This window comes from Hadarchaeum sp. (SeqCode) (assembly GCF_049969415.1).
Classification (GTDB): Archaea; Hadarchaeota; Hadarchaeia; order Hadarchaeales; family Hadarchaeaceae; genus Hadarchaeum.
Window position 1 is genome coordinate 1 of record NZ_JBMFOX010000008.1, and the last position, 45,020, is coordinate 45,020.

The window sequence follows — 45,020 nt, forward strand, 5'->3', positions numbered from 1 at the left end:
CCGATATTTGGAAGGAAAATCTTTGTTCATGATTTTCTACAATCCCTCGACAAGGACAAGAAACTCGTTTGAATGCGGCATGACACAGCTGGGCGGTCATGCCAACTTTTTGGACCTCACGGCGAGCTGGATAGCTTCAGAGGAGATAAAGGACACGGCGGCAGTTCTGTCCCGTTACGGCCACGGTATTGCCGTTAGGTGCTGTCCGGCGGGAAAGGAATACGGAACGGGGCACGACGTTATCCGCACCTATGGCAAGCATTCGACGGTCCCGGTCATCAACATGGAGGACGACAAGTTTCACCCCTGCCAGGGCATGGCCGACATAATGACCATCAAGGAGAAGATGAGGAAGTTTGAGGGTAAGAAGTTCACCATGTGTTGGGCACCGGGACACGTCAGGGCACCGCTGGCTGTGGCCCAGACCAATGTATTGTTGATGACTCGTTTCGGCATGGATGTTACCTTGGCCTATCCTCCTGGGTATGACTTGGATCCGGAGATCATCAAAAAGGCGAAGGAGTATTCCGAAGAGGCCGGCACTGAGTTCACGATAACCAATAACGTTGAGGAGGCCTACGAAGGGGCCGATGTGGTTTATCCAAAGTCCTGGATAAACTGGAAGCTTTATCAGGAAGGCGGGTTCACGGAAAAACTGTTACCGGATTATAGAAACAAGTTCTTGAACTGGACGTGCAGGCCGGAGTTGATTGACCTCTGCAACAAAAAAGCCATTTACATGCACTGCCTGCCCGCCGTGAGAGGGGAAGAGGTAGTGGACGAAGTTATCGACGGCCCTCACTCAGTGGTAATCGACCAAGCCGAAAACAGGCTACATGCACAGAAGGCCATAATGACGCTGACGATGGGTGGCGCCAGATAACTCTGGAAAAAAGGTATGTCAAATGTTAGTGGATGCGGTGATAAAGAATTGCAGGATAGTTGGAATTGAGGGTATTTGGTCTGCCGGAATTGGCATCGAGGGAGGAAAAATAGTAGTTATCGCGAAGGACCCGAACCTGCCCGCCGCGGAAAAATGTATAGACGCCCAAGGAAAATTTGTAATCCCTGGCGTCATAGATCCCCACGTTCACTATTCCATATACCGCCCGTACGAAGAGGACTGCAAAAGTGAGACAAGGGCCGCAGTTGCTGGAGGGATTACTACTGAAGCGCTGATGACGTGGGGCGGGATGGATAAACTAGTGGCACCTTATAAAGAAAAATTTGAAGAGGCCAAAAGGACCGTCGAGAAGCATGCCTTAGCCAACGTGGTTTTCATCGCTTGCCTGTTCACAGATCAACATATCCGCGAAATTCCAGAATGCGCTCGTGATTTGGGCATTACGCAGTTCAAGCATTGCATGTTTTTGAAGGGTAGCGATGCCGAGGCGCTTGGTCTGCCTTCTTTCGATGATGCAAAGCTATACACCGCCCTTGAGATCGCGTCGAAATTGGGACCCCCTACCATATCGATGATTCACGCCGAAAACGTGGAGATATACTACGGGCTGAAAGAAAGGCTGATGAAAGCAGGAAGGAAGGACCTGAAGGCTTGGACCGAGGCCAAGTCGAGCATCTGTGAGTCGGAGGCAGTAAGTCGGGTGATTGCCATCTCAGAACACCTCGGGGCCCCGATTTATCTAGTCCATATAAGTTCCAGGAAATCCCTCGATGCGATTATCCAAGCGCAAGCCAGGGGCAGCAAGATCATCGTGGAAACGTGTCCCCATTATCTGTCCCTGTCTTACAAAGATTTCCCCGATGATTACGTGCTAGCGAAGTGCAATCCACCGTTGAGAGATGAAAGGGATGTGGAAAGACTTTGGTGGGCAATTCAACGGGGATATGTTCATTGCATAGGAACGGATCACTGCGCCTCCACGGGTAAGGGCGCTCTCGACATCTGGTCGGCGCCCGCTGGTCTACCGGGTTTGGAGACGCTTCTTCCGGTGATGTTGAGTGAGGGGGTGAACAAGGGGAGGATTTCGATGGAAAAATTGGTTGAGGTCTGTTGTCATAATCCAGCGAAAGTTTTGGGATTGTTCCCGCAGAAAGGTATGATTGCAGTCGGTTCCGATGCCGATTTGGTGGTTGTGGATTTAAACAAGAGCAAAGTGGTGAAGGCGGATAACTTGCACACAGCATCGGACTTTACACCTTACGAGGGAAGGGAACTTAAGGGTTGGCCGGTTGTCACTATAGTTGGAGGCAATGTCGTTGTGGAAGATGGTGAGATAGTCGGGAGGCCCGGTGTTGGGAAATATGTCCCACGAAAACTCTCCTAACCCGTAATCAATCTCGGTTGCAGTTAGCTAAATTTGCTATGCGGGCAGCATCATCTTTTTAAGCGATTAAACTTTAGGGACAATGGTGAAAAGATGAGCAAAAATTATCTGAACAAAAAAATTTTGAGAGTAGATCTTTCGAATAAAAAGATAAAAGAACAAACCGTTCCGCAAGATTGGTTTGGGAAATATATCGGTGGAATGGGATTTGGTATAAAAATACTGTTTGATGAGGTGAATCCTAAGGTTGATGCATTTTCTCCCGAAAACAAGCTAATTTTTTCAATCGGTCCGCTAACTGGGACGATGGCCCCGATGTTCGCCCAGACGTGTGCCGTGACGAAATCTCCGCTAACCAATGGCGCGTTGAACACCTATGCGGGCGGATTTTTCGGGGCGGAACTCGCCCGGACGAACTACAGCACCATTGTGATTGAGGGCAGGGCTGAGAAACCGTGTTATCTGAGCGTTGAAGAAGATGGCGCTGAAATCGTTGATGCGGGAAGCCTCTGGGGAATGAAAACCATTCCAGCACAAGAGGCAATAAAAAAGGACTTAGGGAAGAATGTTCAGGTGGCATGTATTGGTCCAGCCGGCGAGAATCTCGTCAGATTTTCCTCGATCATAGCCGGCAGAAGGGCCTTTGGAAGAGGCGGTTCGGGTTCGGTGATGGGGTCCAAAAATCTGAAAGCGGTCGCTGTTAGCGGCGGTGAAAGATTACCCGAAAATGAAAAATTGGCTGAAGCCATCAAGGAAGCAAGGGAGATATTAAAGAACGCACTTTCCCAGGAATGGCATTTGACTGCGTTATTCTCCAGATACGGAACAAACGCCGCCATGCCGTCATTAAACGAAAGGGGCATGCTTTCGACAAGAAACCACCAAGAGGGAGTCTTCGAGGGCGTGAACAAAATAAGTGCGGAATATTTCGGGAAAAACCTCTTCGTGAAAAATGTTGCTTGCTTTGCTTGTCCAGTTGCCTGTGGCAGATTTTCAGTTGTTAAAAGCGGACCTTATGCCGGGACGCAGACCGAGGGGCCTGAATATGAAACGATCTACGCCTTTGGGTCAAACTGCGGCATCGACAGCGCCGAGGCGATAGCTAAGGCCGATCAACTGTGTGACGAGTACGGTATGGACACGCTATCCACTGGAGTCACGGTGTCTTTCGCGATGGAATGTTACGAGCGTGGCATAATAAATAAAAAAGACACGGGTGGATTGGAACTAAAGTTCGGAAACCATGAAGCCATGGTAAAGCTGGTGGAAATGATTGCCGAGCGTGAGGGTATTGGGGATCTTTTGGCCGAGGGTTCCAGAAGGGCATCGGAAAAACTGGATGTGGGATCGGAAGTTTTCGCCATGCAGGTTAAGGGCATGGAATTCGCGGCCTGGATGCCTGAGGCGATGAAGGGGATAGCCTGCACCTTCGCGACTTCTAACCGTGGAGCGTGTCACAAAAGGGCAATCATTGGCGACGAATTTTCCGGCAGGGCTGATCCTCTTGCCTACGAGGGAAAGGGTAAGTTGACAAAGGAGATTCAGGACAAGGTGAACGCGATTTTCACCTTGGTCGGCTGTAGATTTTCTGAGTGGACCTATCCACTTGACTTGTATCTAAAACTGTTAAATGCCGCAACGGGGATGAACTTCTCGGAAAAGGATTTCATCATGGTGGGCGAAAGAATTTGGAACATGGAGAGAATTTTCAGCGGATTTACCAGAAAGGATGACAGGCTGCCCGAGAGATGTTACACCCATCCAATTCCGTCGGGTCCGCTTGCAGGAACTCTTGTTGACAGGGAAAAGTTCGAGAAAATGCTTGACGAGTATTACGAGGCACGAGGGTGGGATAAGGAAGGAAGACCCACCGAGGCGAAGCTTAGAAAGCTGTCGATTTTAACCTGACGAATGAAATTTTTCCAACGTGAAATTCGTCTCCGCAGGCGATCATTGAGATCTCTGCGATACCTAGGGTGCTTTAAATTCAGCTCCAATAGCGTTGACAGAAGCTTTTTTCACAGGCGGCATGTGTACATCAGGCCACAAATTTCTCCACCAGTGCAAAGTTTGGCTTGCTTTACACATCTAAAAATTAATTTTTCAGCTTTTTTAAGAAAGTTTTTTCAGGAATAATAAACGAAAACCACGTTTTGAAAAATAAAGGAGTTAAAAAAAATTTATATAGCAGGCGTTTTAAAGTTCTACACATGACCGACCTAAGTGTTAGCTTTATGGGAAAGGAGTTGAAGAGCCCGATTCTTCTAGCGCCGGCGATGTACAACACTTTTGTGGGCTGGTTCCCGAAGTTTGCCCACAAGATTGCCAAAGCTGGCTGGGGAGGAATTGTGGCCAAAAATATAGTTACGGACGACGTGAGGGTTGGATTCTGCAGCGAACCGGCATTGTGGACCACCCGTATCGATACACCCGTGGGTAAGAGAATGAAAGAGGGCATGGCACTAGTGAATGCCGGGCCAGATGTCGAGTATTACTCGGAGAAAAAATTGGACGATCCGGCTGAGGAAATGTGGAGGATTAGCAAAGAAAGGATGAAAAAGGGAATTGAAAAGGCCCACGAGGAGGGATTGGTTGTCATCGGGAACTTCTCACCCACAGGGCCCGAAAATGCCGTAAGGATTGCTAAATTATATGAGGAGTGCGGATACGATGGACTTGAGTTCAACAGCGCCTGCCCGATGATACACGAGCTAGGGATGGGGGCCTTTGCCGTAGGCGTGTACACGGAAAAGTTACAGGAAATAGTAAAGGCAGTTAAGGAGGCCACCAGCCTCCCGCTGATGGTTAAGTTGAGTCCTCACACGCTCAGCTTCCCGGACACGGCTAGAGCGGTTGTTAAAGCTGGTGCTGATGCTGTTTCAGCCATAAACACCGTTCTGTCAATAATCGGCTTAGATGTCGAAACCGGATACCCGCTGTCGCGTTCTGCTGATGGAGGATTTTCCTCGCCGTGCGGATATTCAGGTCCACCGATTAAACCCATCGGACTAAGGGCCGTCTGGGAAATCGCCCGATCGGTGAAGACACAAGTCAGCGGCATAGGTGGGGCCCACGACTGGAAAAGCGTAGTTGAATACATGATGGTGGGAGCGACAACGGTTCAGCTCTCCACGGCGCCAATGTTCAAGGGACTTGGCGTTGGGCGGGAAATCTTGGATGGAATGATTGAGTTCATGAAGAGAAAGGGATATACTAGCGTACACGATTTCATCGGAATGTCAGTTTCCCGCATCGTGCCAGTCGGAGTAGCCACGTTTACTTCAGCCAAACCTGCGGTAGGCGTCGTCGATACTGAGAAGTGTACGGGATGCAGACGCTGTGAAATAGTGTGCGATGATAACTGCTCAAGTGCGGCGAAGGTCATCGATGGAAAAGCCGTAATTGATGACAACTTGTGCTTGGGTTGCGGGTTGTGTTCGGTGGTTTGTCCGGTGGAATGCATCAGCTACAAGCCGATAACGATGGAGAAGAAGCTCGAGATAATGAGGAACTTCCACCGCCAAGGTGAATGAACCCATAGAGCAATCGGTTTAGCAATTCCGCTAAAAATTGGTGAGGCTGAGTTTTAATGCTCAGCCTCAGCAAAATCCGTCTGATAACTGTTACGACTGGCGGCAGGAGCAAGTTGGTCTGAATCTAACAAACTGTAGATGGCTAGGTTTAGTGGGTGCTGTCAGAATTTTTCTTAAATTCAATTTTTAAAGCAAATTCAAAAATTAACTGTCCAGTTCCCCACCGCATTTAGTGTTTTCGGCAAGGATTCGGTGTTACGGATTAAAGGGCGAGTTCTGACATGGAAACAACTTTATTTTTGTAGGAAATCTATTAATTTAAAAAGTGAATAGTGATGCTATGTCTCTGAAAAGTTTCTTTGAGCCGTCGAGCGTCGCCGTGATCGGTGCCTCGCGCGAGCCCGGTAAGCTAGGGCATGAGGTATTCAAAAACATAATCGACGCCGGTTACAAGGGAAAAATCTATCCCATCAACCCTAAAGCACCCGATGTTCTGGGTGTAAAATGTTATCCGTCCATCAAAGATGTGCCGGAAGAGGTTGAACTTGCCGTGATTATTGTCCCAGCGCGTTTTGTCCCTTCGGTGATATCCGACTGTGGTGGCAAAGGCGTCAAGGCAGCAGTGGTCATCTCTGGTGGATTTGGGGAGACGGGACCAGCGGGTGCCGAACTAGAGCGCCAGCTGGTGGAAGCCGCAAGAAAAGCCGGAATTAGAGTTGTCGGGCCAAACTGCCAAGGGGTTAACAGCACCTCAGCGGGATTATGTGCCAGCTGGCCTCTGGTTAAGACAAAAGGGCCAATCTCGGTGATCTCCCAGAGCGGCACTGTCTTAGCCGCAATAGCCTGCTGGGCTGAGGAGGAGAAGGTGGGGGTTGACAAGATAGTGGCGTTGGGGAATAAATGCGATGTCGATGAAACGGAGCTGCTCGACTATTTCTCAAACGAACCGACGACGAAAGTCATCGCCCTTTATATCGAGGGTGTCAGAGATGGAAGAAAATTTTTCAGAGTTGCGCGTGCTGCGGCCGAGAAAAAACCGATAGTGGTTTTGAAGAGCGGGAAGACGGCCAAGGGTGCCAAAGCCGTGGCGTCGCACACGCGTTCTCTGGCGGGAAAGGACGCGATTTTTGATTCTGTTTTTAAACAGGTGGGCATCCAGAGAGCCTCGAGCGTGGAGGAGCTATATGATTTCTGCAAAGCATTTGCAGGTCTGCCCACCCCATCAGGAAATAATGTGGCCATAATCACAAGCTCTGGTGGCTCCGGAATTCTGGCTCTTGACGCTAGTGAGGAACTCGGGATGAACGTGCCCGATCTTCCCGCCGAGGTCCGTGAGAGATTGAAAGAAAAGTTACCTCCCGAATGCATACTCCGGAACCCGCTTGACCTTACTGGCAGTGCGACAGCCCAAATGTATGATGAGACTCTCAATATTTTGAACGAATCGGGAGAAATTGATGCCTTTGTCGTGATTGTCGGTGACCCCATGCCAGGAATATCAGAGGTTATTTCCAAGCATGTTTCCCGAGGCAGAACCATCGTCCCGGTCATGCTGGGTGGGGGTAAGGCAGAGGCTGAGGAGAAGACCAAACTGGCGAATGCGGGAATTCCGTTGTACTCCGATCCGATCCGCGGGGTTAGGGCTTTGGCTGCCTGCGTCCGCCGCGCTCAGTGGTTGGCTTCATCCAATAAATTTGGCAATGTTTAAAAGTTGAAATTGCTATTTCACTACAAGCAACACGGGGGAAAGGATTATGGTTGGTTTGAAAGGCGGACAGCTCGAGATACTATCTCAAGACGAGGTATGCAAAATTCATCAGAAGACAATGGAAGTTCTGGAAAAGGTTGGCGTCAAAGTGATGGAACCAAATGCTTTAAGAATTTTAAAGGAAGGCGGCGCGGAGGTGGACTTTAGGACAAATCGGGTTTTCCTTCCAGAGCATTTGGTTAAAGACGCGTTGAAGAAAGCTCCGGGAGAATTTACCCTTCATGCCCGAAATCCAAAATATGATGTTAAAATTGAAAAGAAGCGCGTTTATTTCGGCCCAATGATTGGCCGAATTTACATCCTTGATCTTGATACCGGGAAAAGGCGCATGACCAATTTAAAGGACGTAGAAGATTTGTGCAAAGTTGCGGACGCGATGGAGACCTACAGATTGATCCACGGCGGCGCCGTCATGCCCAACATCGACGGCGTGCCGGGAAAGGTCACCCATGTCCTCGGCTATATTGCCAGCGTTAAGAACACCTCAAAAGTGGTCAAAGCGACGGCGCGCGGCACAAAAAGGGCAAGGGACTGTTTGAAGATGGCCGCCATACTAGCAGGTGGGGAGGAAGAGCTGCGCAAGAAACCGATGATATACACCACCGTGAACCCGATCAGTCCCCTCCAGCATGCAACCGACATGACCGAGGGACTTCTGGAGTACGCCAAGATGGGACAGCCCGTTGATTTCGGCGTTGAGATTCAGGCCGGCGCTACTGGCCCCGTTACTTTGGCCGGAGTCCTCGTGCAACAGGGCGCGGAAATATTGAGTGGAGTTACCATCGCTCAACTAGTTAACCCAGGCACCCCAGTCTTCTACGGCACCTGTTCTACCATCATGGACATGAAACGCGGGCACATTGCTTTGGGCGCGATTGAGGCTGGCATCTTGAACGTGGCATCAGCGCAGATGGCGAGGTATTACAACCTGCCCTGTCGTGGTACCGCCGGCGATACCGAGTCCAAGCTAATCGACGTTCAGAACGGTTATGAGCGGGCCATGAACTTGCTGCTGGCATCTTTGGCCGGCGTAAATTACATTTTTTATCCCGGGACTTTGGAGTCGGCCAGAACCATTAGCTTGGAGCAGTTGATCATCGATGACGAGATCTGCGGGATGATTTATCGCGTTTTGAAAGGGATCAAGGTCGATGAAGATACTTTGGCCTACGATGTTATCGCTCAAACAGGCCCTGGCGGACACTATTTGGACAAAATGCACACGTTAAAGTATCTGATGGAAGAGCAATATTTCCCAAAGATAAGCGACCGGGAGACGCGAGAAAATTGGGAAAAGGCAGGTGCGAAGGACCTGTGGCAGGTGGCGCGGGAGAAAGCCAAGGAGATACTCGCGAAGCATGAGCCGGATCCGCTGGATAAAGAGGTTGAGAAGCAACTGATTGAATATGCTAAAGAGGTGGAGAAACGGGAGTTAAAGTAATGAGAACATTAGCACTGTGAAAGCTTGAACTGAGCCATACAAACATCTAAATATAACCTAGATGATTGGATTAAAGGTGATATTCGTGTCCAAAAAAGTTGAATTTCTATATCTGAGTCAAGAGGACGTTAGGGCCGCTGGTGGCCTCGACATGAAGATGACAATGGAAGCCATTGAAAGGGCCTTTAAACTCCTCAACGCTGGTCAGGTGATAATCCCTGACAAAATTGTTATGGAGCTTCCCCCGGGAGAAAGGGAACGAGGACGGATAAACGGCCTCGCGGCATACATCGGCGGGGATTGGGAAGTGGCCGGAATAAAGTGGATTCCCAGTTTCCCGAAAAATCCATTCCAACGCGGATTGCCTAGGGCCAGCGCACTTATTATCCTCAACGATACCCAAACGGGGTTGCCCTTAGTAGTAATGGATGGCACCATACCGAGCGCAATGAGGACTGGAGCCGTCGGCGGCGTAGGGGCAAAATATCTGGCTAGAAAAAACTCCGAAGTGCTGTGTTTGATAGGTCTGGGAGTTCAGGCAAGAACCCAAGCTATGGCGATAAAAGAGGCTTTGCCATCACTAAAGAAAATCCGTGGTTATGATAAGGCAGTGGAACGGGGGGTTGAGGGAGCTAAGGAGATTGAGAAATTAACGGGAGTTCCTACTAAATATTTCAGCACGCCGGAGGAAGCCGTCATGGGTGCCGACGTTATCGTCACCGCGACGGTAGCCAATGAACCTATCGTCAAGGAAAAATGGGTTAAGGATGGAAGTCTTTTCATCCACATTGGTTCCTATGTTGAGGAAGAGTATGAAGTGGTTCTGAACTCGGACAAAATAGTGGTGGATGACTGGCACGTGGTAAAACACCGCAAAACACCAGTTCTGGCAAGAATGTATGATGAAAAACTGATCACCGACAGCGACATCTACGCTAACCTTGATGAGATCGTGGCCGGGAAAAAACCCGGCAGGGAAAGCGACGATGAAAGGATCTTCTTTGCCCCGATAGGAATGGCACACGAAGACGTTGCCGTGGCCTCCATGATATACGAAAGGGCCAAGCGCGAGGGAATCGGAAAAACTTTGACGCTCTGGAATGAACCAATCTGGATTTAGGCCGATTTCGTCGTCGGCTGTGAGTCTTAATTATGTTTGTCTTACTTTTTAGACCTTTTGTTAAGTAAACTTTCTAAGTTAACATTTGAAAGCAAATCACGATCCCGCGACCGACCAACTATCCCATTTTGCCACGCAATGACAATTGAAGCTGTGTTCAGCGTCGATTTTCTTCACCGACAGAGATCCTTTTTCATCGACGATGAAGCCTCCGGCTGGCGATGCGGCCAAGAGTTTGGGCGGTATCTGCGGCCGTCAGATCAACGCGGGATACAGCTTCGCTGGCTGGGTGTCTATGCCGCGGTGGAACCTGTGGCAGTTGTACCATCTTCGGTACTCACTAATTCTGGCCAGCCACTCCGGGAACTTCCTCAGCAGGTTGACGAACTCCTCGGCGACGTTCCTGATGGTCCGCTCGACCTTCCCCTTGTCCTGCGGGTAGTACGGGTGCGCGAACAGCGGTTCTATCCCTTTTTCCCTACACCATCGCTTCCATCGTTCCTTGAACTGGGCACCGCGGTCGGTGAGGATCTTCCCCGGTTTCCTTCGAAGCTCTTCCAGGAGCCCCGTGAGTTCATCGGTCGTCGGCTCGTGGTCGAATTGCTCGCAGACCAGCAGATAGCGGCTGAAATCGTCCACGCAGACGGGGAACCAGTACTTCCGTCCTTGGAGCCAAAAGGGCCCCTTCACGTCCAGCTGCCACAGCTCGTCCGGCTTTTTGGCCCTGAAGAACTTCCAGGCCTTCTCCTCCCGGCCGTACCCGTTGAGCCCAAAGCGATTCAGCACCCCGTTTATCGCCGTCCTAGACAGGCGGATCCCCTGAACGTGGGGCTTGAGCTTCCTCCTCATGAACCCGGGGAGGTTTATCAGTGCCTGCCGTATCCGAGCGGTTCCCCAGCCGAACGTGGTGCGGAGCGCCACGATCGATGCCTCGACCTTTTTGGTTATTTTGCCCTTCCTCGGCTTCCTAGGCAGATCCCTGAAGCTCTCCCTGCCGCGGTGTTTGGCGCGCTTGCACCACTTCCATGCTGTTTGCCTGCCCACCCCGAAAGCCTCGGCCGCATCTTTTTTAGCCATGCCCTGCCTAATTACTTTCACCATCTGGCGGCGCTGGTCAGTATTGAGTCGGGGCATCGTGAGGTGTCTCGGTCCAGCCTCCGCCGGGTGGTCTTAGCTTTTGATGATAGGAATATTGGATTAAAATAGTAAAAGTGTTAACTTGGAAACTTTACTTAACAAGTAAGCCCATGATCATTTTGCGTTTTAGCAGAGCCTGAGATAAAAGCAAAACTTGGTTTTAACTTTTTCTCGTCTGTCATAAGCCAAGTTCAGGGGACAATTGGCAATTAAACCAGGCGCGAAAATTATTTTGATCTCGATTTATAAACAATACAAAAAATTCAGGCATTAACTTTAAATAGTAGTTCAAATAATTTTGAAATACTATGTACGACATTATCAAACCCGGCTTCGATGCCTTGGCCGAATATCTCTCAGCGCATGTGCTCACTTGTCTGGTGCCCGCTTTCTTCATCTCGGGGGCGATAGCAGCTCTCGTCAGCAAGGATACCGTCATAAAATACTTTGGAGCAAGGACGAAGAAGTGGTTGTCATACGGCGTCGCATCGATATCAGGGGCAATCCTGGCGGTTTGCAGCTGCACGATCTTGCCCATGTTTCAAGGCATATACAAGAGGGGGGCTGGAATAGGGCCCGCATTCGCCTTCCTGTTCTCCGGTCCCGCGATCAACGTCCTGGCAATAGTATTCACAGCCAGCGTGCTTGGGTTCGACATAGGGATCGCCAGGGCTGTAAGCTCAGTCTCCATGGCGGTGATAGTCGGACTGATCATGGCCACCATTTTCGAACGAGGTGCAAAGGGGGAGACGGCATCGGTTGCTCCAGCAGTTGCTCAAGTAGAAACTGCCGCCAGAACACGCCCCAAGTACATCTCCCCCATATTTTTTGTCCTGTTGATCGCGATACTGTTAATCGGCGCTTCCGGGCTAATCTCCTTGCTGTTCAGGTTGGCGGTCGTGTACCTCCTTACCATCGCGGTCGCCGTGATATTGATATTCTACTACACAAGGGACGAGGTCAAAAGCTGGGGGCACGAGACATGGTGGGTCACGAAAAAGATATTCCCGATCCTTCTGGTTGGAGTGTTTATAGTCGGGGTGATCGGCGGGGTCGCCGCGAATTTCTCGCCATCCCATGACCCATCGACTGCCGTGGGTGAACTGACAAAACCCTACCTTGGAAACAACACGCTTTTTGCGTGCCTGCTGGCTTCAGTCATCGGGGCGCTTCTTTACATGCCGACGCTGCTCGAGGTCCCGATAATCGGGACGTTTTTCGGGTACAGCTCAGGGCTCATGGCCCCCGGGCCTGCCCTCGCCCTCTTGCTGGCCGGACCAGCCTTGAGCCTGCCCAGCATGGTCGTGCTCGTGAGGATGGTCGGCTGGAAGAAGGCCGGCGTTTACATAGCGTTGGTGGTCATCATCGCCACGATGATCGGCATGATCTACGGGGCATTAGCATGATGGTCTTTACCTCCGACCACAGGAAGAGCTCATGAGGACCGGAGGCGACGAAGTTGACCGAGCTTGAGCAATACCGGGGCATCGGGCGCAGGATTCGAGAAATTCTAGCGCTCAAGTCCCCGTTAGTGGCTGTGAGCTTACTGAGCAAGCCAGAGGATATCCCCACAGGCGTCGAAGAACTCGACAGCCCAATGTTCTACTGCTGCATGGTAAAGTACGCCATGGCCGGCAATACGTTCTACGCAACAGATAAGCTCCATGAGTGCAAGAGAGGCGCTTCGGCCTTGGGCCTTACGGAACCTCCCAAAGAGGAAATTACTGGAGAATTCTACTTCAACAAGGCCTCATGCAGTTCGAGGATGGCCGCAAGGAGATATTTCGAGTCGGCTCCGTGCCTCAGAGCTGGGAGCGTGTACGCCACTCTACTCTCCCCACTTGAAACTGCCCCCTTAAAACCCGACGTGGTAATCGCGGAAACCATACCCAGAAGGGCATTGGAGGTGATACAGGCCTCCATATTTGAAAGGGGCGGGAAAGTTGAGAGCTGGTTCTCGGCACCGCGCCAGATATGCTCCTACTCAACCGTCAGGCCTTATCTTGGGAGCCTCAACATAACTTTCGCCTGCGAATTCTCAAGAAACAAGGCGAGGGAGATGGGGTTGGACTATTTGGATGAAGGTGTAATAATAGGCATTCCTGCCGAGCTTCTGCCAAGAATAGCGGAGAACCTTCCGCTCATCGGGTACATAAAGAAAAGACTTGGCGAGGCGGCACGGCATGACCTCGAAGTTTAGAAAATTGGGAACAGAGATAAAAGAGCTACTCGGCCTGAGATGGTCGCCCGTGGGAGTTCGATTAATGTCGACTGAGGGCGAAGTCTCGAATGCCGAAGCATTGGTCAAGCACCGATATTGTCAGGCGGTGATGAAGGCGAGAGAGGGACACAACATCCTGCTCAAAAAGGATGAACTCTCGTGCCCGGCAGCATCGTCGTCGTTCGGTTTTCGGGAATTAACGGATAACCTCAAGTCGGGCAAAGCCCTCGTTGGCTTTGGCATCGTTTCCGGTGAGCGCGTGGGGCAGAAGATGTTTGCCGACATGCCGAGGCTGCAACCCGGGTTTATCAAACAGATACATCTTTTCCCCTTGGACGGTTTCAACTACGAGCCGGATGTGGTGGTCGTGGAAGACGAGGTGGAAAAGCTTATGTGGATTGTTCTGGCATACCTGAACTTGAAAGGGGGCGAACGTGTGCAGGCCTCAACGGCCGTGCTTCAAGCCGCGTGCGTCGATGCCACGGTCATTCCCTATCTTGAGGACCGGCTGAATTACTCCTTCGGTTGCTACGGATGCAGGGACGCAACGAACATCGGGACAAACGAGGCGATCCTTGGTTTCCCGGGTTGCCTTTTGCCATCAATCGTTGAAAATTTAAGAAATCTATCGAAGAAAGCAATCCCCATGTCCCGCTCAAAGCAGGCTTGGTCTGCCCTTCAAAGGAGCCGCAGCTAGGCGGTGATGGTGAAGGCCGCGTTGGTATATCTGCCGGCTCCGGGAGCGGGAGTGAGGGAGTCTCCCAAGATCTCTACACAGCTGCTGGGCCTTGCGTGCTTTATCTTGATGCTGGAGGAGCGGATGACGCTGGAAAATGTAGATTTACACATTCCATTAACAAATTCCATGATTATGGTTTTTTCAACAGTGACTGTGACGACATATCCTTTGCCCAAAAAACATTCAATTCTAAGTTTCGCTATAACTTACTCTTCTGGCATGAAAAATTCACCCATCGCGATGGGAATCACAATCACATCTTTTGGTAAAGTGACTGCTCTTCCAATAGCAGTTAGTTATATATTTCAGATAGCCACCGCTATAGCATTTTATATGCTGTTTAGAAAAAAAAGGTGAGAAAACATGAAGGTGTTGTTGGTTTCGCCGCCAACGGAAAGCGCTCTAAGAAGAATCATGGGCACAACCGGACCCCCTCTTGGCCTAGCATATGTTGCTTCAATGGTGAAGGATGAACATGATGTGAAAATTATCGACTCAATTGCGGAAGGATATGGGAAGGAAGATGTGGCCACTATAATAAGAAATTTTGACCCCGACGTAGTTGGCTTAACGGCAACAACTTCGATGATGCCAGATGCCTACGAAATAGCAAAGATCGCCAAGGAGGTAAATGAAAACGTGAAGATTATTTTAGGCGGCCCCCACGCAACTTTTATGCCAGAGAGGACCATGCAAGAATGCCCTTACATAGATTTTATTGTAAGGGGAGAAGGGGAACACGCATTTAAAGAGTTGGTTGATGCCCTTGAAAGGGATGGGGATCTCAAGGGCATAAACGGCTTAACTTTCAAAAGAAATGGAAAAATAATAAATAATCCTCCAAGAAAGCTGATAAAAAATATTGATGAAATTCCAATTCCATCTTATGACCTACTCCCCATGAAAAAATATAAGCTAAACAAAATTGAATTTGGGACAATAATTACAAGTAGGGGTTGCCCGTTCAACTGCACGTTCTGCTCTTCGTCCTTGCAATTCGGGAAGAAATGGCGGGCGCACAGTGTGGAGAGGACAATAGATGAACTATCCTTGCTTAGGGATGAATACGGTAAAAAGGAAATAGAATTTTTGGATGATACATTTACTTTATTAAAACCAAGAGCTATTGCGATAGCCAATAAAATAAGGGAAGAGAGGTTGGATATTTCGTGGGCTGCGTCTTCAAGGGTGGATACATTTTCTACGGAAATTGCAAACGCGATAAAAAATGGAGGAGCCCACACAGTATATTTCGGTATAGAATCAGGTTCTCAAAAAACACTTGATTTCATCGGGAAGGGATTACGCTGGAGGAATCAGAGCTGGCCGTGAAAAATGCCAAGAAAGCGGGATTGCATGCCTTAGGTTCTTTCGTGATAGGCTTTCCAGAGGAAAGTAATGAAGATGTTAACAAAACAATAAAATTTTCGAGAAAAGTTGGAGTTGACTTTGCCCAATTTGCCATTGCTACTCCTTACCCGGGAACAAAATTGTGGCTGTACGCATTGAAAGAAAAATTGCTTCTCACGATGAACTGGAGAAAATTCACAACATTGGAACCTGTGATGAAATTAAAGTATTTCACGACATCTCAGATAGCAAAAGTTTTGAAATTGGCCTACGTGAAATTTTATCTTCGTCCAAAAACGCTGGCAAGGGATCTAATAGAGGATAAAGGGCTCATATTTAGAAAGGCGGTGCGCTACCTGGCCACCGAGTTATTTCAAGGGAAATGGCATGGCGTAAAATGATAACTACAACGACGATGGATATTAAGGGCCGTGATCGGCGATCCGGTTACAAGATACCAAACACCAAGCTATTGCCGATTTTTAAAGATTAATCAACACACCATCCCCCGCCAACGTCGCGCGCGAAATAAAAAGCTTCGGAAGGTTAAGCGTGCTTGGAATACAGGAGGCCCACTGATCCTCCGAAAGGTTTAAGTAGGAATTTCAAATAAAGTTGAAATGGTGATTAATTGAAGATAAGGATTTTCGGCACGGTACCGCCATGCATGAAGTGCAAGGCGGCTGAGAAGACGGTAAGGGAGGCCGTGAAGGAACTCGGTTACAAGGACATCGAAGTTACAAAAGAGGATGCGCTCTCCGAAGAGGCCGGAAAACTCGGCATAATGATGACGCCGACGGTAATGATAGATAAAAAAGTCATAACAGTCGGAAGAGTCCCGACCAAAGAGGAAGTTAAAAGAGCAATAGAAGAGATCAGGGAGGGTGGTTGAAATGGCAAAGTTGGAAGTTTTCACGGCTGAGCCTCCATGTCCGGGCTGCTTAAAGCTCCTCGAACTTGCCGACAGGATAAAGGAAGAATACGGCGACAGGGTGGAAGTCGTGAAACACATAGGGCCCTGCGACGAGTTCACGAAGTACGGCATAACGGTGGTCCCCGCGGCCGTTGTCGACGGAAAGATAAAACTGATGGGGGTCTGTCCGAGCGAGAAGACCCTGAAAACTGCCCTATGGGAGGCCGGGGCATGAAGATACTTGTGGAAGTCTTCGCTTCTCTTCCTCCATGTTCGGGAGGGAGAATGGTAAAGAAGATGATGCGCGATATAGCTGAGAAATACGGGGATAGAGTTGAGATAAAAATCTACGAGGGTACAAACGAAAAAGTCAAGGAGTATGGGATAGAGACAACTCCTGCCATTGTTATCGATAGGGACATCAGGATAATAGGTGTGGCACCGAGCATGGAGACGCTGGAAAATGCCCTGAAAGAAGCAGGGCTGTGAACTATTTATTATGCCAGGACGGAAGTTTACTCTGCTGAAACCATGGGGAAAAAGCAGTTTCTCAGGCTTAGGTCCAAGGTTCCTCCGGACTACATCATCTCCGATGATGTTTTGAGGCGAGTGGAGGAAGAGATGCAAACGAACACAAAGGACACGCTCAGATTTTTGCAGGCCATGTCTCACCCGACAAGGCTGCGTATACTCAGGGCTTTGAGGGTCAAGGAGCTGTGCGTGTGCGTGTTTGTCGCCCTGATGAAGATCAAGTATTCGAAGCTCTCTTACCATTTGAGGTTATTGAAGGAGGCCGGGCTGGTGGATTTCAAGAAGGACAAAAATTTTTTGATATACAGGCTCACGGACCTCGGCAGAAAAGTCCTGGATGACGTCGAGGGCTGAATTTGTGGGCTATTAGCGGGGAACCCCATATCCCCGGTTCACGGGCTTAGGGTTCACGTCTCCCCAATCCTTATATACTGCTTAGGATATTATGAATATAAGTTCATATGAGGTAAAACCATGACGGAAGAGAGAAAGCTTGGCCTCTGGGAAAAGTATCTTACCCTCTGGGTAGCCCTCTGCATCCTCCTTGGGATCCTACTAGGCAGAACCGTGCCACAGATCTCGGAAATACTAGCTGAATTTCAGTTCGCCCAAGTCTCCATCCCAATAGCAATCTGCCTCTTTTTCATGATTTATCCCATCATGGTTCAAATCGATTTTCGGGAGGTCAAAAGGGCCATCCAGTCTCCAAAGCCCGTAGGCCTAACTCTCTTCATGAACTGGGCGGTGAAACCGTTCACGATGGCCTTCTTTGCCTGGTTTTTCCTGAGCGTCGTCTTCGGCCAATTCCTGACGCCCGAGCAAATCCAGCAATATCGGGCTGGGATGATCCTGCTCGGGGTGGCTCCCTGCACGGCGATGGTGCTGATGTGGAGCTATTTGGCTAAGGGAAATGTCGCCCACACTCTGGTAATGACCGCAATTAACTCTCTGACCATGGTCATCCTTTACGCGCCAATGGCAACCTTCCTGCTCGGCATCTCCGGGATTGAGGTTCCCTGGGTCACCATCGCCCTGACGGTGACCGTATATATTGTCACCCCTCTGATCGCGGGCTATTACACCCGAAAATGGGCGATTGAAAGAAAGGGCCTGGAATGGTTCCAAAGAAAGCTTGTCACACCGCTGGTCAAAATCGCCATAGCGGCCTTGCTGATAACCCTCGTCGTCCTGTTCTCTTATCAGGGGCACCTTCTCCTTGCCATACCAGCAATAATCGGCATGATAACTGTGGGCATCTTCGCCAACATCCTCGTCATCTTTGCAATACCCTACGTCATTGCCAAAAAGATCCACCTCTCTTACGAGGACGCCGCGCCGGTGGCGATCATCGCGGGTAGCAACCACTTTGAGGTCGCGGTCGCCGTCGCCATCACGCTGTTCGGGGTGCAATCGGGTGCCGCCCTAGCCACCGTGGTCGGCGTCCTGACCGAGGTCCCGTTGATGCTCTTCCTAGTCTGGCTCTGTAAAAAAACGAGGGGATATTTCGATTAAAGCGCGACTTTATTTTTATAGGTGGAAAATATCGGATGCTGAAGGGTGCTCGCAATGAGCGTAGAGGAACAGCTCAGGGTGCTGAAATGCGTGAGCGACCGGACAAGGCTGCAAATCTTGCGCCTGCTGAAAGAAGGGGAAAAATGCGTGCGCGACATGGTGGAGATAATCAACCAAGAGCAATCCCTAGTCTCGCACCATCTGCGTGAAATGAGAAAGTGCGGGCTGGTGAAAACGCGGCGCGAAGGAAAAAGGATAATCTACCGTCTCGCCGATGACTCGATCGTCAGGCTTCTGGATGATGTGGACCTGATTTCCAAAAAATTCTGCAGGTAACCTGAGTAATCTCCGTTCCCCATTAACCGCTCAAATCAGAAATCTCCTTCGCTATCAACTTCAGCGATTTCAACGGTTCCGGCCCGATTGGGGAGCCGATTACGATAGTGGTTACTCCAATTCTCGCCAGCTCCTCCACCCGGTCGGCCAGCACCTCGACGCCACCGCAAACCGAGAACTCGTCCAGCATCTCATCTGTGACTGCCTCCCTCGCCCTAGCCAAATCCCCCCGGCGCAGGTATCTTCTTACCACCTCCACATCCTCGGCCGAAATTGCCCGGTGGGCCAGCGACTTCTCCGGAGCTGATGAAGCAACGAAGGCAACGACCCCCCGCGCGGCATCGCGGGCCCTTTTCCCATCGCTGTCTATTGAAACCGCCAAATAGGCCACAAAGTCAAACGCTGCGTGAGCACGTCCGCCCTGAATCATGCCCTCTTTGATGCTCTTGACCGAGTCCTCGATGTCAACCGGATGAGAGGCGTTAATGAGGGCACCGTCGGCCACCTCACCTGCCAGCCTGAGCATCCTCTGCCTCCTGCCTCCAATGTAGATCGGGATGTGGTTTCCCGGTTTAAACCTGAGCCTGGCCCCCCGGCAGGTGAAGCACTCCCCCTCAAAATCCACTTTTTCCCCAGCGAGCAAGCCTCGGATAATGTGAATCGCCTCACGAACGCTGGTGACCGGCTTGGTCTGTTCCACCCCCACCGTCTCTAAAAAAAATGGATCGCCGGATGACATTCCTAGCAGCGCCCGCCCCTTGGAGATTTCATTGAGGGTGGCCACCGCGGCCGCCGTCACCGCCGGATGGGTGAGATAAGGATTGGTCACCCCGGGTCCCAGCTGAACCCGGTGAGTATTCAAGGCAAGCTGGGCCAGCACCGAATGAACGTAGCGGTTGTGATAGTGATCGCAGACCCAGATCTGCTGAAAACCCAGCTGCTCCACCTCCTTGGCCAGCGCAACCATCGTGTCCAGCCGCAGGTAGGGAACAAATTCTACGCCAAACCTCAAGGGAACACCATCTGATTTAAGCCGTCCGGATTAATAATCCCCTTCGGTGCCCTATGCAGCTCATCCCGATAAAAGGCATCCCGATGGTCAGACGTGGTGACGACATTGGTGAGCTGATCATAGAGGCAGCGGAAAAACAACATCTGAAAATAGAGGACGGTGATGTCCTGGCCGTGGCCCAGACGGTGATCTCCAAGGCCGAGGGAGAAGTCGTCGACCTTCGCGCGGTCAGGCCCAGCCAGCGCGCCATCGAAATCGGCAGAAAGATTGACAAGGACCCGCGCGTGGTTGAGGTCATCCTTCAGGAATCTGCCGAGATCGTCAGATTGGCGCATGTAATCATTTCCCGGACCAAACATGGCTTTGTCTGCGCCAACGCCGGCGTGGACCAATCCAACGTTGACCACGAGCACGTGACGCTTCTCCCCCGCGACCCCGACGCCAGCGCCGCCAAGATTCGAGATACCATCAGGAAAAAATTGGGGGCAGATGTTGCAGTGGTTGTGACCGACACGCAGGGGCGGCCCTTCCGTTGTGGCTGCATCGGAACTGCCATCGGAGTTTCGGGCATGAAACCTCTGCTGGACATGCGCGGCAGGCGGGACCTCTACGGGAAGGAGCTGAAGGTAACCGTGACCTGTCCTGCCGACTCGCTGGCTGCCGCGGCCGTAATGCTGATGGGTGAATCTAATGAGGGCATCCCGGCCGTGCTGATCAAAGGGGCCAGCTACGAGCGGGGAAACGGCGCAATCCGCGAACTTATCAGGGCCCCGGAACTCGACCTCTTCAGGTGATGACTTGCTGACGGTACTGTCCGGAGGCACCGGAACACCCAAACTGCTTCAGGGGCTCGTCCATCTGGTGAAGCAGGAGGAGCTGTCCATCATCGTCAACACCGGGGAGGACCTGGAGATTTCCGGCCTCTACGTCTCACCGGACATCGACACCGTCATGTACACCTTGGCCGGCATAGTCAACGAGGAAACCTGGTACGGCATAAGGGGAGACACGTTTGAGGAACACGAAAGGCTCAGGCGCGAGGGCCGGCCCGAGCTGCTCCGCATCGGCGACCGGGATCGCGAGGTTAAAAAAAGACGCACCCTGCTCCTACAAAGAGGTCACCCCCTTTCCGCCGTTACCCGAGAACTCTGCAAAAATTTTCATGTCCTTGCCAACGTGCTGCCCATGTCCGATGACAGGGTTACCACGCACATTGACACCGAAGCGGGCGTGTTGACCTTTCACGAATTCTGGGTCGCTAGGCGAGCCCGGGACAGGGTGAGATCCGTAACCTTTGACGGCGCTGAGTCTGCCCGGGCCGCTCCCGGGGTCCTAGAGGCGATAGAAAACAGCGAGGCCGTCATCATCGGTCCCAGCAACCCTGTGACCAGCATTGGTCCTATCGTGGCAATTAAGGAGATAAGATCTGCCTTGGAAAAGGCACGAAAAAAAATCATCGCCGTCTCACCAATCGTGGGCAGTTCACCCGTAAGCGGCCCGGCGGGGGTCCTGATGAGTGGGATGGGTTACGAGGTTAGCCCGTTGGGTGTGGCGCGGTATTATCGCGATTTCACGGGCAAGCTGGTGATTGACAAAAGGGATGAAGGGCTGGCGCCGAAAATTGAGGAGCTTGGGCTAAAGACTTTTTCCACCGATCTAATGATGCCCGATCTGCCCTCGCGGATTAAGCTCGCGAGATCTGTCCTAGCCTTTGCCGGATTGAAAATCGAAGACGGCTCCTGCTGAACTCGTGCTAAATTAACTCGTAAGTGGTGGTTCGCTGCCGCGGGATCCGCCCTATCTCCAGAATTAGGTTTTCCAGCTGTTCCGCGGTCATGCTGCTCAAGTTTCCTCCTGCGGCCCGGGTTATGTGTTCTTCCATCAGCGTGCCACCCAGGTCGTTTGCACCCGCCGTGAGCATGAGCTGGGCGCCACGAGGACCAAGCTTCACCCATGAGGCCTGAATGTTGTCCACGTGGCCAGCGAGCATTAACCGAGCCACTGCATGCAGGCGCAGGCTGTGGGTCAGGTCGGGGAATGGTTGCAAATTAAATTCCCGCCCCAGCGGGGTGTTCTGGGACACGAAGCCCAACAAAACGAACTCGGTAAAGCCTTTAGTCTCCTTCTGGATTTCCCGGATGATGGAGATGTGCCGAGCCTGTTCCCAAGGCGTTTCCACATGGCCGTACATCATCGTCGCGCTCGTGGGCAGGCCCAAACGATGGCAAGTCTTTATTGTCCTCACCCACTGCTCGGTGGAGATCTTCTGAGGGCAAATGATGGAACGGACCCGGTCCACTAAAATCTCGGCTGTCGTTCCAGGAACTGAATCCAATCCTGCTTCCTTAAACTTCCTGATCACCTCCTCCAAGCTCCTGCCCTCCTTCTCCGCGATATAGTTAATCTCCGCGGGCGAAAAAGCGTGGATGTGGACCCTAGGAGCCACCTTCCTCACAGTGCGAAGAATTTCAAGATAGTCCTCCAGGCCAAAAAAAGGGTGCAACCCGCCTTGGATGCAAACCTCAGTGGCGCCCGCTTCCAGTGCCTCAATGACCTTCATTTCAATCTGCTCCTGAGATAAAACGTAAGCCTGGGGATCTTCAAGGGAACGATGAAAGGCGCAAAACCTGCAGCTACCGATGCAGATGTTGGTGAAGTTTATGTTTCTGTTTTTCACATAGGTGACGATATCACCGACCCGGCGCCTTCTCACCTCGTCGGCCGCCTGGATCAACTCCTGCAGCCTCCTGCCCTCGGCCTGAAGTAGCAGCGCTCCCTCCTCCACACTCAGCTCATCTCCGGCCAGAGCGCGCTGCAGGATTTCCCTGAATCTAGAGCGGTTCGGCGCGATAGCCTTCCTCATCGGCAAGGTCGAGGACAAGTCTCTTCACCTCACTTGACATAAACCTGCTGGCTCTTATGAATGCTGGGTAAATGGGCAGCCTCTCCCGGGGCCTGCAACCGGCGAATTCTATGGCGGAGCGAAGCTGAGCCGGGCTGGGCCAAGGCCGGTTCACGTTGATGAAGTCCGGGGTCACGGAGGAGATGCCGCCGAAGTCAGAGGCACCCGCCGAAATCGCCTTTGAGACGGCAATCTTGAACTTCGGGTTCTCCGGACCAACCACGGAGCCATTAAGGCTCAGCAGATTCGGGGGGACCTGAACGCTGACGCCGGGAAGAATCGAGCGGGCCAGGGCCACCGTGGTCAACAGGGTTTCCTCGTCCGGAACCGGCCACGACTGCATCACCGTTCCAGGCTTGGGGTCGAAGGGCTGGATGATCACCTCCTGAATATGGCCGTATTTTTCCTGCAGATTCCTGATCTCCAACAAAGATTGGGCGCGATCTTTCTGACTCTCGCCAATTCCTATCAGGATTCCGGTGGTGAAAGGTATGCCTAACTTACCCGCCGCTTCGATGGTTGCCAGCCTCAGCTTGGGGTCCTTGCCCGGGCTCATGGAATGGGCCGGGAGCTGCGCGGTGGTCTCCAGCATTAGCCCCATGCTGGCGTTATAGCGGCATAGGCGCTGCAGCTCTGACTGTTCCAGAACTCCGGCGTTGGTGTGGGGAAGCAGCCCAATCTCGAGTATCTGTCTACAAAGGTCCACAAGGTAATCCACGGTGGTGCGATAGCCGAACTCGTCCAGCCTTTCCCTCGCCGACGGATGAACCTCTGGAAACTCGCCTAGGGTCAGCAGGGCCTCGGAGCATCCCGCCTCCCTGCCCCGCCTGGCCAGAGACAAAACCTCCTCCGGGGACATGAACCAAGCACCGTCACCGGGGTCCCTTCTGAAACCGCAGTAGTGGCAACGATTGCGACAGAGGTTGGTCACGGGGATGAAGACGTTACGGGAGTAACTGATCTCCTTTTTAAGAACCAAGGCCCACCACCTCAAGACAACCATAAAACAGGGGTGGCATAAATATGCTTGTTATCATGAAAATCTGGACCATCATCCCGATAAAGCATCTTGGTGAGGCAAAGTCCAGCTTGGCCCGAGTGCTGGATCCGCAGACCCGCCGCCGTTTGGTTCTGGCCATGCTCGCCGATATGCTAAAGGCCATTAGCGAGGCGCCGTCCATATTTAAAACCGCTGTTGTTTCCCCCGACAACGAGGTACTTGATTTCGCCCGCGCCAACAACGCGCTGGGTGTGGAGGAACCGGGCCTCAGCCTTAACGGAGCACTTAAGCTGGCGATATCTCGAGCTGTTGCCTTGGGCGCTAGGGCGGTGCTACTGCTTCCCGGAGATCTGCCGCTGATCCGGGGAGTTGACATCGAAAACATCACTGCTATGGCAACTTCCGAACGCGATGTGGTCATCTCCCCCTCAAAGGCAAACGGAACCAACGCCCTATTTCTCAGACCTCCGGAAGCCATGGATCTAAATTTCGGCGGAGAAAGCTTCCCCCGGCACCTAAGGGAAGCGGTGCGGGTGGGGATTAAACCGCGCATCTATCGATCGACAACGGTTTCCTTTGACGTTGACGAGCCCGAGGATCTGCTAGAACTGAAAAGGCTGGGCCCGGGCACCAACACTTACGAGGTGCTAAAACAAAAGCTGCCCGTACTTGAAAAGAAAATAAACTCCTAAAACAAAAAGCAGCAGCGTGCAGAAAGATAGGATTGCCCTATAACCCCGGACGCCGATAACTTTCTTGCCTTTCACTACTGATAGTGAAACCAGCGAGAACCAGATCAAGTCCGAGAGGAAGTGACCGACCAACCAGAGGACGACCCCGGCGAGCGAGGCCACCAAATAGGCCTCCATGATTGTGGCCACCCCGATCGTGGCCCACCAGAAGATAACGGTCGGATTCAGAATGGTGCTGTAGAGGATACCGCCGAGGACCGGATGGTGTTTCGTGGCCACCATTTTACTGGGGGAGGGATTTTTTCTTAACTTGGAGATTCCGTCGAAGCCCAGCAGAACCAGCATCACCCCGCCAAAGAGCCCAAACCCGGCCTGAAAGGTGCTCGCCTGGAGAATCACGCCCAGCCCCAGCGAAATCAGCGAAAGGATGACTAGCTCAACCAGCACGTGGCCAACCACGGCCAGCGGCCCCGTGCGGGCACCATAGTCGGGCGATTTCGCCATGGTGTAGGCGAGAAGCGGCCCAGGGATCAGGGACCCGGAAAGCCCGATGATGAACCCAATCGGCAGCTGAATCAATGTTTGTATCATTTTGTACCTTGATGAACTTAATAGCACAAAGCTTATAAAGGGCACGGTTATAGTAGGGGTGGTCGAAAAAATGAAGCAGATGAAATACCTTCTTGACGAGGAAGAAATCCCCAAGGCTTGGTACAACATCCAAGCCGATCTGCCGTCTCCTTTGGACCCGCCGCTGAACCCGGCGACCAAGGAGCCCATCGGGCCCCAGGATCTGGCCCGAATCTTCCCCATGGAACTGATCAGGCAGGAGGTGAGCCAGGAGCGCTGGATACCGATCCCTGAGGAAATCAGGGATGTCTACCGCATCTGGCGACCGACGCCCCTCTACCGGGCGCTGAGGCTGGAGAAGGCGTTGAAAACCCCGGCCAGAATTTATTACAAGTGGGAGGGGGTAAGCCCGCCCGGAAGCCACAAGCCGAATACAGCCGTCGCCCAGGCCTACTACAACATGAAGGAGGGGGTGCAGAGGCTGGCCACCGAGACCGGTGCCGGACAGTGGGGCAGCGCGCTGGCCTTCGGCACGATGCTCTTCGGGCTCAAATGCACGGTGTACATGGTCCGGGTGAGCTATGATCAGAAGCCCTACCGTCGCATCCTGATGGAGACCTGGGGAGCTGAGTGTGTCCCCAGCCCGAGCAACCGGACGGAGTACGGCCGCAGGGTCTTGAAGGAGGACCCGAATAACCCGGGGAGCTTGGGAATCGCGATTTCCGAGGCTATCGAAGACGCCGCGACCCACGAGGATACCAAATATGCTCTAGGCAGCGTGCTCAACCACGTGATGCTGCACCAGACGGTGATCGGCCTCGAGGCCAAAAAACAGCTGGAGCTGGCGGGTGACTATCCCGATGTCATCTTCGGCTGCGTTGGCGGGGGAAGCAATTTCTCCGGACTGGTCTTCCCGTTTATCGCCGACAAGCTCACCGGGAAGAGGCCTGAACTGCGGGCGGTTTCCTGTGAACCCAAGGCCTGCCCCACCCTAACCAAAGGGCCCTACACCTATGACTTCGGCGACACGGCGGCGATGACCCCGCTGCTGAAGATGTACACGCTGGGCCACTGCTTCGTGCCTCCACCCATCCATGCCGGTGGCTTAAGATACCACGGAGATGCACCGCTGCTCTGCAAGCTCACCCACGAGGGATATATGGAAGCCGCGGCCTACCATCAGACCGAGGTCTTCCAAGCCGCTAAACTCTTCGCCGAAACCGAGGGATTCGTGGTCGCCCCGGAGACCTCGCATGCTATAAGGGGAGTAGTCGATGAAGCATTGAGGTGCAGGGAGACGGGGGAGGAAAAGGTGATACTTTTCAACTGCAGCGGGCACGGACACTTCGACCTAGCAGCCTACGACGCCTTCCTCCGCGGCAAGCTGGTCGACTACGAATATCCGGAGAAGCTGGTCAAGGAAGCCATAGCCAAGATACCGAAGGTGTGATGGAGGCGAGCTCATGCCGGTGGCCTTTGTTTTAATCGATGCCGACATCGGCAAGGTCCGTGAGATCTTGGACCAGCTCAGGCGAACCGAGGGAGTTGTCGAGGCCTACACGGTGGCCGGCCCCCACGACATCGTAGTAAAGCTGCAGGCGGACAAGTTCGAAAAGGTCGCCGAAGCCGTTACCAGAAAGATCCAGCTGGTGGAGGGAGTCAAAAACACCTTGACCCTGTTCGCCTTTGAGTAGGGGTAAAGATGCCGGTTGCCTTCATCCTCGTGGAGACAAAGCTGGGGCGGATTGACGAGGTTCTGGATAAGCTGCTTAACGTGGACGAGGTCACCGAGGCCTACACGGTGGCCGGGCCTTACGCGATTGTGGCCAAGGTGGAAACAGACTCCTTTGAAAAGCTGGTCAAGGTGATACCGGAGAAGGTCCACACCATCGAGGGGATCGTTAAAACCCTGACGCTGGTCGCCTTTGGAACGGGTAAAGAGTTCAGGACCGAGGCCTGCGACGCCGCCATCGAGCTGGGCAAACGCGGCGATCTGGAGGGGCTCTACGCACTCTGCCGGGGCTGCCGACAGCTGAAATACTGCGCGCACGGTGCCCGGGTGATCACTTACGGGATTTAAAGACGAAAATTGCCCTCTCTGGAAAACACCCCCAGCTACCACCCCAACAACAATTTTCAAAGGTTATGGGGAATCAATTTCTGGCAGACAACGACTCAAATCAGCAAATGCCTCAGACCGCCCATCATCTAATCATCGACTTTCTCAGACGATGTCGTGACATCATTGGCACCTATAACTAATCTCTACTGAGATAAAAAATTTGGGTCGCTCTCGTTGCCTGTGGCCAAACAGCAAGACTTTTCAAGGCCAGATTAAATGTTTTTGCTGATGCTATGATCGCCATTTTGGGAGGAACCGGAGATCTCGGTCAGGGGCTGGCCATGCGCTGGGCAATGGCCGGTGAAAAGGTGATAATTGGATCTAGGTCCAAAGAAAAGGCCGAGAAGATCGCCCAAGAACTGAGCGCAAAAATAGGAAAATCAATCCTAGGCGACACCAACTTGGAAGCGACGAGACGCGCCGATTTCGTCGTTTTGAGCGTCCCCTTCGAGGGCTGTGAAAAAATACTGGAAGAGGTGGTGCCAGCCCTCACGATGGAGAAGATAATGCTGAGCGCCATGGTGCCTCTCAAACCAACCGATGGATTGCTCACCTGCTACTCGCCCCCGGCCGGTTCCGCCGCCGAGACCGTCGCCAAGATGGTCGGGGACCGGGTGCGCGTCTGCTCCGCGCTACAGTCGGTCGGGGCCCAAGAACTACAGAGAATCGATCGTCCGGTAGAAGGGGACACCGTAGTCTGCGGTGATGATGCCCAAGCCCGGCGGCAGACCATGAATTACGTGGAAAAAATCGCCAACCTGCGGGCCATCGATGGCGGCCGCCTCTGCAACAGCAGGCTCGTAGAACCAGTGACAGCGTTGCTCATCAAGCTGACCGCGAGGTACAAAGTTCCGGCAGTGGGTATAAAATTCATTGGTTTGGATAAGAGCACATAGCGCCGAAAAAGTTACTGAATTATCCGAATATTTCTCCATGAAGTTCAAACCACGGTAAAAATCAGTCCCCGAGCAACGCATTCAGGATTATCTCAGGTTTGAACTCCACTAAATCATCGTAGCCCTGTCCCGTTCCCAGGAACAAGATGGGCTTGCCGGTTACCTGGGTTATCGACAGTGCTGCACCGCCCCGGGCGTCGGCATCCATTTTGCAGAGGATGGTCCCGGTGATACCCACGGCCTGATCAAAGGTCCTCGCCTGCTCCACCGCGTCATTCCCCGTAAGGGCATCGCCGACGAAGATGACAGCGTCTGGTTTGGCCACCCTCACCACCTTCTTCATCTCATCCATCAGGTTGATATCCGTCTGCATCCTGCCGGCAGTATCCACCAGCACCACGTCCAGACCCCGGGCCTTAGCGTGGGCAATCGCGTCATAGGCCACTGCGGCGGCGTCGGCCCCGCGTCTCTGCTTCACGATGTCCACTCCCAGACGCTGGGCATGTATCTCCAGCTGCTCGATTCCCGCCGCGCGGAAGGTGTCGCCAGCGGCCAGGACCACCTTGAAGCCTCGCTTGGTCAGATATCGTGCCAGCTTGGCGATGGTCGTCGTCTTGCCGTGGCCGTTGATGCCCACAAAAACCAACACCGCCGGTTCTCCCTTTGCCCGTTTATTCTCAATTATCTTGATCAAATCAACCTCATGCTCGCTTTTCAGCACCTCTCTGATGGCCTCACCCAGGACTTCATCGGCCAGTTTTTTCAGGTCGGTTCTGAGGCCCACCTTTCTGCCCAAAAGGCCTGTCTTTACCCTTTCCACTATCTGATCGGCGACCGGCACGGCAACGTCACTTTCCAGCATGGCCACCTGAAGATCCCAGAGGATGTCCTCGATGTCCTTTTCCGTGAGCTCCCTGCCGGTGACGCGCTTGATAGCCCTGACGAGGCCACGCTTGGGTTTCTCAGGAAGAATGACCCCGACCTTGGCCTCGCCGGCCGCGCCCCTTTCCGGCTTGATCCTTGGCCCCTTTCCTTTGACCGCTGCCTCCGGTTTTTCCTCCAGGACCGCCGGCTTTACCTGCTCGACCGCCTTGCCCTCAGGTTGAACCTCCAACTTGGTCTCTTCGACAGGCGAAGTCTCCGGACCAATCTCCAAGGTAGGCTCGGATTTTTCCCCAACAATTGGCTCAGGAGCCACCTTTTTAGTTATGCGCTCCTTGACCTGCTTCAGCTTCTGCTTGAGCTTCTCAAACATCGCCGCGGCCTCTATTTACCGGTCGCTTCCCTCGCTCTGAGCAACAACTTTTCCGCCTCGGGCTTGATGGCCTCAATCCGTTCCTCAACCTTTTTCAGCTCGGTCCTCGTCTGCTCGATGGCCTTCTCCACTTCCGCAATTCTGGCTTCCAAGAACTTTATCGCCTCCTCGACGGTTCTTTCAACCATCACATCGGCACCGAGCCCCACCAAGACCCTTTCGGCGGATATCAGCTTGGCCGGGATAAACGTGTCCGAACCAAGGGGAACCAGAATGTCGGCCGAGGGCTGAAGCTCCTTGAGGGATTTCAGCGCTCCGACGGTCATGTTAAGCTCGGAAAGAGAGCCTGCCAGCGCTGAGGCCTGTTGCCGCAACAGCTCCACCACGGCCTGACCGTCGTTCATCTCGGCGAGCAGGCGCTGCAGCTTCTCCCTTTCTTCAACCTTCAGGGGTTCCATCACCATCACTCCGACATCGCCAGAACTCTGGGATCCGTTACCTCCTCAGGGGTAATTTCTACGACTTCCTCTATATGGATTCTGTTTCGGGAGATTCCGTGCCGGCTCCCCAGCAGCGAGTAAACCCTCTCCAAGGCTTGTTCCTTTGAAAGAGCCGCAACCTCACGCCTGAACCTCTGCTTGAAAAGGCCCTGTTTGAACCAACCGCTTATCCGATAGATCTGCATTCGATCACCTCAGATAAACCCCAGCGCACTTTCGACGCGTCCCAGCTCGGAACCGGTCGTAGTCATGCCTACGATAGCGCCCTTTGAGTTCGCCGCCATGCAGAGCCCGACGAACTTCACCCCGGCACAGGCCGTGCCCACGTCAACCGGAACGTTCAGTGTCTTCTCGATGAGCCTGGCCTCCTCGCCGGTGACATCGGGATGAACCAGGACCCCACGATTCGTGGCCACACCAACCGCCCCCACATTTTTTATCCCGGCGATTGTTCCGCGGACCACGGGCACGCGCAGCTTCTGGCCCACCTGCTTCAAGACATCATCCGGCAAGTCAGGGTTGGCTATGGCCCCATAATCGTTCACTAGAAAAACATTACCAAAGGCGTTGAACTTCCCCGGGATCTGAGCCACCGCGACATCAGGCTTCAGGCTCCCTTCACCACAACCAATCTCAAAGAGATCCGAACAGATCAAACCGTTCGAGTTGCCGGCCAGCAGGATGCCAATTAGCGGACTGCGATCGACGTCGGTCCTCACCACCGGCACCCCCAGAGCGGCTTCAACCTCCTTTTCCTTGAATCGGAAGATTGAGGGTAGCAAGGCGATTTTGTCGGTGCACAAGGAATATGCCCCCAAGAACGGATTTCTGTTGAAAGCCATCCGAATAATCGCCATCACCTACACCTTGTTTACTCGGCAGGAGAAGCGTGAACCAGCCCATCGTCGTCCTTAACGGCCTTCACCCTAATCTTGGTCGGGGGCTTCTCCTGGCCTTTCTCCCAGAGCTTTTCATTCAGCTTAGGATCCAACTTTATCCGATCCGACTTCATGTGTCTAGCCAAGTACTCTCGGACCAGCTTTGCCCCACGGCGGGCGCGTCGGTAGCGCGGAACTCTCTTGAGATCTCTCAAAGGAATGACGAATATCTTTTCCTCAGGCATGCGACCACCTATGGCTTAATTCTCGACCTTCGCCAGCTCCTTCTCTTAACGCTGGTGCGAATCTTTCCCTTGGTCTTGCTCATCACCCAGACGGGGGCCCTTCTGGTCCTCCTAGCCGCCCGAGCCAGCCTCTTTTTCACCGGGAATTTCTTGTTTCTCGCCATTTCAGATCCTCCTGATCTTGATCTCGCGCTTTCGCGACTGCAATCGATCCAGTATCTCCTTCAGCTGGGAGTCAGTTATCTTGGCGCTAATCCTGCCCGCCTGCGCCAGCTGCATCAACTGGATTTCCAGCTGCTCCGCGAACTCCGGCTTTACCGCGCGGATGTTGGCCAACCGGCTTCTCGCCTCCGGTGTCAATATCTGGGAGAGTATCGCCCTCTTCTGGATCTCGAACTGCTGCCTCAGCTCGGCCTGGCGCTGCTGCTCCTCATACTGGGCCTGCAACTCCTGCGCCCTCTTCCTGCGCAAAGCCTCGAGCTCGCTTTCCTCCTCCATAAAATCAAGCCTTCATTTCATTTTTCAGCTGTTGGGCAAGGGACTCGACCATGCTCACGCCTTTGGGGGTGAGCTTCCTGCCCTGGCGCTCGACCTTGGTCACCAGCCCGGCCTTCTCCAGCTGTTGCAGCGCGACGCGGATGATCTTGCCGCCAGCCCTTCGGAAGTGCTCCGGAGGCTGACCTCGGTTCTGCCGGCCACCGTAGTAGGTGCGCAACCTGGAGATTCCGACTGGGCCATCCACGTAGAGACGCCGCAGCAATGAAGCCGCCCGGAGGTACCACCAGTCCGTCTGTTCCGGCGGCCTCTCCTTGTGAACGCCCGTCTTGACAAATATACTCCACTGGGGCGGCTTTATCGCCTCGATCTTCTTGAGCTCCTCGCTCAGCCGCTTCACCAGCGCAGTGGGTTGAACTTCCCGAACCGACATTTACATTCCAACCTGATTTAGTCCTCTAATTTCTGGTCGCAGGCGGTATTAACGCTTTTCCCAAGGGATCCAGGATCAGTTCCCGGGCCCACTCTCGGTCCCCAGGGTAGCCTCTTTACCCGTCCGCACTTCAAACAAGTGATGATAATCCTTTTAGACTTAACTCTAACCCGACAGGTTACGCCGGGCTTCCAGTAGCTCAGGCATTTCCTGCAGAATTTCAAGCGGATGTCCCCGGGCAACCTCAGATTGTACCGCGTCTTGAGCCTCCACGCGGCCCGGACGTATCTGTCGGCGAGTTCAGGGTTGCTGGCAAAAATTTTTTCCGCTTGTTCAAAGAGGCGGGCCACGCGTTCCAGCGCCAATTCCCGGAACTCATCCATTTGGCCCCGGCGTCTCTTTCGGTGTGGCATTTCATCTACCCAACCTAGACCTAGTTATCCCTAACGCCTCCTCATAGGCATAGATCGCTCGGGAGACCACGGTCGGCGCCGTGAGCAGCTCGGGATCTATGCAAACCTGCTCATCTGAAATCGAGCTGACATCCGAAAGAAAATCGCCGCTGGGGAATCCCCCCACCAGAATACAAGCATTGTCAGCCTTGGAAAGTCCGGCAAAGACTTCCGCCAGCGGCTTTCTCTGTCCCCGGTCGCTGAAGGTAATTGTCCTTTTTGGTTGCAATCTGCGCACCAAGTCCGCCAGCGTTGCCTCCTCCAGCCTGAGCAGCGGCTTCCCTGGAGGTGCCTCGCCGGTAAGAAAGAGATGCTCCAGCAGACCCTCAAAACGGTTAAGTACCCGGGGGAGGCGGGTCGAGGGATCCACCGAAATAACCTTGTTTTGCCGGGTATGGAGGTAAACGCGCAGCAGCCCCTCTCGGTTCAGCGGCGCGTCCAACGCCAGCAGCAGGCACAGGTGGGCGATGTCGGGTCTGCCGCGCCTATCACCATCAACGAGCTTCCTCATCGCCGCATGATGCAGGCCGGAATTCAAAATGATCTCAACCGGCCGCCTTCCTCTCTGCCGGGCATGCCAACGGATGACCCGGTGACCGGCAACCTCGGCGGGAACCGTCTCAACCTCGGCGTCGGCGATGATTAAATTCAGCATGAAAACCCAGAAGAACTTTCACCGATTTATATTTAACCTAACAATAATCACAGGGATGGCATGTTGGAATCACAGATTTTAATCACGCTTGTCGTCGTGGCCGCCATCATCATCTTCTGGAGAGGGGTGGATAGCCTTTTCCGAAGAAAACTGAGGAGAATGGTGGGACACCAGCGGCTTTCTAACTCGCTGTCAATAATCTTCGCCGTCGTGGTCCTGATTTACCTTCTCAACGTCTGGGGGGTAATCCAGGCAATCGTGGAGTTGACCTTGACCTTCGGCACCATCAGCGCCGTCCTGCTCTGGGCAATGAAGGATGTGTGGATCTCGAATATCTTCGCTGGGATCTCGCTGATAGGGGACAGGAACATCAGGATAGGGACGGAGGTTGAGATTGGAGGGCAGAGGGGAAAGATTGTGGAGATCTCGCTGACCGTCACCAAGCTCAGGTCTCCCGACGGCAGATTGATCATCGTTCCCAACCAAGTCTTCCGGGCTTCCGTCGTCGTGATAAACACCAAGAAAAAACAACGGTGAACCGCGGTGTTTCCCCTCAAGGACGAAAATCCCTCCTCAAGCTTCCCCTACGTCAACACGGCACTTATCGTGGTCAACCTAGCCGTGTTCATCATCACGCTGCTCAACGGGACATTCGAGAGCACCATTGAGGCCTATGGAATGAGGCCGGTCGAGGTGCTCGCGGGTAAAAGGCTTGAAACGCTATTCATCTCTTTGTTCCTGCACGGCGGCGTCCTCCACATCCTGGGCAACATGCTCTACCTTTACATCTTCGGGGACAACGTCGAGGATGCGCTGGGCCACGGCAAATATCTGGCCTTTTATCTGGGAACCGGGATAATCGCCAGCCTCATTCACGCCCTGAGCGACCCGGTCTCAGATATCCCCACCATCGGCGCCTCAGGTGCTATCTCCGGGGTGCTGGGGGCCTATCTCGTGCTCTATCCTCGGGCCCGGGTCTACACGGCGGTGGGGATCTATCTCTTCTGGAGAATAATCATGATCCCGGCGATATTTTTCCTCGGGTTCTGGTTCCTGCTCCAGCTGCTCTCGGCCTCGGTGACCTGGCTGACCGGGATTTCGGAGGGGGTCGCCTACTGGGCGCACATCGGCGGGTTCATCGTCGGCGCCCTGCTGATCCTGCCGACCCGAGCCAAGCTCAGGAAGCGCCGGAAGTCCAGCCACTACCTCTACGACGGGTTTTGAACCAAGGGCTTGTTGCGGGAGCTGAAAGAAAAGGGTTTATAACCGCACTGAAAAGCCTTAACTGGCGAACCCATGCTCCGCGACACAGTGAAAGGGCTGGACAACGTCCTGAAGAACGATATACCTCGAGGTTACGTGGTGCTGGTGACCGGTGGAGTGGGATCGATGAAATCCAGCTTCGTCTACAATGTTCTCTCCAACTACCTGACCAAACACAGGGACGAGTTCGGCGTCTACGTGACGCTCGAGGAGTCCAGGGAAAGCCACCTGAGAAACATGGAAAGCTTGGGGATCAAGAAACCGGAGCACCTCCAGATCTTTGACTACCAGGACATCCGCAAGGAGTGGCGGGAGGAGGAGCCGTCGCTGGATATGGTGAGCATAACTGAGGACGTGATCAAGTTCTACAAGGAGGAGATGAAGGACAAGTTCACCGTCTTCTGCCTTGACTCCCTGAACGCCCTGCAGACGCTGGCGAAGACGGACAACCTGCGCCGGGAGAGCTATCACTTCTTCAATCTGCTCCGGGACAGCGGCCTGACCTCATTCATCATCCAGGAGATCCAGGCCGTCGGGGAAGGGCGAAGGCACATCCCGGAGTCCTACCTCGCCGACGGAGTTATCGAACTGGGCGTGATCGAAACTCCGGAGCTGGTAACCCGGTACATCCAGATCAGGAAGATGCGCGCCTGCAGGCATTCCATGAAGAAACACCAGCTGATGGTCAACGAGGGCGGGCTGGAAGTTCTCGGGCCGGTTTACGAGTAGTCCCTGCTAAGGGTGGGTTTTGAAAAATCTCGACATGGGGAGCATCGCCTTTTTGCCCAATTTTGTCTTATAAAGGGAAATTTTCGGAAACTGAAACATTACCTTAAATAACGCCCGTCTTTCCTGAGGGTATGGTCTTTATGGGGGAAGGCGAGGATCTTTGGAAGGAGCATTGCTCCTTCCTAGAAAAACCATTTTCCGAGCAGTTGGAGATCAATCTCCAAAGCCGAGATGAGTACTTTAAAAGATGGCAAAAAACGAAAATGGCTGCCAAGCTGTGCCCGAACGGCGTAAAGGGCTTTGAAGAAGTACCGCTCACGACCTACGAGGACTATACCATCTTGCACGATTTTGGCGAAAAAGTCGAGCAGCTCAGCAGAACCATTCCTAGGGAGAAAGAAGAACTATGGTGGGACTACTATCTCCGGATCGGCAGGATGGCTGCTCCGATGCTAGACGGGTGGTTGCCCGAGGAGTTTGACTTTTGCGCCAAGACTTCTGGGAGCAGCGGTAAAAGCAAGTGGCTCGCCTACGGGAGAAGCTTCCGCAGGGAATGGGACAGTTTAACTTCATACCTAATAATAATGTGTAGCGAAAAATCCGGAGACACCAATCTTCGCAAGGGAGATACCTACCTGAACATTGTAGCTCCTGCACCCTATGCCTCGGGATTTCAAATGCATCCTATCGAAAAACTGCTTAGGCCGATACCGCCGAGAAGCGTCACCGATAACATTAGCAACATGCGCAAGAAAATGTGGATAATCCTCAAGGAAATCGAGAAGGGGGCCAGAATCGATATCGCCGGAGGAATTGCTTCCACCTTCTACATGATGGCGCGATACTTCACCAAGCCAGATGAATTTTTCAAGGACTATTACCAATCGATGAACTTCGGGATAACAAAATTCCTGCTCTTTTTGAAATATCTTCAGTGTAAAATGAAGGGAAAAAAATACAACAGGGCAAGAGAGATACTGCCTGTGAAGGGAATCGGCTTGGGTGGATACGACACCAGACTGTACTTAGATAGTATAAAAGAAGAATTTGGAGTTATCCCCACCAACGCCTACGGTTGCACGGAATTCGGTATGGTGATGTACGGACATTCCGACAGAAAACTGGATTTGATTCCTGACCTGCGTAACATGTACTTCGAGTTTTTAACCGAAACCGGGGAGATAAAAAGGATTGATGAGTTGAAAAAGGGAAGAATATACGAACTCGTCGGCACTCCGTTCGGAACCATGCTGATGAGATACAGGATCGGGGACAAGTTCAGGCTTGTCGACTTCAGGGACGATGGGTTGCCCATCTTTGAATTTGAGGGCAGGGAAAACGAGGTAATCGATATCTATGGGTATTTCAGGATCTCGCAGGCCGTAGCGGTCAAAGCCCTCTGTGAGGCCGGCCTTAAGGAGACCGACAGATGGTGCCTAACAAAGGTTACCGACCCGAAGGAACGCTTGCTCCTGCTGATGGAACCGGAGTGGGACTACCCGGAAGAAAAAACCGCGGAGCTTATCTTCAACGCCCTTTATCGGATTAACCCAGAATTTAAAAACTACGTGGATGATTTCGGGATCAAAACATCGCAGGAGCTGGTCGAGGTCCGGTACCTCAAGAAAGGCGCTTTTATGAGATATAGCATGAAAAAGATGAAGGAAGGGGTTCCAATTGGAAATATAAAGCCGCCCAAAATAGTCGTTAGCGATAAAAGCGATGCCATCGAAGTGCTCAGGAGCGTGTAAGCGTGGCTAACTGGTACTTCTTCCCTATCACATTGCAGTATTTAATTGGTGGCGGACTTATCTTCGCGATTTCATTTTTGCTAATCCGGAGAAATTCTAAAAGCTGGGTTTACTGGCCTTTTTTCCTTTACGGCCTCTTCGCCGGCCTGTGGATGCTGATGGCCTTTTTCCACAGAAACGCGCCTAATGCCGAGCTATCCGCCGATTTCATCACGCTGGGCGCAGTCTTCGGCTTCACTTTTCCAGCGTTTCTGCTAATCACCTTTCTTATGCTCAAAAAACAAACTTGGAAAAACTTGCTGTCGTTAATTCCAGCGCTAATCATGGGTGGGATAACACTTTCCATTTTTCCCTTTAAGGTCCTGTGGACCGACTTTGGCTGGACCTATAACTACGCCTCCTCTTGGTACTTCGCTGCCGCCGTATTTTTAAATCTGGCCTACATCGCGGCGAACCTGATTGTCGGTGTTAACTTGGTCAGAACCGCCCCAACTGCTCTGCTAAGAAAAAAATATAAGCTCCTGTTGATCAGCTACTTTGTTTTTTATGTGGTAGCCATCGCGATCACCAACATGCTTCTGGTCCGTTACACCAACTACCCGCCCTTCGGTGGAATCATCAGTACCCTCGCCTTCCTTACCATTGCATGGGCCCTCTCACTTAGAATTGAGCCGGGTCAAAGGGAAAATCTGAACGCAGCAAGCAAGGACGATGGAAACCATGGCAAGGATGTTTAGCCCAAGTCCAGAAACCGGCATCCGGCTGGGGGGAGTGATGTGGAAAACTACGTTTCGGAACTACCATCCATTTCGGCGCTGAAAAAATTTCTGCATGAACTATTGCCCTCCCTGCCCGGCCAAGAACTGGGTGAGAACGTCATCGAATTCCAGAATTTTATTAAAAGCATTGGGCTTGGAAACATCATATACTTGGACGAAAGAGGAAACGTCTCACTGAAATCCTCCGCATTGTCTTCGCTAAACATGCCCGAAACCGTGAGAAAAATTCTCGTTTATCTCGGAAACCAAATGGAACCCAATCTTTCCGATCCTTACAGAGAACTGTTCATTAAAAACTATCTCGAATTCAGGTCAGGTTCACAGCCCGCCGCTGAGATCTGGCTGAATCAAATGCTGCATGACCACGGAGGTCTCCTCTCAGCCTACGGAATCATCGAGAAGCTACCGAAAGATACCAAACTACCGCCAATTTTTCAGCTACTGCGCCCTGGATCAATCCATTTCCTGAAAGAGGAAAAACCAGAACAAGGCTACGCAATGATCAGAGAGGCAATCAAATATGCATTCAAGGGATTCTGCGTGAGCAAACTTGAACCGAACAAGGTGAGATATAGATACGGGGTGAAGAATGCCCAAATCATCTGGCTGACCTTCAACAAAACCAAGGAAAAATCTATATCACCTGACGATCTGGACGGACTGAAATCCTTAATCTCAAAAGCGGACATCGGGTCGGTGATTCTATTTGACTGCCTCAACGAGATAAAACTGGTCAACGGTTTTAAGGAAGCACTTGAGCTTTTCAAGGAGCTGAAGAAGCTCTGCAGAGAAGGCAGATTGATCCTGATCGTCTCAGTTGACCCGAAGAAGCTCGCCGAGAAACAGCTTCTGGCGCTGGAGCAAGCCATGGAGGTTAACGAGAAATGAGCCTGAGCGAATTTTTTATCCTGCTTCTTGGCGTTGTTCTTCTGGGCTTGGTGCTGGTCTTTGTAATCTACTCGACCGAAAACATGAGAAGATTTAGATATTCTGCGGCCTTAATGGTGACGGCCGTAGGAGCAATCTGCTTTTTACTTTCAATGGTATCAACGGCCTTAGCCATTTTCTTTGTTGCTGAAGTAACTGCCCACACCGCAGCTATTTTCTGGGTCTTCGGAAGTGCTCTAGTTCTGACGGGCCAATTTTGGCGGGTTGCGGTTTTTAGGAGAATCTATGGTTCCGTAAGAGCCGTGATAAATCTCTCTAGCTCCAAGTGGTCCTTAGCCGGTACCATTGCGCTAATCCTCGGAATTCCCGTTTACTTCATCTTCTTTTACCAATCAATTGCCGAGGGATTCAGCTGGTACAGCGTCGGAAGCGAGGCATTATGGGTATTTGTCTTTGCCTGCTTGATTATCGCTGAAAGGAAGCTGTTCCAAGTTTCGAGCGCTCCGCATCCGATACTGCGGGAAACTACGATTCAGAACGAAGCTCAAACTTTAGTGGCTTATTCAAACTTAACGAACAGGTTTCTGGCCCACCTCATACCCGTCATCGGCGTCTCGGGAGTTGAAGATGCCCTCACCAGCTGCGTTGAGGAACATCCCATCCTGTTTGGGGATAAGATTATTGAGGGCGGGCTGCTCAACGTGGACCAACTGATAAAAAACAGCAGACGCATTCACGAGAGCGAGAGACCCCGAGAACTCCTCAGCGCTTTTTCTGATCTAAACACGACCATAATAGACCTCTACGCCGCGCTCACGTCGCCGGTCCAGGCGTATCACATGGTGGGCACCGAGGCGGAAATTTATCGGGACGATGCAGCTCTCTGGAATGCTGGTGTTCCTCTGGGCAAATATAGCGAGGCCGTTTACGAGAGGGAGCTAATGCTCGGACTGCCTGAGGGAATCGCGGACGCCGGCAAGGTGAATAACTTCGCTTACATCCTGTTCAAACGATATCTGGAACAGCTGCTGAGCAAATGTAAAAAATCAACGAGAATCGACTTGAAAAGGAAGCTGGATGAACTGGCCAAGAAAAATCAGATGGTTGGGCTGGTTGATATCTCTGACGAGGGGAAGATTGACCTGGGCAACCTTTACCAACACCTGTCAAAACTGAAATTCAAAGAGGGCATGCGTGAAATCGTGAAGACGTTCTCCGATGTCTTCAACGCCTGCTACGAGGCTGCCAAGAAAGATCTGGGTCTGAAAAAGGCTTCGGAGACGGCCACGGAGATACTCTCCGAGCTGCTGCGCAGATACGGCGGTTTCCTGCAGCACTACGGCATCATCGAAGCCATTCCGGAGGGAGTTCAAATCCCGGGCACCTATCTCCCCTTGGTAACAGGGAAGTGCTACCTCGTGGAAGGGAGGAGCCCAAGACATGCCTTCAAGATGTTCGCCGATCTGGTGCGGTTCGGCAACCCCGGACTTATCATAACCACCTCCCACCCGACACACATCAGAAAGGAATACAACCTTCCGGAAAGAATCACCATCCTCTGGCTCTCAAAGGTGGAGGTGGAGTACGCAATTTCCCCATCGAACCTCGGAATCATCCGGGACCGCATCTCGGCCTTCGTCACCAAGAAGGAGAACGCGGTGGTCATGCTCGAAGGTCTGGAATACCTGATCACCACCAACGGCTTCGATCTGACGCTGAAGCTGATGCACGACATCAGGGAGATAACCATGGTCAACCGCGCCCGGCTCATCGTGCCGGTGGCGCCGCTGACCCTTGAACCCAAACAGTTGGAGATGTTACGGCGCTTTATGGAGGTGATTGCGGTGGAGGGAAAAGCATGATGAAATTCTTAACCGGATTAAACGCGGTAAACACGCGGGGTTTAAAAAGGAAGCATTTATTCCCGCGCCCGAGCAAGCAGGAGCAAGGTGGTGGTAAGAGATGGTGACGTCTAGGGACTCGACCACGATCCCGCTCGATAAGAAGGTACTCATGATCAACGAAATCCTCATCAGCGACTGTTCGCTGCTGCTCTACAGCTCTGGAGTGAACGTCTGGCAATCCTTCGGCTCCTTCATCGACAGCGGGCTGGCCAACGGGGAGACCTGTCTTTATGCGTACGACGAATCGAGCAACAAGTTGCAACTGGAAACCATCTTCGGGGAATACCTTTCCAGCGGCAGGCTCCTGAGGTTCCCGCTGGGCAGAGGCTATCTTCCCAAGGAGATCGAAGAACTGGGAGAAAAACTGAAGGAGCTGTGCGCGAAGTCTCGCTCGGAAAAATGCCCGGCCCGAGTTCTGGTCGACTTCGGTGGCCTTATCACTAGGCACAGCTTCGACAAGGCCTTCGGTCTTCTGAAGGAGGTGATGGCAAGGAAGGAGGAATCGTTCACGCTGCCGCAGGAGAGGAAAAAACAGCCGGTTTTGCGGACCGCGATAGTGGCCTTCAACCTGGAATCACTGAATGAGGGGGAAATCAAGGCTTTGCTGGAAACGAGTCAAAACGTGATGATCTCCACGAACGACGGGACCACCACCCTGGCGCTGAACTTCAGGTACCGCCAGAGGATCCCGGAGCTCGAGCTGGCCCCGAAGGAATCGCTGGAGCATTTCGTCAAGCGACACCTAGAGACCATCGTCCTGTCAATGCTGACCGAGCATCCGATGTGCGGTTATGACGTCATCAAGACGATCTACCAGCGTTATTACACCTCGCTGAGCCAAGGGACCGTCTACTCCCTGCTCTACTCGATGGAGGCCCGGGGACTGGTGACCGTGATGAAAACAGAATCACAGCGGTCCAAGCTCTACGTCCTGACGAAAAGGGGTCGGGAGCTGGCGGAGAGCCGGATAAAGGAGTTCATCACCGCCCAGCGCTATCTGCTCGAGTCAATTCAAAAGCCCGGGTAACCGACGCCCTCAGCCGCTGGACTCGAGGAAATCGAGGACCATCCTCTTGGCGCTGATGTATCCCTCCAGCAGCCCTCGGATCTTCTCCTCCATCCCCTCAGCCGTCCGGTACCTCTTTATCTTTCCGCCCCGCTCGAACTCAACTAGCCCTCTCCGCTTCAGCTCGTGCAGTAGCGGATAGACCGTCCCCGGGCTGAGCAGCAGGCCGAACTTCTCGTGAATGGTCCTGATGATATCGGTTCCGCACATCGGCTGTTTCATCAACAGCGCCAAGACCAGATACTCCAGCTCGCCCCGGACCGGGCTTGGCATCAACCCTGGAGCTCCTTCCATCACCCCCACCACAATCCTCCGTTAACGTGTTCTTATATATCGATTTTCGTGTCGAGATTTGATAGATTTTCCATAAGAAAACCCATTTTTAAAACCGAGGTTCCCGCTCACTGGGTGCCCGGGTGACCACTGGTAGCGCCGAGACATGGACAAGAGCGCTGGAGCTGCTGAGGTCAATCAGGATCGACCGGGAGAGGCTGTCCGAGGTGGAAAAGATGGTAAATCAGCTGTTGATGGAGCTGGAAAATGCCTCGGGGCGGGGGGCGCTTTACAACCCGCGCGATGTCCACGAACAGCTGCAGGTCTTGGTCAGGTTGAGCTGCGCCATCGAACGACTCAGCCGGGAAATGGAGGAGCTGGAGAGAATTGAGAAGAAAATGCAGCTCGTGGAAAAGAGGATTGAGATGGACCTGAGGACTATGGAACAGATCAGGGAGCAGTTGAAGAAAAAGCTGCAGATCGTGGTCAAGGAGGAAAAGTCTGAGTTAAAAACTGGTTCTCAAACATAACTGATATCCTTGCTTTGAGCCAAACTTTGAACCTCGACAAAACATTTTTATTCACCCACGTGGGACTTTCAGCCATGACCGAAGAAATTTCAACCATCGGAAACGTGGAGTTTAACTATCCGAAGAAGTATATCTTCGGACCAAACGCGGTCGACAACATCTGCCGCGAAGTGGAGCCCCTCGCCAAAAGGGAGTCAAAAATTTTAATTGTGACTGACAAGAACCTGATGGAAATCGGACTGGTCAACAGGATCCTGAAGCCACTCGAAGAAGAAAAATATTCCCTGACCGTCTACGACCAGGCTTCGCAGGAGCCAACCATGAGCATGGTGGAAAAGGTTGCCGAAAAGGCGAGGGCTGAAAAACCGGACCTCGTCATCGGCTTTGGGGGCGGCAGCGCTCTGGATATGGCCAAGTTCGCGGCCGCAGCCGTCACCAACCCCGGCCCGATGAAGGACTACATCACCTACCTCCAAGACAGCATCAAGGTACCACCGGTTCCCAAAATCCTCATCCCCACCACCGCCGGAACCGGCAGCGAGGCCTCGGGTTACGCCGTGGTCATCGAAGAAAAGGGTTACAAGGGATTCGTGATGAGCCCAAAAATCGTTTCTGACGTGGCCATTGTCGACCCAACCCTTTCGCAATCAATGCCGCCAAGGCTGACCGCACACACCGGTCTGGACGCCCTCTCCCATGGCGTGGAGGCGGTGCTGTCATTCACGGCCAACATGTTCTCCGACACCTACGCCTACCGGGCCGTTGAACTCGCTGCAAAACACCTGCGGAGAGCATATCATCACGGTAAAGATCTGGTTGCCAGAGCCGGAATGGCCCTAGCCGCGACATACGGCGGAATCGCGATCACCACCCCTGCTGCGGTCAACATCGGACACTGCCTTGGAGAAACCATCGGGCCCAAATATCACCTTCCCCACGGCGCCGCCTGCGGCATCGTCCTGCCCTACATAACCAAGTTCAACATCGCCGCTTGGCCGGAGAGGGTCGCTTCACTGGCAAGGTTCTTCACCGAAGAGCCTGCCCCAGATGTGAGAAAGCGAGCCCTGCAGGTGGTCGAGGGGCTAAAGGAACTCCTCCTGGATCTCAACATCCCCATCAGCTTAAAGGAGCTGAACATCCCGCGGGAGGATCTGGAAAAACTGGCCGAATTCATCGCTAAGGAACAGCAGTACAACTACGGCCTGCCCGACATCAACCCGGCGGTAATCACGCTGGAAAACACCAAGAAACTGCTGAACGACATCTGGGAAGGAAATATCTAATCAAGCCCACGAGTTAAGTGATTCTACCGCCAAAAACTAGAGGCTCTTGGCTTCCAGCGCAGCCACGGGGCACCACTTTACGCATTCTGGGTCCCCGCCGCAGAGGTCGCAGATCAGCGGTTTTCTGCTTTTCTCATCCATCCTGATCGCCGAGTAGGGACAGCTCCTCACGCACAGCCCGCAGCCCGTACAGGCCTCCCGGTCGAGCACAATGGCGTTGCTCGCTTCATCCTTCCTCAGCGCGGAAACCGGACAGGCTTTGACGCAGGCCTGCTCGGCACACTGAATGCAGGCCACCGGATACATTATTGTTCTAGGGTTGCTGACGACGACCTGAACCCGCGATAACTCTGGAGCAAACGCCCCCGTCTTCCTAAACGAGCAGGCCAGTTCACACGTCCTGCAGCCAACGCATTTTTCCGGGTGAATTTCCAGTTTTACCGGCATTTTATTTACCTCACAGAAACTCCTCGAGACCCAGCTCCGCCAGTTTCTCCTTGGTCGGCGCCCCATTCGAGTCCCATTTTCTCAGCTTGTAATAATCGTCCAGCATCCGGTTCAGGTCGCTGTCGCTGACCATGTGCCCCTTTGCCGGCCCGGACGGCAGCGGCTCCTCCTTAAACCTTCGGGGCAGGTCATCGTCCTTACGGGTAAAGCCCTCGCGGACGTTGAACATTCGGGTGAGATTCCAAACGCGCTCACCAATCCTGAGAAACTCATCAGCGCTAATATCCCATCCGGTTGCCGCCGAAAGTAGCTGCGCTGAATGCTCCGGCATAAGTCCGGTTCGGCTGAAATCACAGCCGACCAGCGTGTCCACCGCGGCGAACCAGTCCTGCTCCCACTTTACGATCTCAGCCTTGCCGTTGAGCGACAGGCGCTCTACCGGCCCCGAGGGTCCGGGAATTCCCTCAACCTCATAGCCCACGGGCCACCCCCGCTCATGGCAGCCCCCCCTGTCCGCGGTCGCCAGCGCCAGCCCCATCCCTGGAGAGCCCCGCGGCGGCCAAGCAGGTGTTTCTAGCCCCTTGATATGGATGGCGAAATCCCTGGCCCTTCCACCGACCATCTCCGCGACCTGCTTCACCCCCTCCGCTAGCAGATCTCCAACGCCTTCGCGGTAGGCCATCCTCTTGATCAGCTCGAGCACCGCCTCGCCGTTGCCGAATCTCAGCTTCAGCGCCTCAAGCTCAGCTGGCCTCCAGATGCCCCTCTCGAACAGCTCCATGGCGAATTCGTCGGGATAATCGCCGTCGAATACAACCTTCACGATGCCGGCATTGATGATCATCTTGGCACAGTTATTGCACGGCTGGCAGGTTACGTAAAGTGTGGCGCCACGCAAGGACACCCCGTTGAGCGCCCCCTGCACAATGGCATTCTGCTCAGCATGAAGAGTACGGATGCAATGGCCGTCCTGCATCTTGCAGCCAACTTCCGTACAGTGAGGCAATCCATGAGGCGCCCCGTTGTACCCGGTGGTCAGAATGCGCCGATCCCGTACTACAACGGCCCCTACGTGGCGGCGGTTGCACGTTGCCCGGGTGGACACGACCCG

The 45,020-nt window shown here is 52.9% G+C and carries 54 protein-coding genes; 36 read left to right on the forward strand and 18 right to left on the reverse strand.

All coding sequences use genetic code 11. From position 1 onward, the window contains the following. The 7 genes from ACP5PX_RS03160 to ACP5PX_RS03190 form a co-directional block, all read left to right on the forward strand. A partial coding sequence (locus tag ACP5PX_RS03160; RefSeq protein WP_428083882.1) for an ornithine carbamoyltransferase occupies window positions 1–883 on the forward strand: 883 nt, incomplete at its 5' end. 22 nt (window positions 884–905) lie between these two features. Next, the gene (locus tag ACP5PX_RS03165; RefSeq protein WP_428083884.1) at window positions 906–2,288 is read left to right on the forward strand and encodes a dihydroorotase; all 1,383 of its coding nucleotides are present in this window, start codon (window positions 906–908) and stop codon (window positions 2,286–2,288) included. Between the two features lie 93 nt (window positions 2,289–2,381). Further along, entirely contained in the window at window positions 2,382–4,196 is a 1,815-nt protein-coding gene (locus tag ACP5PX_RS03170) for an aldehyde ferredoxin oxidoreductase family protein (RefSeq protein WP_428083886.1), read from the forward strand. A 326-nt stretch (window positions 4,197–4,522) separates the two neighbouring features. Further along, window positions 4,523–5,821 carry a 4Fe-4S dicluster-binding protein gene (locus tag ACP5PX_RS03175; protein WP_428083888.1) on the forward strand — a complete coding sequence of 433 codons (1,299 nt, stop codon included), beginning with the start codon at window positions 4,523–4,525 and terminating at the stop codon, window positions 5,819–5,821. Window positions 5,822–6,161: 340 nt separating this feature from the next. Beyond that, entirely contained in the window at window positions 6,162–7,529 is a 1,368-nt protein-coding gene (locus tag ACP5PX_RS03180; protein ID WP_428083890.1) for an acetate--CoA ligase family protein, read from the forward strand. Between the two features lie 46 nt (window positions 7,530–7,575). Beyond that, a complete protein-coding gene (locus ACP5PX_RS03185) occupies window positions 7,576–9,030 on the forward strand; it encodes a trimethylamine methyltransferase family protein (RefSeq protein WP_428083892.1) in 1,455 nt (484 codons plus the stop codon). 85 nt (window positions 9,031–9,115) lie between these two features. Continuing rightward, on the forward strand, window positions 9,116–10,150 hold the full coding sequence (locus ACP5PX_RS03190; RefSeq protein WP_428083894.1) for an ornithine cyclodeaminase: 1,035 nt from the start codon (window positions 9,116–9,118) through the stop codon (window positions 10,148–10,150). A 255-nt stretch (window positions 10,151–10,405) separates the two neighbouring features. Here ACP5PX_RS03190 and ACP5PX_RS03195 read toward each other — a convergent pair whose 3' ends face one another. Next, a complete protein-coding gene (locus ACP5PX_RS03195) occupies window positions 10,406–11,284 on the reverse strand; it encodes a DDE-type integrase/transposase/recombinase (RefSeq protein WP_428083896.1) in 879 nt (292 codons plus the stop codon). Between the two features lie 311 nt (window positions 11,285–11,595). On the opposite strand from ACP5PX_RS03195, the gene ACP5PX_RS03200 reads away from it, so the two are divergent. The 12 genes from ACP5PX_RS03200 to ACP5PX_RS03255 all read left to right on the forward strand — a co-directional run bounded on the left by ACP5PX_RS03200 (window position 11,596) and on the right by ACP5PX_RS03255 (window position 18,889). Then, window positions 11,596–12,693: a permease gene (locus ACP5PX_RS03200; protein ID WP_428083898.1), complete on the forward strand. Its 1,098-nt coding sequence runs from the start codon at window positions 11,596–11,598 to the stop codon at window positions 12,691–12,693. Between the two features lie 53 nt (window positions 12,694–12,746). Then, the gene (locus ACP5PX_RS03205; RefSeq protein ID WP_428083900.1) at window positions 12,747–13,487 is read left to right on the forward strand and encodes a DUF169 domain-containing protein; all 741 of its coding nucleotides are present in this window, start codon (window positions 12,747–12,749) and stop codon (window positions 13,485–13,487) included. Then, window positions 13,471–14,205 (forward strand): DUF169 domain-containing protein, encoded by a 735-nt coding sequence (locus ACP5PX_RS03210; protein WP_428083902.1) that lies wholly within the window; start codon window positions 13,471–13,473, stop codon window positions 14,203–14,205. Before ACP5PX_RS03205 ends, ACP5PX_RS03210 begins: the two co-directional genes overlap by 17 nt. A 6-nt stretch (window positions 14,206–14,211) precedes the next feature. Then, on the forward strand, window positions 14,212–14,604 hold the full coding sequence (locus ACP5PX_RS03215; protein WP_428083904.1) for a hypothetical protein: 393 nt from the start codon (window positions 14,212–14,214) through the stop codon (window positions 14,602–14,604). 6 nt (window positions 14,605–14,610) lie between these two features. Beyond that, the gene (locus ACP5PX_RS03220; protein WP_428083906.1) at window positions 14,611–15,579 is read left to right on the forward strand and encodes a B12-binding domain-containing radical SAM protein; all 969 of its coding nucleotides are present in this window, start codon (window positions 14,611–14,613) and stop codon (window positions 15,577–15,579) included. Continuing rightward, complete coding sequence (locus ACP5PX_RS03225) at window positions 15,576–15,998, forward strand: hypothetical protein (protein ID WP_428083908.1); 423 nt, start codon at window positions 15,576–15,578, stop codon at window positions 15,996–15,998. Before ACP5PX_RS03220 ends, ACP5PX_RS03225 begins: the two co-directional genes overlap by 4 nt. A gap of 230 nt (window positions 15,999–16,228) precedes the next feature. Then, window positions 16,229–16,489, forward strand: a complete 261-nt coding sequence (locus tag ACP5PX_RS03230; protein WP_428083910.1) for a thioredoxin family protein — start codon at window positions 16,229–16,231, stop codon at window positions 16,487–16,489. A gap of 1 nt (window position 16,490) precedes the next feature. Beyond that, a complete protein-coding gene (locus ACP5PX_RS03235) occupies window positions 16,491–16,745 on the forward strand; it encodes a thioredoxin family protein (RefSeq protein WP_428083911.1) in 255 nt (84 codons plus the stop codon). Then, the gene (locus ACP5PX_RS03240; RefSeq protein ID WP_428083913.1) at window positions 16,742–16,999 is read left to right on the forward strand and encodes a thioredoxin family protein; all 258 of its coding nucleotides are present in this window, start codon (window positions 16,742–16,744) and stop codon (window positions 16,997–16,999) included. Before ACP5PX_RS03235 ends, ACP5PX_RS03240 begins: the two co-directional genes overlap by 4 nt. A gap of 42 nt (window positions 17,000–17,041) precedes the next feature. Continuing rightward, window positions 17,042–17,395 (forward strand): ArsR/SmtB family transcription factor, encoded by a 354-nt coding sequence (locus tag ACP5PX_RS03245; RefSeq protein ID WP_428083915.1) that lies wholly within the window; start codon window positions 17,042–17,044, stop codon window positions 17,393–17,395. 120 nt (window positions 17,396–17,515) lie between these two features. Further along, the gene (gene arsB / locus ACP5PX_RS03250; RefSeq protein ID WP_428083916.1) at window positions 17,516–18,553 is read left to right on the forward strand and encodes an ACR3 family arsenite efflux transporter; all 1,038 of its coding nucleotides are present in this window, start codon (window positions 17,516–17,518) and stop codon (window positions 18,551–18,553) included. A gap of 54 nt (window positions 18,554–18,607) precedes the next feature. Further along, window positions 18,608–18,889, forward strand: coding sequence for an ArsR/SmtB family transcription factor (locus ACP5PX_RS03255; protein WP_428083918.1), 282 nt, complete (start codon window positions 18,608–18,610; stop codon window positions 18,887–18,889). Window positions 18,890–18,911: 22 nt separating this feature from the next. Here the strand turns inward: ACP5PX_RS03255 and ACP5PX_RS03260 are convergent, their stop codons facing one another. After that, on the reverse strand, window positions 18,912–19,901 hold the full coding sequence (locus ACP5PX_RS03260) for a 5,10-methylenetetrahydromethanopterin reductase (RefSeq protein ID WP_428083920.1): 990 nt from the start codon (window positions 19,899–19,901) through the stop codon (window positions 18,912–18,914). 53 nt (window positions 19,902–19,954) lie between these two features. Here ACP5PX_RS03260 and cofE point away from each other — a divergent pair, with 53 nt between their 5' ends. Both cofE and cofD read left to right on the forward strand, forming a co-directional pair. Next, a complete protein-coding gene (cofE, locus tag ACP5PX_RS03265; RefSeq protein WP_428083922.1) occupies window positions 19,955–20,695 on the forward strand; it encodes a coenzyme F420-0:L-glutamate ligase in 741 nt (246 codons plus the stop codon). Window positions 20,696–20,699: 4 nt separating this feature from the next. Further along, window positions 20,700–21,647: a 2-phospho-L-lactate transferase gene (gene cofD, locus ACP5PX_RS03270; RefSeq protein ID WP_428083924.1), complete on the forward strand. Its 948-nt coding sequence runs from the start codon at window positions 20,700–20,702 to the stop codon at window positions 21,645–21,647. A gap of 7 nt (window positions 21,648–21,654) precedes the next feature. Here the strand turns inward: cofD and cofH are convergent, their stop codons facing one another. Together cofH and cofG are read right to left on the reverse strand one after the other, a co-directional pair. Further along, entirely contained in the window at window positions 21,655–22,764 is a 1,110-nt protein-coding gene (gene cofH, locus ACP5PX_RS03275) for a 7,8-didemethyl-8-hydroxy-5-deazariboflavin synthase subunit CofH (protein ID WP_428083926.1), read from the reverse strand. Next, a complete protein-coding gene (gene cofG, locus ACP5PX_RS03280) occupies window positions 22,733–23,782 on the reverse strand; it encodes a 7,8-didemethyl-8-hydroxy-5-deazariboflavin synthase CofG (protein ID WP_428083928.1) in 1,050 nt (349 codons plus the stop codon). Before cofG ends, cofH begins: the two co-directional genes overlap by 32 nt. Before the next feature lie 56 nt (window positions 23,783–23,838). Between cofG and cofC the strand changes: the two genes are divergently transcribed. After that, the gene (gene cofC / locus ACP5PX_RS03285; RefSeq protein WP_428083930.1) at window positions 23,839–24,495 is read left to right on the forward strand and encodes a 2-phospho-L-lactate guanylyltransferase; all 657 of its coding nucleotides are present in this window, start codon (window positions 23,839–23,841) and stop codon (window positions 24,493–24,495) included. Here cofC and ACP5PX_RS03290 read toward each other — a convergent pair. After that, entirely contained in the window at window positions 24,451–25,086 is a 636-nt protein-coding gene (locus ACP5PX_RS03290) for a LysE family transporter (protein ID WP_428083932.1), read from the reverse strand. The two genes, cofC and ACP5PX_RS03290, sit on opposite strands and share 45 nt — an antisense overlap. Window positions 25,087–25,156: 70 nt before the next feature. Here ACP5PX_RS03290 and ACP5PX_RS03295 point away from each other — a divergent pair, with 70 nt between their 5' ends. The 4 genes from ACP5PX_RS03295 to npdG all read left to right on the forward strand — a co-directional run bounded on the left by ACP5PX_RS03295 (window position 25,157) and on the right by npdG (window position 28,083). Further along, window positions 25,157–26,515, forward strand: a complete 1,359-nt coding sequence (locus ACP5PX_RS03295) for a TrpB-like pyridoxal phosphate-dependent enzyme (protein ID WP_428083985.1) — start codon at window positions 25,157–25,159, stop codon at window positions 26,513–26,515. 13 nt (window positions 26,516–26,528) lie between these two features. After that, window positions 26,529–26,759 (forward strand): Lrp/AsnC family transcriptional regulator, encoded by a 231-nt coding sequence (locus ACP5PX_RS03300; RefSeq protein WP_428083934.1) that lies wholly within the window; start codon window positions 26,529–26,531, stop codon window positions 26,757–26,759. Window positions 26,760–26,767: 8 nt separating this feature from the next. Beyond that, the gene (locus tag ACP5PX_RS03305; RefSeq protein ID WP_428083936.1) at window positions 26,768–27,145 is read left to right on the forward strand and encodes an Lrp/AsnC ligand binding domain-containing protein; all 378 of its coding nucleotides are present in this window, start codon (window positions 26,768–26,770) and stop codon (window positions 27,143–27,145) included. Between the two features lie 275 nt (window positions 27,146–27,420). After that, entirely contained in the window at window positions 27,421–28,083 is a 663-nt protein-coding gene (gene npdG / locus ACP5PX_RS03310; protein ID WP_428083938.1) for an NADPH-dependent F420 reductase, read from the forward strand. A 61-nt stretch (window positions 28,084–28,144) separates the two neighbouring features. Here npdG and ftsY read toward each other — a convergent pair whose 3' ends face one another. Genes ftsY through ACP5PX_RS03360 form a run of 10 tightly spaced genes read right to left on the reverse strand, consistent with a single transcriptional unit; the run spans window position 28,145 to window position 32,996 of the window. Next, window positions 28,145–29,338: a signal recognition particle-docking protein FtsY gene (ftsY, locus tag ACP5PX_RS03315; RefSeq protein WP_428083940.1), complete on the reverse strand. Its 1,194-nt coding sequence runs from the start codon at window positions 29,336–29,338 to the stop codon at window positions 28,145–28,147. Between the two features lie 11 nt (window positions 29,339–29,349). Beyond that, entirely contained in the window at window positions 29,350–29,802 is a 453-nt protein-coding gene (gene pfdA / locus ACP5PX_RS03320) for a prefoldin subunit alpha (RefSeq protein WP_428083942.1), read from the reverse strand. Then, window positions 29,802–30,023, reverse strand: a complete 222-nt coding sequence (gene rpl18a, locus ACP5PX_RS03325) for a 50S ribosomal protein L18Ae (protein WP_428083944.1) — start codon at window positions 30,021–30,023, stop codon at window positions 29,802–29,804. Before rpl18a ends, pfdA begins: the two co-directional genes overlap by 1 nt. 9 nt (window positions 30,024–30,032) lie before the next feature. Continuing rightward, window positions 30,033–30,695, reverse strand: a complete 663-nt coding sequence (locus ACP5PX_RS03330) for a translation initiation factor IF-6 (protein WP_428083946.1) — start codon at window positions 30,693–30,695, stop codon at window positions 30,033–30,035. 14 nt (window positions 30,696–30,709) lie between these two features. Continuing rightward, window positions 30,710–30,961 (reverse strand): 50S ribosomal protein L31e, encoded by a 252-nt coding sequence (locus ACP5PX_RS03335; RefSeq protein ID WP_428083948.1) that lies wholly within the window; start codon window positions 30,959–30,961, stop codon window positions 30,710–30,712. Window positions 30,962–30,969: 8 nt separating this feature from the next. Continuing rightward, a complete protein-coding gene (gene rpl39e / locus ACP5PX_RS03340) occupies window positions 30,970–31,125 on the reverse strand; it encodes a 50S ribosomal protein L39e (protein ID WP_428083950.1) in 156 nt (51 codons plus the stop codon). Between the two features lies 1 nt (window position 31,126). Beyond that, the gene (locus ACP5PX_RS03345; RefSeq protein ID WP_428083952.1) at window positions 31,127–31,459 is read right to left on the reverse strand and encodes a DNA-binding protein; all 333 of its coding nucleotides are present in this window, start codon (window positions 31,457–31,459) and stop codon (window positions 31,127–31,129) included. Between the two features lie 4 nt (window positions 31,460–31,463). Beyond that, entirely contained in the window at window positions 31,464–31,889 is a 426-nt protein-coding gene (locus ACP5PX_RS03350; protein ID WP_428083954.1) for a 30S ribosomal protein S19e, read from the reverse strand. A gap of 17 nt (window positions 31,890–31,906) precedes the next feature. After that, window positions 31,907–32,272, reverse strand: coding sequence for a ribonuclease P protein component 4 (locus ACP5PX_RS03355; protein ID WP_428083956.1), 366 nt, complete (start codon window positions 32,270–32,272; stop codon window positions 31,907–31,909). A gap of 31 nt (window positions 32,273–32,303) precedes the next feature. Next, window positions 32,304–32,996, reverse strand: a complete 693-nt coding sequence (locus tag ACP5PX_RS03360) for a 16S rRNA methyltransferase (RefSeq protein ID WP_428083958.1) — start codon at window positions 32,994–32,996, stop codon at window positions 32,304–32,306. Between the two features lie 60 nt (window positions 32,997–33,056). On the opposite strand from ACP5PX_RS03360, the gene ACP5PX_RS03365 reads away from it, so the two are divergent. From ACP5PX_RS03365 to ACP5PX_RS03400, 8 genes are all read left to right on the forward strand, one after another. Next, a complete protein-coding gene (locus tag ACP5PX_RS03365) occupies window positions 33,057–33,533 on the forward strand; it encodes a mechanosensitive ion channel family protein (RefSeq protein WP_428083960.1) in 477 nt (158 codons plus the stop codon). Between the two features lie 6 nt (window positions 33,534–33,539). Beyond that, on the forward strand, window positions 33,540–34,220 hold the full coding sequence (locus ACP5PX_RS03370) for a rhomboid family intramembrane serine protease (protein ID WP_428083962.1): 681 nt from the start codon (window positions 33,540–33,542) through the stop codon (window positions 34,218–34,220). Between the two features lie 72 nt (window positions 34,221–34,292). Then, window positions 34,293–34,988 carry an RAD55 family ATPase gene (locus ACP5PX_RS03375; protein WP_428083964.1) on the forward strand — a complete coding sequence of 232 codons (696 nt, stop codon included), beginning with the start codon at window positions 34,293–34,295 and terminating at the stop codon, window positions 34,986–34,988. A gap of 140 nt (window positions 34,989–35,128) precedes the next feature. Next, complete coding sequence (locus ACP5PX_RS03380; protein ID WP_428083966.1) at window positions 35,129–36,739, forward strand: hypothetical protein; 1,611 nt, start codon at window positions 35,129–35,131, stop codon at window positions 36,737–36,739. Between the two features lie 152 nt (window positions 36,740–36,891). After that, window positions 36,892–37,476 carry a hypothetical protein gene (locus ACP5PX_RS03385; RefSeq protein ID WP_428083969.1) on the forward strand — a complete coding sequence of 195 codons (585 nt, stop codon included), beginning with the start codon at window positions 36,892–36,894 and terminating at the stop codon, window positions 37,474–37,476. A gap of 39 nt (window positions 37,477–37,515) precedes the next feature. Continuing rightward, window positions 37,516–38,406 carry a DUF835 domain-containing protein gene (locus ACP5PX_RS03390; RefSeq protein WP_428083971.1) on the forward strand — a complete coding sequence of 297 codons (891 nt, stop codon included), beginning with the start codon at window positions 37,516–37,518 and terminating at the stop codon, window positions 38,404–38,406. After that, window positions 38,403–40,268: a DUF835 domain-containing protein gene (locus ACP5PX_RS03395; protein ID WP_428083973.1), complete on the forward strand. Its 1,866-nt coding sequence runs from the start codon at window positions 38,403–38,405 to the stop codon at window positions 40,266–40,268. Before ACP5PX_RS03390 ends, ACP5PX_RS03395 begins: the two co-directional genes overlap by 4 nt. 100 nt (window positions 40,269–40,368) lie before the next feature. Beyond that, window positions 40,369–41,337 carry a helix-turn-helix transcriptional regulator gene (locus ACP5PX_RS03400; RefSeq protein WP_428083975.1) on the forward strand — a complete coding sequence of 323 codons (969 nt, stop codon included), beginning with the start codon at window positions 40,369–40,371 and terminating at the stop codon, window positions 41,335–41,337. Between the two features lie 9 nt (window positions 41,338–41,346). Here ACP5PX_RS03400 and ACP5PX_RS03405 read toward each other — a convergent pair whose 3' ends face one another. After that, window positions 41,347–41,670, reverse strand: a complete 324-nt coding sequence (locus tag ACP5PX_RS03405; protein ID WP_428083977.1) for a PadR family transcriptional regulator — start codon at window positions 41,668–41,670, stop codon at window positions 41,347–41,349. 122 nt (window positions 41,671–41,792) lie between these two features. Here ACP5PX_RS03405 and ACP5PX_RS03410 point away from each other — a divergent pair, with 122 nt between their 5' ends. Together ACP5PX_RS03410 and ACP5PX_RS03415 are read left to right on the forward strand one after the other, a co-directional pair. Continuing rightward, complete coding sequence (locus tag ACP5PX_RS03410) at window positions 41,793–42,179, forward strand: hypothetical protein (protein ID WP_428083979.1); 387 nt, start codon at window positions 41,793–41,795, stop codon at window positions 42,177–42,179. A 74-nt stretch (window positions 42,180–42,253) separates the two neighbouring features. Next, entirely contained in the window at window positions 42,254–43,462 is a 1,209-nt protein-coding gene (locus ACP5PX_RS03415; protein ID WP_428083981.1) for an iron-containing alcohol dehydrogenase, read from the forward strand. Window positions 43,463–43,498: 36 nt separating this feature from the next. On the opposite strand, the gene ACP5PX_RS03420 is transcribed toward ACP5PX_RS03415, so the two are convergent. After that, window positions 43,499–43,909 carry a 4Fe-4S dicluster domain-containing protein gene (locus ACP5PX_RS03420; protein WP_428083983.1) on the reverse strand — a complete coding sequence of 137 codons (411 nt, stop codon included), beginning with the start codon at window positions 43,907–43,909 and terminating at the stop codon, window positions 43,499–43,501. A 10-nt stretch (window positions 43,910–43,919) separates the two neighbouring features. Then, the gene (locus ACP5PX_RS03425; protein WP_428083987.1) at window positions 43,920–45,014 is read right to left on the reverse strand and encodes an aldehyde ferredoxin oxidoreductase C-terminal domain-containing protein; all 1,095 of its coding nucleotides are present in this window, start codon (window positions 45,012–45,014) and stop codon (window positions 43,920–43,922) included. Window positions 45,015–45,020 lie beyond the last annotated feature (6 nt).

Bases quoted from the DNA above. Each gene is read 5' to 3' on its own strand.
- ACP5PX_RS03165 (WP_428083884.1), top strand. From the start codon at position 906: ATGTTAGTGGATGCGGTGATAAAGAATTGCAGGATAGTTGGAATTGAG.
- ACP5PX_RS03170 (WP_428083886.1), top strand. From the start codon at position 2,382: ATGAGCAAAAATTATCTGAACAAAAAAATTTTGAGAGTAGATCTTTCG.
- ACP5PX_RS03175 (WP_428083888.1), top strand. From the start codon at position 4,523: ATGGGAAAGGAGTTGAAGAGCCCGATTCTTCTAGCGCCGGCGATGTAC.
- ACP5PX_RS03180 (WP_428083890.1), top strand. From the start codon at position 6,162: ATGTCTCTGAAAAGTTTCTTTGAGCCGTCGAGCGTCGCCGTGATCGGT.
- ACP5PX_RS03185 (WP_428083892.1), top strand. From the start codon at position 7,576: ATGGTTGGTTTGAAAGGCGGACAGCTCGAGATACTATCTCAAGACGAG.
- ACP5PX_RS03195 (WP_428083896.1), bottom strand. From the start codon at position 11,284: ATGCCCCGACTCAATACTGACCAGCGCCGCCAGATGGTGAAAGTAATT.
- ACP5PX_RS03200 (WP_428083898.1), top strand. From the start codon at position 11,596: ATGTACGACATTATCAAACCCGGCTTCGATGCCTTGGCCGAATATCTC.
- ACP5PX_RS03210 (WP_428083902.1), top strand. From the start codon at position 13,471: ATGACCTCGAAGTTTAGAAAATTGGGAACAGAGATAAAAGAGCTACTC.
- ACP5PX_RS03215 (WP_428083904.1), top strand. From the start codon at position 14,212: ATGGTGAAGGCCGCGTTGGTATATCTGCCGGCTCCGGGAGCGGGAGTG.
- ACP5PX_RS03220 (WP_428083906.1), top strand. From the start codon at position 14,611: ATGAAGGTGTTGTTGGTTTCGCCGCCAACGGAAAGCGCTCTAAGAAGA.
- ACP5PX_RS03235 (WP_428083911.1), top strand. From the start codon at position 16,491: ATGGCAAAGTTGGAAGTTTTCACGGCTGAGCCTCCATGTCCGGGCTGC.
- ACP5PX_RS03240 (WP_428083913.1), top strand. From the start codon at position 16,742: ATGAAGATACTTGTGGAAGTCTTCGCTTCTCTTCCTCCATGTTCGGGA.
- ACP5PX_RS03245 (WP_428083915.1), top strand. From the start codon at position 17,042: ATGGGGAAAAAGCAGTTTCTCAGGCTTAGGTCCAAGGTTCCTCCGGAC.
- arsB (WP_428083916.1), top strand. From the start codon at position 17,516: ATGACGGAAGAGAGAAAGCTTGGCCTCTGGGAAAAGTATCTTACCCTC.
- ACP5PX_RS03255 (WP_428083918.1), top strand. From the start codon at position 18,608: ATGAGCGTAGAGGAACAGCTCAGGGTGCTGAAATGCGTGAGCGACCGG.
- cofE (WP_428083922.1), top strand. From the start codon at position 19,955: ATGCAGCTCATCCCGATAAAAGGCATCCCGATGGTCAGACGTGGTGAC.
- cofH (WP_428083926.1), bottom strand. From the start codon at position 22,764: ATGAGGAAGGCTATCGCGCCGAACCGCTCTAGATTCAGGGAAATCCTG.
- cofC (WP_428083930.1), top strand. From the start codon at position 23,839: ATGAAAATCTGGACCATCATCCCGATAAAGCATCTTGGTGAGGCAAAG.
- ACP5PX_RS03290 (WP_428083932.1), bottom strand. From the start codon at position 25,086: ATGATACAAACATTGATTCAGCTGCCGATTGGGTTCATCATCGGGCTT.
- ACP5PX_RS03295 (WP_428083985.1), top strand. From the start codon at position 25,157: ATGAAGCAGATGAAATACCTTCTTGACGAGGAAGAAATCCCCAAGGCT.
- ACP5PX_RS03300 (WP_428083934.1), top strand. From the start codon at position 26,529: ATGCCGGTGGCCTTTGTTTTAATCGATGCCGACATCGGCAAGGTCCGT.
- ACP5PX_RS03305 (WP_428083936.1), top strand. From the start codon at position 26,768: ATGCCGGTTGCCTTCATCCTCGTGGAGACAAAGCTGGGGCGGATTGAC.
- npdG (WP_428083938.1), top strand. From the start codon at position 27,421: ATGATCGCCATTTTGGGAGGAACCGGAGATCTCGGTCAGGGGCTGGCC.
- ftsY (WP_428083940.1), bottom strand. From the start codon at position 29,338: ATGTTTGAGAAGCTCAAGCAGAAGCTGAAGCAGGTCAAGGAGCGCATA.
- pfdA (WP_428083942.1), bottom strand. From the start codon at position 29,802: ATGGTGATGGAACCCCTGAAGGTTGAAGAAAGGGAGAAGCTGCAGCGC.
- rpl18a (WP_428083944.1), bottom strand. From the start codon at position 30,023: ATGCAGATCTATCGGATAAGCGGTTGGTTCAAACAGGGCCTTTTCAAG.
- ACP5PX_RS03330 (WP_428083946.1), bottom strand. From the start codon at position 30,695: ATGGCGATTATTCGGATGGCTTTCAACAGAAATCCGTTCTTGGGGGCA.
- ACP5PX_RS03335 (WP_428083948.1), bottom strand. From the start codon at position 30,961: ATGCCTGAGGAAAAGATATTCGTCATTCCTTTGAGAGATCTCAAGAGA.
- rpl39e (WP_428083950.1), bottom strand. From the start codon at position 31,125: ATGGCGAGAAACAAGAAATTCCCGGTGAAAAAGAGGCTGGCTCGGGCG.
- ACP5PX_RS03345 (WP_428083952.1), bottom strand. From the start codon at position 31,459: ATGGAGGAGGAAAGCGAGCTCGAGGCTTTGCGCAGGAAGAGGGCGCAG.
- ACP5PX_RS03350 (WP_428083954.1), bottom strand. From the start codon at position 31,889: ATGTCGGTTCGGGAAGTTCAACCCACTGCGCTGGTGAAGCGGCTGAGC.
- ACP5PX_RS03355 (WP_428083956.1), bottom strand. From the start codon at position 32,272: ATGGATGAGTTCCGGGAATTGGCGCTGGAACGCGTGGCCCGCCTCTTT.
- ACP5PX_RS03360 (WP_428083958.1), bottom strand. From the start codon at position 32,996: ATGCTGAATTTAATCATCGCCGACGCCGAGGTTGAGACGGTTCCCGCC.
- ACP5PX_RS03365 (WP_428083960.1), top strand. From the start codon at position 33,057: ATGTTGGAATCACAGATTTTAATCACGCTTGTCGTCGTGGCCGCCATC.
- ACP5PX_RS03375 (WP_428083964.1), top strand. From the start codon at position 34,293: ATGCTCCGCGACACAGTGAAAGGGCTGGACAACGTCCTGAAGAACGAT.
- ACP5PX_RS03380 (WP_428083966.1), top strand. From the start codon at position 35,129: ATGGGGGAAGGCGAGGATCTTTGGAAGGAGCATTGCTCCTTCCTAGAA.
- ACP5PX_RS03385 (WP_428083969.1), top strand. From the start codon at position 36,892: ATGCTGATGGCCTTTTTCCACAGAAACGCGCCTAATGCCGAGCTATCC.
- ACP5PX_RS03395 (WP_428083973.1), top strand. From the start codon at position 38,403: ATGAGCCTGAGCGAATTTTTTATCCTGCTTCTTGGCGTTGTTCTTCTG.
- ACP5PX_RS03400 (WP_428083975.1), top strand. From the start codon at position 40,369: ATGGTGACGTCTAGGGACTCGACCACGATCCCGCTCGATAAGAAGGTA.
- ACP5PX_RS03405 (WP_428083977.1), bottom strand. From the start codon at position 41,670: ATGGAAGGAGCTCCAGGGTTGATGCCAAGCCCGGTCCGGGGCGAGCTG.
- ACP5PX_RS03415 (WP_428083981.1), top strand. From the start codon at position 42,254: ATGACCGAAGAAATTTCAACCATCGGAAACGTGGAGTTTAACTATCCG.
- ACP5PX_RS03420 (WP_428083983.1), bottom strand. From the start codon at position 43,909: ATGCCGGTAAAACTGGAAATTCACCCGGAAAAATGCGTTGGCTGCAGG.